General features: G+C 42.4%; 50 protein-coding genes and 2 pseudogenes (2 of these 52 only partly in view). 26 read left to right on the top strand and 26 right to left on the bottom strand.

Annotated elements, in window-relative coordinates; all coding sequences use genetic code 11:
* The 7 genes from AB0756_RS11580 to AB0756_RS11550 form a co-directional block, all read left to right on the top strand.
* Nucleotides 1-318: the 3' end of an nSTAND1 domain-containing NTPase gene (locus tag AB0756_RS11580; RefSeq protein ID WP_237265805.1), read on the top strand. It extends 4365 nt beyond the left edge of the window; 318 of the gene's 4683 nt are visible here — the last part of the coding sequence; the start codon falls outside the window, past its left edge; it ends in the stop codon at nt 316-318.
* A gap of 235 nt (nt 319-553) precedes the next feature.
* A complete protein-coding gene (locus tag AB0756_RS11575) occupies nt 554-2530 on the top strand; it encodes a sensor histidine kinase (RefSeq protein ID WP_050045123.1) in 1977 nt (658 codons plus the stop codon).
* A gap of 95 nt (nt 2531-2625) precedes the next feature.
* Nucleotides 2626-3249: a response regulator gene (locus AB0756_RS11570; RefSeq protein ID WP_038073804.1), complete on the top strand. Its 624-nt coding sequence runs from the start codon at nt 2626-2628 to the stop codon at nt 3247-3249.
* A gap of 270 nt (nt 3250-3519) precedes the next feature.
* A complete protein-coding gene (locus AB0756_RS11565; protein ID WP_237265806.1) occupies nt 3520-4086 on the top strand; it encodes a DsbA family protein in 567 nt (188 codons plus the stop codon).
* A gap of 25 nt (nt 4087-4111) precedes the next feature.
* Nucleotides 4112-5506 carry an HlyD family secretion protein gene (locus AB0756_RS11560; RefSeq protein ID WP_038073809.1) on the top strand — a complete coding sequence of 465 codons (1395 nt, stop codon included), beginning with the start codon at nt 4112-4114 and terminating at the stop codon, nt 5504-5506.
* A 118-nt stretch (nt 5507-5624) separates the two neighbouring features.
* Nucleotides 5625-5741 (top strand): hypothetical protein, encoded by a 117-nt coding sequence (locus AB0756_RS11555; protein WP_162002327.1) that lies wholly within the window; start codon nt 5625-5627, stop codon nt 5739-5741.
* 38 nt (nt 5742-5779) lie between these two features.
* Entirely contained in the window at nt 5780-7354 is a 1575-nt protein-coding gene (locus AB0756_RS11550; protein ID WP_237265807.1) for an MDR family MFS transporter, read from the top strand.
* A gap of 1092 nt (nt 7355-8446) precedes the next feature.
* On the opposite strand, the gene AB0756_RS11545 is transcribed toward AB0756_RS11550, so the two are convergent.
* The 3 genes from AB0756_RS11545 to AB0756_RS11535 form a co-directional block, all read right to left on the bottom strand.
* Nucleotides 8447-9814 carry an IS4 family transposase gene (locus AB0756_RS11545; RefSeq protein ID WP_038082873.1) on the bottom strand — a complete coding sequence of 456 codons (1368 nt, stop codon included), beginning with the start codon at nt 9812-9814 and terminating at the stop codon, nt 8447-8449.
* Nucleotides 9815-11025: 1211 nt separating this feature from the next.
* Nucleotides 11026-11166: a hypothetical protein gene (locus tag AB0756_RS11540; RefSeq protein WP_153021609.1), complete on the bottom strand. Its 141-nt coding sequence runs from the start codon at nt 11164-11166 to the stop codon at nt 11026-11028.
* 1176 nt (nt 11167-12342) lie between these two features.
* Nucleotides 12343-12777 (bottom strand): META domain-containing protein, encoded by a 435-nt coding sequence (locus tag AB0756_RS11535; protein ID WP_167844599.1) that lies wholly within the window; start codon nt 12775-12777, stop codon nt 12343-12345.
* A gap of 519 nt (nt 12778-13296) precedes the next feature.
* Here AB0756_RS11535 and AB0756_RS11530 point away from each other — a divergent pair.
* Both AB0756_RS11530 and AB0756_RS11525 read left to right on the top strand, forming a co-directional pair.
* Nucleotides 13297-14103, top strand: coding sequence for an ATP-grasp domain-containing protein (locus tag AB0756_RS11530; RefSeq protein WP_038082875.1), 807 nt, complete (start codon nt 13297-13299; stop codon nt 14101-14103).
* 209 nt (nt 14104-14312) lie between these two features.
* Nucleotides 14313-15665, top strand: coding sequence for a TMEM143 family protein (locus AB0756_RS11525; protein ID WP_038082876.1), 1353 nt, complete (start codon nt 14313-14315; stop codon nt 15663-15665).
* Nucleotides 15666-15714: 49 nt separating this feature from the next.
* On the opposite strand, the gene AB0756_RS11520 is transcribed toward AB0756_RS11525, so the two are convergent.
* The 3 genes and pseudogenes from AB0756_RS11520 to AB0756_RS11510 all read right to left on the bottom strand — a co-directional run bounded on the left by AB0756_RS11520 (nt 15715) and on the right by AB0756_RS11510 (nt 17190).
* Nucleotides 15715-16143: a hypothetical protein gene (locus AB0756_RS11520; RefSeq protein WP_272900259.1), complete on the bottom strand. Its 429-nt coding sequence runs from the start codon at nt 16141-16143 to the stop codon at nt 15715-15717.
* Nucleotides 16120-17025 (bottom strand): annotated as a pseudogene (locus AB0756_RS11515) (ketol-acid reductoisomerase); the annotation flags it as partial. The pseudogene AB0756_RS11515 and the gene AB0756_RS11520, both read right to left, overlap by 24 nt.
* A 15-nt stretch (nt 17026-17040) precedes the next feature.
* On the bottom strand, nt 17041-17190 hold the full coding sequence (locus AB0756_RS11510; protein WP_237265808.1) for a hypothetical protein: 150 nt from the start codon (nt 17188-17190) through the stop codon (nt 17041-17043).
* A 215-nt stretch (nt 17191-17405) separates the two neighbouring features.
* Between AB0756_RS11510 and AB0756_RS11505 the strand changes: the two genes are divergently transcribed.
* The 6 genes and pseudogenes from AB0756_RS11505 to AB0756_RS11480 all read left to right on the top strand — a co-directional run bounded on the left by AB0756_RS11505 (nt 17406) and on the right by AB0756_RS11480 (nt 24986).
* Nucleotides 17406-18314, top strand: a complete 909-nt coding sequence (locus tag AB0756_RS11505; RefSeq protein ID WP_038082877.1) for a LysR family transcriptional regulator — start codon at nt 17406-17408, stop codon at nt 18312-18314.
* Nucleotides 18315-18778: 464 nt separating this feature from the next.
* A complete protein-coding gene (locus AB0756_RS11500) occupies nt 18779-20086 on the top strand; it encodes an efflux RND transporter periplasmic adaptor subunit (RefSeq protein ID WP_038082878.1) in 1308 nt (435 codons plus the stop codon).
* Between the two features lie 17 nt (nt 20087-20103).
* The gene (locus AB0756_RS11495; protein ID WP_038082879.1) at nt 20104-23352 is read left to right on the top strand and encodes an efflux RND transporter permease subunit; all 3249 of its coding nucleotides are present in this window, start codon (nt 20104-20106) and stop codon (nt 23350-23352) included.
* Entirely contained in the window at nt 23321-23479 is a 159-nt protein-coding gene (locus tag AB0756_RS11490; protein ID WP_162002328.1) for a hypothetical protein, read from the top strand. Before AB0756_RS11495 ends, AB0756_RS11490 begins: the two co-directional genes overlap by 32 nt.
* Nucleotides 23480-23501: 22 nt before the next feature.
* Nucleotides 23502-23807, top strand: a complete 306-nt coding sequence (locus tag AB0756_RS11485) for a hypothetical protein (RefSeq protein ID WP_063779439.1) — start codon at nt 23502-23504, stop codon at nt 23805-23807.
* A gap of 514 nt (nt 23808-24321) precedes the next feature.
* Nucleotides 24322-24986 (top strand): annotated as a pseudogene (locus tag AB0756_RS11480) (RNA-guided endonuclease InsQ/TnpB family protein).
* A 149-nt stretch (nt 24987-25135) separates the two neighbouring features.
* On the opposite strand, the gene AB0756_RS11475 reads toward AB0756_RS11480, so the two are convergent.
* Nucleotides 25136-27247, bottom strand: a complete 2112-nt coding sequence (locus tag AB0756_RS11475; protein ID WP_038093375.1) for an S-layer homology domain-containing protein — start codon at nt 27245-27247, stop codon at nt 25136-25138.
* Nucleotides 27248-27476: 229 nt separating this feature from the next.
* Complete coding sequence (locus AB0756_RS11470; RefSeq protein ID WP_038093331.1) at nt 27477-28274, bottom strand: TetR/AcrR family transcriptional regulator; 798 nt, start codon at nt 28272-28274, stop codon at nt 27477-27479.
* Nucleotides 28275-28523: 249 nt separating this feature from the next.
* On the opposite strand from AB0756_RS11470, the gene AB0756_RS11465 reads away from it, so the two are divergent.
* On the top strand, nt 28524-29501 hold the full coding sequence (locus AB0756_RS11465; RefSeq protein WP_038093379.1) for a Rieske (2Fe-2S) protein: 978 nt from the start codon (nt 28524-28526) through the stop codon (nt 29499-29501).
* Here the strand turns inward: AB0756_RS11465 and AB0756_RS11460 are convergent.
* From AB0756_RS11460 to AB0756_RS11435, 6 genes are all read right to left on the bottom strand, one after another.
* The gene (locus AB0756_RS11460) at nt 29488-30699 is read right to left on the bottom strand and encodes a PAS domain-containing protein (RefSeq protein ID WP_237265809.1); all 1212 of its coding nucleotides are present in this window, start codon (nt 30697-30699) and stop codon (nt 29488-29490) included. The genes AB0756_RS11465 and AB0756_RS11460 overlap by 14 nt on opposite strands.
* Before the next feature lie 409 nt (nt 30700-31108).
* Entirely contained in the window at nt 31109-31573 is a 465-nt protein-coding gene (locus AB0756_RS11455) for a CYTH domain-containing protein (RefSeq protein ID WP_038093334.1), read from the bottom strand.
* Between the two features lie 135 nt (nt 31574-31708).
* Nucleotides 31709-32716, bottom strand: a complete 1008-nt coding sequence (locus AB0756_RS11450; RefSeq protein WP_050045128.1) for a hypothetical protein — start codon at nt 32714-32716, stop codon at nt 31709-31711.
* A 285-nt stretch (nt 32717-33001) separates the two neighbouring features.
* Entirely contained in the window at nt 33002-33913 is a 912-nt protein-coding gene (locus AB0756_RS11445; RefSeq protein WP_038093343.1) for an alpha/beta fold hydrolase, read from the bottom strand.
* The gene (locus AB0756_RS11440; RefSeq protein WP_038093345.1) at nt 33910-34734 is read right to left on the bottom strand and encodes an SDR family oxidoreductase; all 825 of its coding nucleotides are present in this window, start codon (nt 34732-34734) and stop codon (nt 33910-33912) included. Before AB0756_RS11440 ends, AB0756_RS11445 begins: the two co-directional genes overlap by 4 nt.
* A gap of 284 nt (nt 34735-35018) precedes the next feature.
* Nucleotides 35019-35366: a hypothetical protein gene (locus AB0756_RS11435; RefSeq protein WP_038093349.1), complete on the bottom strand. Its 348-nt coding sequence runs from the start codon at nt 35364-35366 to the stop codon at nt 35019-35021.
* A 373-nt stretch (nt 35367-35739) separates the two neighbouring features.
* Between AB0756_RS11435 and tsaA the strand changes: the two genes are divergently transcribed.
* The 4 genes from tsaA (at nt 35740) to AB0756_RS11415 (ending at nt 38454) form a co-directional block, all read left to right on the top strand.
* The gene (tsaA, locus tag AB0756_RS11430; protein ID WP_038093352.1) at nt 35740-36306 is read left to right on the top strand and encodes a tRNA (N6-threonylcarbamoyladenosine(37)-N6)-methyltransferase TrmO; all 567 of its coding nucleotides are present in this window, start codon (nt 35740-35742) and stop codon (nt 36304-36306) included.
* 241 nt (nt 36307-36547) lie between these two features.
* Nucleotides 36548-36826 (top strand): hypothetical protein, encoded by a 279-nt coding sequence (locus tag AB0756_RS11425; RefSeq protein WP_038093354.1) that lies wholly within the window; start codon nt 36548-36550, stop codon nt 36824-36826.
* A gap of 179 nt (nt 36827-37005) precedes the next feature.
* Nucleotides 37006-37560 (top strand): metallophosphoesterase family protein, encoded by a 555-nt coding sequence (locus AB0756_RS11420; protein WP_038093357.1) that lies wholly within the window; start codon nt 37006-37008, stop codon nt 37558-37560.
* A 66-nt stretch (nt 37561-37626) separates the two neighbouring features.
* Nucleotides 37627-38454, top strand: coding sequence for an ATP-grasp domain-containing protein (locus AB0756_RS11415; RefSeq protein WP_038093359.1), 828 nt, complete (start codon nt 37627-37629; stop codon nt 38452-38454).
* A gap of 12 nt (nt 38455-38466) precedes the next feature.
* Here AB0756_RS11415 and AB0756_RS11410 read toward each other — a convergent pair whose 3' ends face one another.
* A complete protein-coding gene (locus AB0756_RS11410) occupies nt 38467-39378 on the bottom strand; it encodes a TIGR01459 family HAD-type hydrolase (protein WP_038093361.1) in 912 nt (303 codons plus the stop codon).
* A gap of 275 nt (nt 39379-39653) precedes the next feature.
* Nucleotides 39654-39842 carry a hypothetical protein gene (locus tag AB0756_RS11405; RefSeq protein WP_038093363.1) on the bottom strand — a complete coding sequence of 63 codons (189 nt, stop codon included), beginning with the start codon at nt 39840-39842 and terminating at the stop codon, nt 39654-39656.
* A gap of 206 nt (nt 39843-40048) precedes the next feature.
* Between AB0756_RS11405 and AB0756_RS11400 the strand changes: the two genes are divergently transcribed.
* Nucleotides 40049-42391 carry an effector-associated domain EAD1-containing protein gene (locus AB0756_RS11400; protein ID WP_050045130.1) on the top strand — a complete coding sequence of 781 codons (2343 nt, stop codon included), beginning with the start codon at nt 40049-40051 and terminating at the stop codon, nt 42389-42391.
* A gap of 46 nt (nt 42392-42437) precedes the next feature.
* Here AB0756_RS11400 and AB0756_RS11395 read toward each other — a convergent pair whose 3' ends face one another.
* From AB0756_RS11395 to AB0756_RS11385, 3 genes are all read right to left on the bottom strand, one after another.
* On the bottom strand, nt 42438-43676 hold the full coding sequence (locus AB0756_RS11395; protein ID WP_050045131.1) for an RNA-guided endonuclease InsQ/TnpB family protein: 1239 nt from the start codon (nt 43674-43676) through the stop codon (nt 42438-42440).
* Between the two features lie 457 nt (nt 43677-44133).
* Nucleotides 44134-44691 (bottom strand): nuclear transport factor 2 family protein, encoded by a 558-nt coding sequence (locus AB0756_RS11390; RefSeq protein ID WP_082051570.1) that lies wholly within the window; start codon nt 44689-44691, stop codon nt 44134-44136.
* A 246-nt stretch (nt 44692-44937) separates the two neighbouring features.
* On the bottom strand, nt 44938-45768 hold the full coding sequence (locus tag AB0756_RS11385; RefSeq protein WP_038090816.1) for an oxidoreductase: 831 nt from the start codon (nt 45766-45768) through the stop codon (nt 44938-44940).
* A gap of 331 nt (nt 45769-46099) precedes the next feature.
* Here AB0756_RS11385 and AB0756_RS11380 point away from each other — a divergent pair, with 331 nt between their 5' ends.
* Nucleotides 46100-47020 (top strand): AraC family transcriptional regulator, encoded by a 921-nt coding sequence (locus tag AB0756_RS11380; protein ID WP_038090718.1) that lies wholly within the window; start codon nt 46100-46102, stop codon nt 47018-47020.
* 292 nt (nt 47021-47312) lie between these two features.
* Here the strand turns inward: AB0756_RS11380 and AB0756_RS11375 are convergent, their stop codons facing one another.
* Both AB0756_RS11375 and AB0756_RS11370 read right to left on the bottom strand, forming a co-directional pair.
* Nucleotides 47313-47579 (bottom strand): hypothetical protein, encoded by a 267-nt coding sequence (locus AB0756_RS11375; protein ID WP_038090720.1) that lies wholly within the window; start codon nt 47577-47579, stop codon nt 47313-47315.
* Nucleotides 47580-47649: 70 nt separating this feature from the next.
* Entirely contained in the window at nt 47650-48462 is an 813-nt protein-coding gene (locus tag AB0756_RS11370; protein ID WP_050045132.1) for an SDR family oxidoreductase, read from the bottom strand.
* A 123-nt stretch (nt 48463-48585) separates the two neighbouring features.
* Between AB0756_RS11370 and AB0756_RS11365 the strand changes: the two genes are divergently transcribed.
* The gene (locus AB0756_RS11365) at nt 48586-48990 is read left to right on the top strand and encodes a MarR family winged helix-turn-helix transcriptional regulator (RefSeq protein ID WP_050045133.1); all 405 of its coding nucleotides are present in this window, start codon (nt 48586-48588) and stop codon (nt 48988-48990) included.
* Between the two features lie 136 nt (nt 48991-49126).
* On the opposite strand, the gene AB0756_RS11360 is transcribed toward AB0756_RS11365, so the two are convergent.
* Both AB0756_RS11360 and AB0756_RS11355 read right to left on the bottom strand, forming a co-directional pair.
* Nucleotides 49127-49705 (bottom strand): TetR/AcrR family transcriptional regulator, encoded by a 579-nt coding sequence (locus AB0756_RS11360; protein ID WP_038090722.1) that lies wholly within the window; start codon nt 49703-49705, stop codon nt 49127-49129.
* A 2-nt stretch (nt 49706-49707) separates the two neighbouring features.
* The gene (locus tag AB0756_RS11355) at nt 49708-50553 is read right to left on the bottom strand and encodes an alpha/beta fold hydrolase (protein ID WP_038090724.1); all 846 of its coding nucleotides are present in this window, start codon (nt 50551-50553) and stop codon (nt 49708-49710) included.
* A 293-nt stretch (nt 50554-50846) separates the two neighbouring features.
* Between AB0756_RS11355 and AB0756_RS11350 the strand changes: the two genes are divergently transcribed.
* Complete coding sequence (locus AB0756_RS11350; RefSeq protein WP_038090726.1) at nt 50847-51314, top strand: GNAT family N-acetyltransferase; 468 nt, start codon at nt 50847-50849, stop codon at nt 51312-51314.
* A 249-nt stretch (nt 51315-51563) separates the two neighbouring features.
* Here the strand turns inward: AB0756_RS11350 and pdxR are convergent, their stop codons facing one another.
* From pdxR to AB0756_RS11335, 3 genes are all read right to left on the bottom strand, one after another.
* Nucleotides 51564-52994 (bottom strand): MocR-like pyridoxine biosynthesis transcription factor PdxR, encoded by a 1431-nt coding sequence (pdxR, locus tag AB0756_RS11345; protein ID WP_038090737.1) that lies wholly within the window; start codon nt 52992-52994, stop codon nt 51564-51566.
* Between the two features lie 293 nt (nt 52995-53287).
* Nucleotides 53288-54406 carry an alpha-hydroxy acid oxidase gene (locus tag AB0756_RS11340; RefSeq protein ID WP_038090739.1) on the bottom strand — a complete coding sequence of 373 codons (1119 nt, stop codon included), beginning with the start codon at nt 54404-54406 and terminating at the stop codon, nt 53288-53290.
* Nucleotides 54399-54773 (bottom strand): cupin domain-containing protein, encoded by a 375-nt coding sequence (locus AB0756_RS11335; protein WP_038090742.1) that lies wholly within the window; start codon nt 54771-54773, stop codon nt 54399-54401. The genes AB0756_RS11340 and AB0756_RS11335 overlap by 8 nt, the downstream gene beginning before the upstream one ends.
* 137 nt (nt 54774-54910) lie before the next feature.
* Here AB0756_RS11335 and AB0756_RS11330 point away from each other — a divergent pair, with 137 nt between their 5' ends.
* Nucleotides 54911-55213 carry a hypothetical protein gene (locus tag AB0756_RS11330; protein WP_038090744.1) on the top strand — a complete coding sequence of 101 codons (303 nt, stop codon included), beginning with the start codon at nt 54911-54913 and terminating at the stop codon, nt 55211-55213.
* A 611-nt stretch (nt 55214-55824) separates the two neighbouring features.
* A protein-coding gene (locus AB0756_RS11325; RefSeq protein ID WP_038090747.1) for a translocation/assembly module TamB domain-containing protein crosses the window boundary here: on the top strand, nt 55825-57671 show its 5' end (the start). Its footprint extends 3706 nt past the window's final position; only the first 1847 of its 5553 coding nucleotides appear in the window; its start codon is at nt 55825-55827; the stop codon falls past the right edge of the window.

Raw genomic sequence — 57671 nt, 5'->3', positions numbered from 1 at the left:
CTCAGCCCTGTTAAAAGCCTGAGTTTCAGCGGCGATGGCAAAATTCTTGCTGCTGCAAATGCTTATACTATAACGATTTGGAGTGTAGATCGACAGCAAGAGCTTGCACAACTTGAGGCATTTGATGGTAGCTCGATCGTCAACAGTATTGGTTTTAGTGCTGACGGTAATATGATTATTTCTGGTGATAATAAACACCAAATCATTTTATGGAATTTAGACTTAAATAATTTATTGGAAGATGGTTGCAATTGGTTAAAAGACTATCTCAAAAATTCCAACAACAACCAACAACATCTATGTAGTAGTGGCACGTGAATCTGAAGAAGCTAGTACATGAAGGCAGAAGTCTGGAGGCAGATGGCAGAAGGCGCAAAAGTTTGAATGTAAGCTTTTTATCTGTTACTAATGGTTGCCTTATTTACGCCGAACTGTACTAGTGTAGCATCCCTCCTTACCTGAGCTATCCTATAAAATATGACCAATGGGTAGAGACTAGATTATCCAGTACAATTGTGTTCAGCAATTTTTGTGACTAGTTGAGAAAAAAGGCATGGACTCAGGGGACAAAAGCAAGAGCACACCTCGTTCTGCTTCTAGTCAGGGGCACAACGGTCGTGAGAATGAATTTCAAATTCAAATGCAGTTTCAAGAGCTACAAAACACGGTAGAGTCGCTCCAAACTAAACTGGCACAGTACCAGCACTCAGAGCAACAGGCATGGCAGCAAGCAAGAGTAGCCCAAGCAAGAGTGGCAGAATTAGAACAGATTAATGCAGCTTTGCACCAGCGCAATCGCATACTGGAAGCCACTACAAGGGCTGTAAATACAATCCTAACATTTGAGAACTTTGATGATGCAATCAATAGAGCTTTACAAATTATTGGTGAAAGTTTAGATTGCGATCGCGTTTGTCTTGGCGAACACTGTCATGACTTATCTGGCGAAACGCTGGGAGTTATTAGATATTTTTACGAGTGGACATCTCCCTACATTTTCTCGCAAATTCAATCAAATAGTGGTGCAGAAATTTCTTATGAAGGAATCGAAGCAGAATATCAACTATTGTGTCAGGGACAAGCATTTGGCGGACTAATCGACGAGTATTGCGAACCCTTCCGCAGCAAGCAAAAAGCACTTGGCGTGAAGTCAGGCTATGCCATCCCAATTATGATAGAGGGTAAATATTGGGGTATTGTTGGTTTTGATGACTGTCGTGAGGCAAAACATCGGAATTCGGCTGAAATGGCTGTATTAAAAATTGCAGCAGATTGTGCAGGGAGTGCGATCGAGCGCCAACGTACCCAGCAAGCCCTACTTCAAGCCGAACAAGAGCGATCGCAAGAATTGGAACGTCACAACATTGAACTTCAGCAAACGCTCAACCGACTGCAAACCCGCGAGCAACTTTTAGAAGCAACTGACCTCGATTTAGATCGTTCCCTCGGTCACGTTCTCCAAGTCACTAGCGAACACCTCGGCTCCACCTCTGCTGCACTCTGGCTCGCGAACCCTGACTCTGATACCTCTTCACTGCATTTGGTTTACCTCAATGGAAGCATTATTCCTGCTACCCCAGAAAATACCGATCGCCTTAGCGGACAGTGGATTCAAGGTCGAGAAGACTTATCCCGCGATCTGAATTGGAAAAGGCATCTCCACGAACGCGCTCCCGTCATTTACGATTTCGACACTTACCCCGACATTACCCCAGTCCAACGCCAATTTATAGAACGGTTAGGCATAAAAACCATGTTAGGCATACCCCTGCTGCTGGGAGCGGAAATCGTCGGTAGCTTTACTGTCCGCTTTAGCGAGAAGCGCGAGTTTGGGGCAGAAGATTTAGAACTGATTCAAGCGATCGCACACCAAGCAACGCTGACAATCCAATTAATGCGGCTAGCAGACGAAGCTAAACAAACCGCTCTTCTAGAAGAACGCAACCGCATGGCAGGTGAAATTCACGATACTCTTGCTCAAGCGTTTACGGGTATTTCGATTCAAGTTGGCATGGCACAAAAACTTATTGATTCGGACCCCACCGACACCCGGCAGATTCTCGAGCGCGTCCTTACCCTGGCGCAAACCGGACTTTCCGAAGCCCGTCGCTCCATCTGGGCACTGCATCCTACTGCCAACGAATACGCCGATATCGCTCATAAACTGCCACGGTGCATCGAGCAACTGGCTGAAGGGATACCGATTCAAGTCGAAGTGTCGGTTGCGGGAACGCCGTGTTTGGTACCTGCGATCGTCGGTCAAAATCTGTTGCGAATCACCCAAGAAGCAGTTAACAACATAGTTCAACACGCCCAAGCTACCCAATTACGAGTCAAGCTCACCTATAAACCCACGACGCTCGTTCTAAGGATTTGGGATAATGGAAGCGGCTTTGAGCCAAACGTTGAAAACGGCGGCTTTGGTTTAATAAGTATGGCACAACGAGCATCACGCCTAAACGGGCAATTGATAATTTGTAGCTATCCAGGGCAAGGAACTGAAATTCAAGTGCAAGTCCCGCTACAATGAAAGCGCTTCTGCTTGATAAAATGGCTAAGTCCAAGTGGCAGGAACGATTCGACCGAAATTTATGTTCATTGAAGTAAAAAGTTTTGGTAGAAGCGATGGCTGATTTGATTCGCGTTCTTGTAGTTGACGATCATGCAGTTGTACGAAACGGACTCGTTTTAATGGTACAACACGAGCTTGGGATGATCCCGATTGCAGAAGCCAGCAATGGAGAAGAAGCAATCACGCTGTTTCATCAACACCAGCCTGATGTGACCCTAATGGATCTGCGGATGCCGGATATCACAGGTGTTGAAGCCATCACCACAATTCGGCAAAAGTGTCCTGAAGCGCGAATTATTATTCTAACTACCTATGATGGTGATGAAAACATCTACCGAGGATTACACGCTGGAGCCAAAGGATACATTTTGAAAGATGCGCCCCTCGATGAGATTACTAAGGCAATTCGAGCAGTTCACGCAGGTAAAAAATATATTCCACCGGAAATTGGGGCAAAACTTACAGATCGCATCAACGGAGCGCAACTGAGCGATCGCGAGTGCGAAGTTTTACGCTTGATTGCTAAAGGCAGATGCAATCGAGAAATTGGTGAGATATTGAATGTTACTGAAGGCACAGTCAAAATGCACGTAAATCATATTCTCACCAAATTGCGGGCAAGCGATCGGACTCAAGCAGTTGTGATAGCTCTCAAGCGCGGCATTATTCGCATGTGAATCTAAGTAGTCGGTAATACCTTAACTTTAGATTGGTTTGGCATTGGTCGATCGTTCAGCTCGAAAAGTAAACTATCGATAGGCGAAAAAAGAATTAAGTTTTTTTATAATTTATAGTTGTTACAGCAAAGAGTTACAAACAGCCACTCGCCCTTCTGGGAAACTCGGCTTTCCAGACAATTGCAACTGCAATCTCATCAAGCATGGCTCTAAAAACTGGAACTTCAACCTTCACTGCTGCGACAATTTCCTGTTTGCTGAGGTATCCTGATGAGTCGAGTTTCTATGAGCCAAATTCCTGATTCTGGTAAACTCAAGCAACCGATTGGCGATCGCGATCGCGTTCAAGGAGCGACTCAAGCGGCGATTGTCTCCGTCAAGTATGGCAACTATCAGTGTCCGCACTGCTACAAAGCTAACCGCTTGATACCACAACTTCAGCAGCGTCTGGAAAACGATCTCTGTTATGTCTTTCGTCATTTTCCGATTCCATCTCTGCATCCCCAATCACAACGGGCAGCAGAGGCGGCAGAAGTAACAGGCGAACAAGGCAAGTTCTGGGAAATGCACCATATCCTATTTGAGCATCAGCATGCACTTGATGATGGTTTCTTAGTTGAGTATGCACTGAACTTGGGTTTGAATATGCCTCGCTTCCTTTGGAGCTTTTCTGAAAGAGTTTACAGCAATCGTGTCCGAGCTGATTTTCTCAGTGGGATGGAATATGGAGTGACACGAAAGCCAACATTCTTTCTAAATGGGTTGCGGCTCAAAGATAACTGGCATTTGGACACACTGTTATATGAGATTGAGAACGTCAAGCGTTCAAATTCATAAAATACATTGAACTGATAAATTTCTTATGGATGCTCTAAATTCTTCTCAACCCCTTTCCGATGGCACTGAGCAAAACTCTTATCAACCTATGGATTCTTCAGTTGTAGTGACACAAAACGCTGAAGGGACTACTCTTTCTCCCCCCACGTCTTTAACAGTCGCTGCTCCTCCTGTATTGCCACCTGTTACCAAACCCACCCGCAAACCGATTCGCAAGTTGCTGTTGCTGGGCGTGCTCGGTATTGGTGGTGTTGTGGCTGCCATCTATGGTTATCGCTGGTGGCAATTTGCCAGTACTCATCAAGACACTGATGATGCTTACATCACGGCGGATATTCATCCTGTCAATGCTCGTATCAATGGCACTGTCACTGAAGTGGCAGTTCAAGATAATCAATCTGTCAAAGTTGGGACAGTCCTAGTCAAGCTCGATCCTGATGACTACCAAGTAGCACTCCTACAGGCAAAAGCTGCCCTGGATGTTGCCAAGCAGCAAGCTGATGTTGCTCAAGCAAATATAAACGTCGCTTCCACTAATGCTCAGGGACAAACCACCCAAGCACAGGGTAATATTGACGCCGCTACAGCCAGCATTTCTACGGCACAAGCATCGTTAAGTGAGGCGCAAGAAGGTGTTCCCGCAGCACAAGCACAATTAGCTCAAGTAGAGGCAAATCTTGCTAAAGCTAAGCTGGATTACGATCGCTACAATCAACTATCTAACGCCGGAGCCATTCCTCGTTCTGAGTTTGATGCTGCCAAAGCGGCTTACGATGCTCTAATAGCACAACGAAGTGCTACACAAGAACAAGTGAAGCAAGCACAGGCGCGAGTCGCACAGGCACGGGAAAATTTGAAAAATGCTGAAGCCAAACTTGCATCGACCAAAGGGACATTACAGGAGGCAAATTCTGTTAAACAACAAACTATCGTAAATAAACGGCAATACCAAGCAGCCCTAGCAGCAGTCGAACAGGCGCAAACCCAGGTAAAAAATGCTCAGTTACAGTTATCCTACACGGCAATTGTTGCTCCAAGTGCGGGAATGGTAGGGAATAAAACAGTAGAGGTAGGGCAGCGCGTTCAGCCCGGACAAACGTTAATGTCGTTAGTGACAGAGCAACCCTGGGTGGTAGCAAACTTCAAAGAAACGCAATTGGCTAAAATGCATCCCGGTCAAAAGGTTGAGATCGAAATCGACTCGTTCCCCGATCGCACTTTCATTGGCAAAGTTGACAGCCTCTCTCCAGCATCAGGGGCACGATTCGCACTTTTACCACCTGATAACGCTACCGGTAACTTCACCAAAGTTGTACAGCGAATTCCAGTGAAGATTGTATTCGATCCACAAAGTATTAAGGACTATCAAACACGAATTTCACCGGGGATGTCGGTGGTAGCTACCGTGGAAACCCCTTGAGAATTCAAAATCAAGCTACTCGCTTAGAGTTAATTGGTGTCTCGGGAGCGATCGCTTTTGCCGTGTTTGTTACCTTGCCGATCGCGATCGCATTCAATGCGGTTTAGGCACGATGGGCATGGAGATTGCGACGCGATTATTGGGATTAGTGCTAGCAGCACTAGGAGTACAGTTTATGCTGAATGGTTTGGCCAATGCAACCATCGGTCTTATGAATCTAGAGGTCGCTCGATAAACGCTCGCTCAACTTATTTCTTCCAGAGGTAAATGCCCATGGCAACCGTAACTCACACTCCCCCAACCCAACCTGATGTCTCGCTCAAAGACTGGATTGGTGTATCAGCAACGTTGTTGGGTGCGTTCATGGCTGTGTTGGATATTCAAATTACCAATGCTTCCCTGAATGATATCACTGGAGCACTGGGAGCATCACTGGATGAAGGAGCCTGGATTTCCACAGCTTATCTGGTTGCAGAAATTGTCGTCATTCCGCTTACAGGCTGGCTCTCTCAAGTCTTTTCGGTGAAGAGGTATCTACTGGTCAATACAGCTCTGTTTATTGGCTTTTCTATCTGTTGTGCCTTCGCCTCTAGTTTACCACAAATGATTCTGTTTCGCGCTGGCCAAGGTTTTACAGGTGGAGTGCTCATTCCGATGGCATTCACGGTAATTCTGATGACTTTGCCACCTGCCAAGCAACCTGTTGGGTTGGCGATGTTTGGTTTATCAGCTACCTTGGCTCCTTCCCTCGGTCCTACTGTTGGCGGATGGCTCACCGATAGCTATGGGTGGGAGTACATTTTTTATCTCAATGTCCTACCGGGAATTTTGCTTCTTACTGGCGTTTGGTATGCTTTGCCCCAGCGTCCAATGCAGTTGAATCTAATTAAGAAAGGCGATTGGTTTGGCATTGTGACAATGGCAATCGGGCTTTCTTCCCTGGAATTTTTTCTCGAAGAAGGTAACCGTAAAGACTGGTTTGGCTCAGAAGAAATTCAGCGAGCAGCAATGGTGGCTGGAATTGTGTTGCCCGTCTTTATCGTTTGGCAGTTTGTCAAAAAACAGCCGTTGTTGAACCTACGCCTGTTGATACGCCGTAACTTTCTGATTGCCATTCTTACGACAATGGGTTTAGGGGTAGGGCTGTATGGTTCGACTTTTATTCTACCTTTGTATCTGACTCAAATTCAAGGCTATAACGCCATGGAGATCGGTCAAACCATTATGTGGGCAGGGATACCGCAGTTGTTTATTACGCCGTTTGTACCCAAGTTAATGCAGCGATTTGATTTACGCCTATTGGTGGCGATCGGCTTTACCATGTTCGGAGTCAGTTGCTTCATGAATACCACAATGAGTCATGACACGGGAATGCCACAGCTTATCTCAGCCCAAATTATTCGAGCATTGGGGCAACCGTTGGTGATGACCCCCCTCTCCAGCTTTGCCACCGTAGGGATTGAACCAAAACACATTGGGTCAGCCTCAGCTATATATAATATGTCGCGGAATTTAGGCGGTTCATTTGGTATTGCTACGTTAGCAACGCTGCAATCAATACGAGAACGGTTTCATTCCAATCGCCTAGTAGATGACATTTCGCTATCAAATCCCATCACGCGCGATCGCCTTGACCAGATGATCCAAATGTTTTTACAACACACTAGCGATCCGACCCAAGCACAGAATCAAGCATTTGCACTTATGGATCGAATAGTACGTCGCGAAGCGAATGTCATGGCATTTAATGACTGCTTTTTCTTTATAGGATGCGTGTTGTTATTGAGTGCATTTCTAGTGTTGTTTTTTAAGAAAATCAAACCTGTGGAGGGTGGAGCCGTACATTAAATATTGTTTGGAGGAACCGAAAATGTTAGCTTATCTGAGATCTTCCCTATGCCAATCGGGGTTTTACCCCAATATATGTAATTTAGTTTTTGTCAACATATATTACAGCAAATTTCAACCTGGTAAGGTACAAAAATTACCCCCCTCTGTCCCCCCTTACCAAGCTATCCATTACCCGCATCTTTCTTAACAATCGCAAAACTCGGATGAAGAAAGGGTTTGAGGAGAAATACGGACTCTAGGGGTTGACAAAAATCAAATGATGTAGAGTAGGGGAGATGGAAGTGGTGGTCTGATGGCGGATGTGGATAGCCATGCTTGTTAAAGATCACTCGAGTGGCGAGGGAAAAATTTGTGGAAGGAATTGCGACAGAGAACCTTTCAGGGGCAGTGGATAAGCAAAGGAAAAGTCTACAATGGTGAAAATGTAAGGAGAATAAGTTCTAAAAATATTCGACAACAAATACTTGAGTAAAAAGAAGTTAGTGAGGTGCGAAAGTCATTTTTAGATGGGGTTTGCAGCAGGTTGTATGAGTACGGCAATCATCGCCAGAACACTACTGTTTCAAAAACGATAAAACAGGTATCAGATTCAATCTGTTGCAGAGCGGCGCGAGGGGGCTAAGCCGCCCCCTCAGGACTCCCCGGCGTGCCAGTTTCAAATGACCATACAAAAACTACTACTGATGCCTCAAAGGGTACAAATGGTCATCTTCAACTGGCTGAATCAAAAATCATGAATTCTGCGAGATTGGCAAAACTTGTGGAATTTTGTTGTTGATAGCACTTCAGGTGTTAGCCTGAAGTGCTGAAAGAAGCTAGTAGATGCAGCATCGCTTTGCTCTGTTCATTGGAGAATACTTGCTCGTGACCAACATAGAGTGAGCGAATGTTCAAGGGTTTAAGACCCAAATGGCACGCAAGGGAAAAGCACACCGCAGATGGAAGAATCAGAAAAATGGGATGAAGTTTGAAGTCCGTTAACAGTTGCCACCCGGATTTTTGGCATTTCTTCAACTGTATTGATAGCAGGGATAAACAGAAGATAGATGCCCTCTGTTCTCTGCCTGCTACCGTCAAAAATCTTAATTGTTAAGTAGCACAATGGTTTTTCAGTAATTTCCAGGTAGCAGCAATATCATGTAATCTTTTTAAACCACGCCAAATTGTCTTTAAACCCGGTTCTCCGTCACGAGTTCGTCCTAAAAAACCTCCCAGTTTAGCAATCATTCTCACAGCTTCATTAAGAGAGGGTGGTGTTTGTGGAGGATGAGGATTTTGCGAAATAGTCACACATAATGATTGCCATTCATGGGTTTCTAAAACTGTATCGCACGGAGTCTGTGGGTGCATTCGCGCTTCATAAGTTAACCAGAGTAAACGCCATGCCACAATTGAATAAGTTGCTAGTGCCATGTGGATGCGACGCCCAGTTTCTAACTGTAATTTTTCGATTCCACAGCCACTCTTTAATGCATAGTGGTAGCGTTCAATTAACCATCGATACGTATACCAACGCACACACCGGGCCGCATCTTCTAAACTCTTAATCTCAAGACTCGTTAATAATAACCAACTAATGGGACTAACGCCTTCTGGAGGATTCTCTTCTCTGGCTAAAATCACTTGTAACTTCACAGGATTTAGCTGCTTTCTTCTGATATGATTCGATGGCACTGCTATGTCCAATGTGGCAAATCGAATAGTGAGATGGGCGATTCTCCAATGCTGTTGTGGTGAGCGGTTCACCTCCACCTTCAGCTCCCCACGTGCAGGTGTTGCATTGATGGCTTCATGTAAATACTTGGCATTGTGGTCTACTTTTCGGTTGTGAGTTCCACGAATCAATAAATGAAAATTTTGGGCTCGTTCTTGATTGAATAAATCAAATATGTCTGCCTCTGAATCCGCTACCGTCACCACAATTTTCTCTGGGGGAATTAACTGATGTATAGCTTGTTCTGTATCTAACCAACGTTGACTTTCTTTTTCTGCTGTTTCTCTTTGATGCCGTTTTTTAGATATGCCTAAATTTTCCAGTTCTCTAGTCCACACATGTTGATGAATAATTCCTAATGGCACTCCATCTATTGAAGCCACCAAACTGGAGTGGACTTTTAATCCAAAACTTGTTGCACAGTCCAGATATCCCAAACCTGTCGTTTGAGGATGGTGTGTTAAATCGATATTCGTTGTATCTTGAATTGCCAGTAGGATTTGATGTGATTCTATTCTTTTAATTGTACTCGTTTGATGCGCTTGCCGAATATCATCTGGCTGGAAATAGGGCGACTTCCAAAAATCATACGCGGCTGTTGTTGCTGCTATATCTCCACACGCTTGTGGTACACTTTCTCCGGGTTGAGAAGCTAAATCTTCCACCATTTTTCTCAATCGTTTTTCCCGTCTTCTATCTCCCAAATCCAGACTCTCGAGTTCCTTTTCTGCCCACTGATACATTGACACTTACCTCTTGTTTTCAAGCACTCGCCAATATCCTCTTTCTACATGGTGATCTAACAGACACCGGGCGTCGAGACAAACCAAAGCGCAGAGTCTCGCCCCCAAGCGGTTTATACCGCCAATTTCTCTTGCGTTGACAACGCTTGTTGAGGTTCGATCCTCATCTGTGATCTCACAGCCTCAGACTGTCCCCTAGTCTCCGCATCTGTTGCTTCATTCACCGTTACTGCTGAGCGTCTGAATGATTTTTTCCATCATAATTATACTATCTGCACAGATCTTCAACTCCCATTGGACACCCTCTGTGTCACAATCGCTGTTGAAACTGTTGCGCCAGTCTTGGGCTAGCTCGAAGTGCAGTCTTTTCAATTTCTTGACGACATTCAAGCTCAGTGCTCAAAATCTGGCAGAATTCATGATTTTTGATTCAGCCAGTTGAAGATGACCATTTGTACCCTTTGAGGCATCAGTAGTAGTTTTTGTATGGTCATTTGAAACTGGCACGCCGGGGAGTCCTGAGGGGGCGGCTTAGCCCCCTCGCGCCGCTCTGCAACAGATTGAATCTGATACCTGTTTTATCGTTTTTGAAACAGTAGTGTTCTGGCGATGATTGCCGTACTCATACAACCTGCTGCAAACCCCATCTAAAAATGACTTTCGCACCTCACTAACTTCTTTTTACTCAAGTATTTGTTGTCGAATATTTTTAGAACTTATTCTCCTTACATTTTCACCATTGTAGACTTTTCCTTTGCTTATCCACTGCCCCTGAAAGGTTCTCTGTCGCAATTCCTTCCACAAATTTTTCCCTCGCCACTCGAGTGATCTTTAACAAGCATGGCTATCCACATCCGCCATCAGACCACCACTTCCATCTCCCCTACTCTACATCATTTGATTTTTGTCAACCCCTAGAGTCCGTATTTCTCCTCAAACCCTTTCTTCATCCGAGTTTTGCGATTGTTAAGAAAGATGCGGGTAATGGATAGCCTTACCAAGGGGGGATGAAAGGGGGGTGTACCTCATGAGACTGAGAAAGGCTATAGTGGATCGGCGCTCTAGACTTGTTACATTCCTTAAAGAACTTCCAATTAAAAAATCATCCCATGGTAAGGGCGCAAGGCCTTACGCCCTTACACGTTAATTTCTGATTTGGGATAATTTATTTTTTGGTGTTCCCTTCTTAACTTGTGACAAATGCTTCAGGGTTAACGACCATTATCACATTTTCCTTTTTTTGAACTGTTTCCCGAGCAACCGCCTCTTGTGTTTTCAGTATTTTGACTGACTAATTCTTGTTGGTCTGTAGGCGACTTTTCTGAATTTTTCTCAGGACTGGAATTAGACATTTTACACTCTCCTTAAAAAATTTGATATCACTTTACAAAATTTTGATTCAACATTTATTCTCTTTTTTATCTTCTGGAGAGCAAGTGGATTCAGGGTTTGTATTGGGAAATTTGTCGATTTTTACTTTGTTCTTAAGGTTTTTATTTTCTTGAGAATTTGAATTAGACATGATAGTTACATTCTCCTTATAAAAATGAAGTTCGCGATCGCATATGTTTGATAAGCTATAAAAAGCCTATTTGATTCTAGAAATACAAGTAGAATAAGATTTGCCTGGTAAAAGACTTATTGAGCGGGTATTGCTCACCCTACAGTATTTAAAATTGTTCGTGAATGATTGAGAATCTCTATATTACGGTTAGTTACATTTACCATCTTGTGAAGCATCAGATGAGCAACCTCCCTTCATGACACGAGTTAGCGATGCTAGCGCAGTATTGGAAAATTTGGGCAACTTTACATTTGAGTGAACTGATAAAAATCGAAGTGTTTTCATGTTGTACTCTTATCCTTATATAAACAGCAAGAGAGTATGCATCTATGCACTAAAAAATATGAGTGCTGGTTCTAATACCTGTGTGCTTTTGCAATCTCGTGGTTGAGACTCACTGATTTTCTACAATAAGTAGAAAATGTTTTCCGGAAACAGAAGGATTGTGATTCCTCTCTATTTTCTTATTAGGGAGTTGTTCAATCAGCTTATGCACTTGTAGAAATATAATACTCATGTAATACACAGAAACGTCTGATTTCCCTTCTTCCTTGTATTACACGCTAACCCTCGGATTCTTTCCCCAACCATTACATGGGTTATGTTTTAGTCGATCCACAACTCTTTTGTTTCCTTTCACCCTTTCAATCCGGAGCGAACGTACAGTAATATCATCCCAATGCTGAGAATCTTTAAGAGATAGCTATCCTGTCAAAATAATACTAAATATTTTTAGCCGCCCTATTAAATAAAAATTTTGTTAACAAGATTAGCGTAGCTCTGCCGCAGGCAGAGCTACGCTTAACGCTCACTTACCAACGACTTTTGACCACACCCGCAGTATTGGGTGCAGCATTGCCGCTAGTTTTTTATCCTCTTCAAAACCAATGTGTGTTAACAGAACTTAGCAAAATAGATTTATGAGCGAATGTACAGATAAGAATACACTCGCTCATACTGGCGATTATTGTTGGGTAAATAGCAGATAACGAGATGGGGATGGATATGGCAGTACCAAACCTTTATCGGTTAACTGATATTCTTTTACCTTCTCTAGCGCTGTAAGAAATTTTACCTCTTGCTCGCCAACTTCTCCCGAGCACAACTTAAAAGTGTTAGACGTATTGCTGAGTTTAATTTTGCCAGAAGTTTTATCTTTGGATTCAAGTGTGTATTCCCCACCGTATGAGTTACAGCCAGTACTACCACTAAAAGAGCCATCTTTAAATTTAATCGTAATATCGGAATTAGATACTTGAGTTGGTCCTAAACCTGATTTAAGTTTCCAAACAGAACCTTCTAGAGTGGTTGCGTAAGAAGGACTTGGAAACACTAAGCACAAACTAAATATAACTAGGATTAAAGCAAGACCACGTTTGATGTAATTCAAAAATTTCACGTTTTTTCTTCCTAACAAATGTATCTTACTGATTGAACAATTTCAGATTACTAAATCATGTGATTTTGATACTGTTAGCTAATTATTTCTTAAGAATTAACTTAAAATAAGTTCATCTAATTTTGGTATAAAGAAAGCTTGACAATGAAAACAAAATAAGTGTTGAAACCGGGATATAAGTCTTACTTAGAGACTTCCAGAAAATATACAAATAGTAGAAATGATAATCATATATTAAAATACATAATGCTGTAGATTATGAGAAGATACGCGATAAGCAAAGCTTGCTCGCTACGCGCGATCGCATGTCAATTTACAACTGCAGCTAATTTGCAATAAAAAAATCGGGGATCTGGGTAATTAGAATGTAGTAAGCTAAGACGCACTTAAATTTTAAAACCAACACCCTCACAGCAAGGTTTTCAAGCTAAAAAAAGTACAATTTAGATGCGCGACAGCTTAGCATTGCCAGTCCTACACCTATAGCTAAAGAAGGCAAAGAATATTATGGGTAGAGGTATGTACGCTAAAATTCCCACGATCTTCCTTTTCCCCAGTGATTACTTTAACCCGAAAGCAGTAGATGAAGCTTTCTTGGAACAAGCAAAATCTTTGCAAAATGCAGGATTTGAAACTGCTGTCATTTCCTTAGAATCGCTCTCGACCACTTCACCAAAGAGCGCTCCCAAACTTTCTCATGGTTCAGATGTAGTTTATAGAGGCTGGATGCTTTCGCCATCTGATTATAATTTGCTAGTAAATATTATAAATAACACGGGTGCTTGCGCTTTTACCTCATTATCAGAATATTTAGCCGCACATTATCTTCCCAACTGGTATCCTCAAATTAAAGATTTGACTCCAGAAACCAAGTTTTACTCTATGGATGACGATCTAGAAAGTGAGTTACAAGTATTAGGTTGGGAACGATTTTTCATCAAAGATTATGTTAAATCTTTAAAAACTTCAATCGGCTCAATTATTGAGCGACCCTCAGATATTAAAACAGTTGTGCAAGAAATGCAAAAGTTTCGAGGAACAATTGAGGGTGGTCTTTGTGTGCGAAGAGTTGAAGATTTTGTAGAAGATTCTGAAAGGCGTTATTTTGTTATACACGGTCAGCCGTTTGCTGCTCGTGAAGACGAGAACGTTCCACCAATTGTATATGAGTGTGCGAAAAAAATTCAAAGTAAGTTTTTCTCAGTGGATGTCGTGGAGCGTACTGATGGAGTACAGCGAATTGTTGAAATTGGAGATGGGCAAGTATCAGACCTTATTGGATGGTCTGCTGAACGTTTTGCATTCGGTTGGTCAAGCAACGGCTAACACATCTATGGTTAGATAAACATATAGCAATCCTAAATGAAATATAAGAATAAGAGTGAAGACTGCTAAGGGCTAATAGCTAATGGTCAAAAAGCAATTAGCGATTAGCCATTAGCAATTAGCAATCCAAATTTTTTATAAATGATTTAGGATTAATATAGTAGTATTGTAAACTGTGTTTGGCAGCATCTACCTGTTGATGTAAGATCATGACAGTCAATGAAAATAAAGAAGCGTTTATTCCCTACCGTCGCACTGATATTATTGAACTTTGCCTGCAAGATGGTCAGTTAGATGCTGCTGATGTTGAAAAGTTTAAAGATTTCTGCCAAATTTTATCTGCATACTACCACTTTCGCTTTCATAAAACCTTAGAAATTATCAAAGATAACTACGTACCTTTCAATCCTAGTGCAGATGTTCAGTCATTGACTCAACCTAGTTTCGATCGGTATGACGCGATGGAATCAAAAGTAGTTGAGGCATTTCATTACATTTTAGAAAGAGCTAATTACATCCCTTTACCTGAATCCATCGTACAACAAGCATTAGATAAGAAATCTTTAATCGATTTGAAAACTCAAGTTGATTTTGCAGATTTTGAGCGCTTTTATTGCTATTATCAAGGCGATACCAGCAATAAAATTTTTCTCAAAAAGTTCTTCTTTTGGCAGCGAGAAAAAAATATTGAGACTTTTGAACGAATTGTTTTACTGATTAAGTTTAAAGAAATGGCTTATTTTCGCAAAAAGAAACTTAAGGTAGAGGAGTTAAGCTTTACACCTGGTAAAATGTATGTTTACTTCTACAAAAATATTCCAAAACTAGATATTGACTTGCTCTTTCCTAATGTTGTCACTAGTATGACTTGGAAGGATCGCTTGCTATTTGGCATTCCTGCTATTGGAGCAGCAATTCCCTTGCTTTTAAAAGCATTACCAAATCTATTGTTACTTGTTGCCGCTATTTTACTGATTTTCAATGCAACTTCTTTACTGGAAGCATTGGGTTTGGTTGTAGAACAGTATAAAAGCCAAACTGTTATGCCCATTCTGTTGGCAGCACTATCGTTAGCGATCGCTCTAGGTGGTTTTGCGTTTCAGCAATACAATAATTACAAAAATAAAAAGATTAAATTTCAAAAAGATGTAACTGATACACTCTTTTTTAAAAATTTAGCAACTAATATAAGTGTTTTTCAAATGTTGTTGGATATTGCTGAGGAGCAGGAGTGTAAGGAAATTATTTTGGTTTACTATCATCTTTTGACTAGTCCCACTCCTCTAACGCCACAACAGCTAGACTCTCGCATTGAAAGATGGATGGAGAGAAAGGCAGGTATTGAAATCAACTTTGATATCCACGGTCCTTTAAATAATTTAGAAGAAATTCGTGGCAAAATTTTGGGAAATAGTAAGGAAATTGATAATTTGTCTGAGATACCTATGCTCACTTATGATAACCAGGGATTTTGCCACGTTCTTTCTTTAGATGAAGCTAAAGCTGTTATTGATTATGTTTGGGACAATGCTTTTCAATATAATGGAATTGCCTTATCATAGGTTGAGTTAATTGTTGGGTTTCACTCCGTTTTACTCAACCTACAGTATCTTACTCTGTTACTGAAATAGCAATTGGAGGTCGTAACTGAGAGCAAACTGCTAAAACTTGATGTATTTCATCTGTTAGAAATTCTTTGAAGACATATTCATCTACGCTGAAATGACTATCGAGTGCATTGAAAGTTTGCTGCGAGAGAATATAATCGAACCTGGGTGCCCATTTTCTAGCTCCAATTCTTGCAGTTATGGAACAATTATCAACCATAAAAGCAATTCCCTTATGGTGCATATAAGGATTGAGAGAATCGACTGCTTCAATAATGGACTCGTTAGCGATTTCAGAGTAGGAATGTCCTTTTTCTTTTAATAAGTTCACTTGAGCCATCATTGTTGCAATGTAAATTCCTGCTGTCACAGGATGAATGGGGATGCGATTGGAGTTTCGATTCGCACGGATTTGAATACCTGTTTGCCACATGGATGTACCGTCAATTTTGCTCAAAGGGTAATTTTTGTGACGGTTACTTGCTGCAATTGCACTCCGAATTTCGTTTCCGGAAGTGACTTCATCATAAATTTCTCGTAGGATTTCCATAACAGGGTGATAGGCTGCTAAATAAGCTTTCTTAAAGGTTTCTCGATCTGTCTTCTCTAATGATTCATAAACAGCAACAATTCCGTGCTGAGATATAATTTTAGAAATTGGTCCTGTAATAGATTCTACTGAATAAACATAAGCTTCTTCAGGAGAATAAGCATGGCTCATAAACCATCGGTATAAACTTTCTACGATCCCGTGAATCGCCCCCAGTAAAATTCCTCTTTCTCCAAAAATATCGGATTTATACTCTGATTCCAGTGTGGTATGAAAAATGGTAGGCGAACCAATTGCTATTGCCCATCCAAGAGCATAATCTGTTGCTTTTCCATTGAGATCCCGAGCGATGGCAAAGCTTGAATTAATACCTGCGCCATTAATTTCTTTACCTTGCTCGTAAAGCCGTCTGACAGAAGGTCCCATACCTTTAGGACAAACAGCGATAACATTAATATTGCTAGGAAAATACTCACCAATATTTTTCAAATAACCTAATAAAAACCCATGAGATAAGCCTAACGTACTTCCCGGACGCATTGCCTCAAAAATTCGCTCTTTATTTTCAGCCTGTGCAGCATCAGAAATGAGAAGAATGGATAAATCCGACTCAGAAATGACTTCGTACATTTCCCCCAACGTCCCATTTTCTCTGCTAAATCCAGAGACTTCTGCTAATGCAATAGAAGCAGAATTCTCCCGCAGACCAACTTTAACCTTAATACTAGTGCTTGCTAAAGAATCTCGTAAATTCTGGGCTTGGGCGGGACCTTGAGATGACTAACCAATAACTCCAATTTGTCGAATTCCTTCAAATGCTTTAGGCAAAAGAGGAAAAAGATGCCTTCCTCCCCGAACAATATATTCTTCCGTGTTCGATAAAACAATCTTCTCTTTTTCAAAAATTTTTGTACTAAAATCTAAACTCATACGTTGTTCTTCCTCATACAATTTTGGATTGAGAAAACTCGATTTGGAATTAATGCCTTACATTTATTCTTATCCGCGTTCATTGGCTATTGAGTGAGGTTCAAAATTAACCACGGATGAAAAATAACTGTTAGTTTTTAACATACGGGTTATTTTTTTCACTGTCCAACACATTTTTCCCAGGCAATTAACACTTAAAAAGTTCAAATCGGATTATGGAACTGAGACATTTACGCTACTTTATTGTCATTGCAGAGGAACTGCATTTTGGTCGAGCTGCGGAACGACTGCACATGACTCAGCAACCTCTCAGCCAACAAATCCGTCAACTAGAGGCAGAGATAGGCGTGCTTTTGTTCCACCGTACTAAACGTCGAGTACAGTTAACCGAAGCAGGAAAAGCATTTTTGGAGGAAGCACGTCAGATATTGCATAAAGCATCGCAAGCGGTAGAGATGGCAAGGCAAGTTGCTCGCGGAGAAAACGGCAGACTGACAGTAGGATTCTCTGGGTTTGCCACTTACAGTCTTTTGCCCAAAGTTCTGAGGATATTCCGAGAGCGCTTTCCACTGGTGGAACTGGAATTAGAAGAAATGACATCTAGCGCTCAAGTGCAAGCTTTGCAACATCGCCAAATTCACCTGGGTTTGATGATTCCACCTGTACCCGATGCAGGATTAGTTCAAGAATCAATCCTGAGCGAGCCATTGGTAGTTATTTTGCCAGAAACTCATCCACTTGCCACTCAACCGGAGTTAAGATTATCAGCACTTGCTCAGGAGCCCTTTATTTTGGTCTCCCGTCATCTCGAACCGGGCTATTACGATTTATGCATCAGTTTATTTCAACAAGCTGGTTTTAGCCCTAAAGTTGTTCAAAAGGCAAGCCAGAAGCAGACAATTCTCAGTCTTGTCTCCGCCGATATGGGTGTTTCCCTTGCACCTGCTTCCATTCGTAACATTCACAGGAATGGAGTAGTATACACAACTCTCAATCCTTTGAATGTGGAGGTAGAATTAGTGGCTGTTTGGCGACAGGATGAAACTTCTACTGTCTTACAGACCTTTGTTCGCGTTATTCGAGAAATCATCGAGCAAATGCGATCGCATAAGTACTTGATGTGATTTATAGCACTAAAGCTGTAACTGTAATCTTTTGTAAAGAGTAGTTGCTTGTTATCTCAATTATTGATATCTACTCAAATTTTCCAACAAAGATAACGCTCCATCTAACTCCTGTAAAACAAGAGCACCGCTTTTAGTAAATTTTGAAAAGTTCAGTATTTTCTGGGATCTCATACCGTGAAGTAGGATATATGCTAGCAGCCAAAACCTAACTGCTAGTTACTTTACACAGTTAGTAATATGCACGTTTAACAACCCGATTTCTCGAAATAGAAATTGGGTTTCTTGACATCGTACAGCTAATATCAATTTTGCTCTCAACACTGTAACAAGGCTCACAAGTGGCTGTTACCTCATCTAACTCATATGGCAGATGAACGCAATTATTGTTCCCACTACAACTGAATGATACGTTGCTGTGCGATGAATCGGATTGATTGTAGGCCAAGACTGGGGTGACGCTGATGGAGACTCCTAAAATTAGTAATTCTACTGGTGGAAAGCTTTCAGGAAGGCAGGGTCTATTGGTTGGGTTGGGACTTGGTATAGTCCTGGCTGTTGGCGGGATGACTTTGTTATCTCGTTCTGGGATTCAGCGTTCGGCGACTCCCAATCAGACGGCTCCATCGGCAAATGCTAGAAACTCAGCATTGCCAGTAAAAGTTCAAACAGTCAATACTAGCACGCTCGAAGAAAGTTCTGAGTTTGTCGGAGCATTAGAAGCACAGCAAAAAGTCACGCTACAGCCGCAAATTCAGGGTCGAATTGAAGCGATTCTCGTCTCTAGCGGTCAGCGCGTCCAAAAAGGAACCGTCATCGCATCGTTGAGTTTGGATCAAACACAGGCAAATGTTGCCAGTTCGATCGCAGCATCCAGTGCAGCCCAAGCAGCGTTAGGAACAGCTCGAGCACAACTTCAACAAGCCCAGGCACAGCGAACTAGAGCAGCAGCAAATGTTCAGCTTCAAAAAGTCCAGTTCAGCCGCACCCAACAATTAGTCAGTGAGGGAGCACAGGCGAGACAGCAATTAGATGTTGCCAGCAATAATTTACAAACTGCGCTTGCGGATTTACAAGCCGCAGAAAAACAAGTTGCTGCATCCAATGCAGCCGTTCGGCAAGCACAGGCAAATGTACGAGAAGCCCAAGCGAGCACGGCAGCCGCGCAAGTCAATCTCAATCTCAAACGAGTAGTAGCACCCATTACTGGCGTAGTGGGTTCTTTTCCAGTCAAAGTGGGAGATTATGTCAGCACCGGACAAACAATCACCACGCTGACGCAAAACGATTCGCTGGATCTCAATCTTTCTCTACCCTCAAATCGATTGAAGCAACTGCGAATTGGATTGCCCGTTCAGTTGATCGATCCCAATACGCAGCAATCCATTGGCACCGGCGCGATTAACTTTATTTCTCCGACAGTGAGTTCCAATCAGCAATCGATTTTGAGCAAGGCACGCTTTGCAAATTCACAAGGACGACTGCGCGATGGGCAATACGTTCAAGCTCGCGTTATTTGGAATCGACAACCGGGTATATTGATTCCTACTGTTGCCATTTCTCGCATTGGCGGACAAAGTTTTGTGTTTGTTACCGAAAACAAGACTGTCAACGGCAAACCACAGCAAATAGTGCATCAGCGTTTAGTGCATCTTGGTGACATTCAAGGCACGAATTATCAAGTCTTAGATGGGCTTCGACAGGGTGAAACTATTGTGACTGCTGGCATACTCAAACTTAGAGAAGGCACGCCCATTCAACCACAATCCTAAATCCAGGACTTTTATAAATGTCGATCGCAAATACTTTTATCAAACGCCCGGTCTTAACTACCGTTTGTACCCTAGTGATTCTGATTGTGGGGAGCGTGTGTATTCCTTTGTTACCGCTCAATTACTTGCCGGATATTGCGCCGATTCGCGTTCAGGTCTCAGCAAGCTATACTGGCGCGGATGTGGAAACTGTCGAAACTGCGGTAACAACCACACTAGAGCGACAAATCAATGGCGTCGAGGGAATGCAGTACATGACCTCGAACAGTTCGGCGGGGAGTAGCCAAATCTCGGTGTATTTCGGACCGCAGACGGATAAAAATATTGACCAAGTGAACGTGCAGAATCGCATTGCCCGTGCCACGCCTCGGTTACCAACGACCGTGCAACAATTTGGTGTGACGGCGCAAACGGCTTCTACAAGCATTCTGCTAGTGTATGCGGTTTATCCAGAAAATAATGAGTATGACGCACTTTTTATCAGTAATTATATCGATCTGAATTTGCGGGATCAACTGCTAAGAACACCGGGAGTCGGTGATATCACGATCTTTGGTGAGAAGCAGTATGCGATGCGGTTGTGGCTCGATCCCAATGCATTAGCGAGTCGGCAATTAACCGTGGCAGATGTTGCAACTGCACTGCGATCGCAAAACATTCTTGCAGGCGCTGGAACATTAGGTCAACAGCCTGTACCTCCGGGTCAAAGCTATGAAATTCCCCTACGAGTTAACGGTCAGTTTAGAAATGCATCAGAGTTTGAGAATCTCGTTATCAAAGTGGGGAGTAATGGAAATTTAATCAAACTCCAAGATGTAGGGCGTGCCGAACTCGGCTCGGAAACTTACGCTAGTAATGCGAGGAATAATAGCAAGCCTGCTATTGGTATAGCAATTTATCAATTACCGGGTAGTAATGCGCTGGATGTAGCGAAAAACGTTCAAGCGCAGATGGATGACCTGATGAAAGACTTTCCACCTGGATTAAAAGCCCAAATCGTTTACGATACCGTTGGGTTTGTCCAAGCGTCGCTTGAAGAAGTCATCATAACGCTCGTTGAAGCGATCGCGCTTGTGGTTCTCGTGATTTATCTGTTTCTGCAAAACTGGCGAGCGACTATTATTCCAATTGTTGCTATTCCCGTTTCGCTCATCGGCGCTTTAGCATTTGCTTACGTGTTTGGATTCTCACTAAACAATTTGACTTTATTTGGATTAATCTTAGCGACAGGATTAGTCGTTGATGACGCGATTATCGTCGTGGAGGCAATTGCTGGCAAAATTGAACAGGGAGTAAGACCCTTGCAAGCGTCGGTTGAGGCAATGGAGGAACTCTCTGGGGCGGTAGTTTCAACATCGCTTGTGTTAATGGCAGTCTTTATCCCGGTAGCGTTTTTTCCGGGCTCGACTGGAAAAATGTATCAGCAGTTTGCGTTAGTCATTGCATTCTCAATTGCAATTTCTACGTTTAATGCACTGTCATTCAGTCCCAGCATATCTGCCATTTTGCTGCGCCCGCCACAACCTGCAAGGGGTCCGCTTGGCTGGTTTTTTAACCGATTTAATCAGGTGCTGCAATGGATCGTTCAACGGTATCTCGCGATCGTGAATTTTCTGATTCGCGTTCGTTATGCTGTCATTGGATTGTTCGTGGTAGGCTTAGCCGCAACCTACTTCATGTTCACTCATGTTCCCACCGGATTTGTTCCCAATGAAGATCAAGGCACTCTATTGGGCATCATTCAAGCTCCAGATGGAGTTGCTCTCGGTTATACCGATCGAGTGATTGAAAAACTCGAACAAATTCTGCAAAAAGAACCAGAGATTGATAATGTTTTCGCAACTTCCGGATTTGGCTTTGCAGGTAGTGGATCGAATCGAGGCGTGTTCTTTGCCAGACTTAAGCCTTGGGAAGAGCGCAAACAACCCGAGCAAAGTGCTTCTGCAATTTTAAACCGAATCAATGGTGCATTTCAAACGATCCCAGAAGCCATTATCACCGCAGTGAGTCCCCCACCGATTCAAGGCTTTAGTACATTGGGTGGATTTGAACTCCAGCTGGAAGACCGCACCAACGGGCGATTGACAATTGATGATTTTTTTGCTAATGCACAAGCGATTGTAGCGCAAGCGAATCAAACACCAGCCCTTAGAGGTAACGTATTTACACAGTTTACCGCCAGTACTCCACAGTTTGAAATCGACTTCGATCGCAATCGTCTTGAAGCGCTCAATGTCGATTTTCAGCAAGCTGTTAACACACTCTCTGCCGCCATTGGTTCGCAGTATATCAATGATTTTACACTCGGACAAAGGAGCTATCGCGTTTACGTTCAGGCAGAAGGCAACTACCGTCGTTCGCCAGATGATATCGGTCAGCTTTATGTGCGATCGGCAGACAACCAAATGATTCGATTGAGTGAGGTTGCAAAACTTACACCTATCACAGGACCAGCCGTAATCAGTCATTACAATGGCTTCCGCTCAATCAATTTGCAAGGCAGAGAAGCATCAGGATACAGTAGCGGACAAGCGATCCAAACAATGCAGCAAGCGGTGACCGAAGCAGCAACACCGGGCGTTGGTAGTGATTGGACGGGAACCGCCCGCGAAGAATTAGCCGCCGGTAACTTGGGAATTCTGATTTTTGGCTTCGGGATCGTTATGGTGTTTCTCACACTAGCGGCTCAGTATGAAAGTTACATTGACCCTGCCATTATTCTTTTGACCGTACCGTTAGCTTTGTTGGGTGCGTTAAGCGCACTCGCTTTGCGGGGTTTGGTGAACGATGTCTACGCGAACGTAGCGTTGGTGATGCTGATCGGACTCGCCTCGAAAAACGCGATTTTGATCGTCGAGTTTGCGAATCAGGCTTTTGAACAAGGCATGACGATTCGACAAGCAGCCTTAACCGCCGCACAAGAACGGTTTCGACCAATTGTCATGACCTCAAGTGCATCATTGCTCGGATTTTTCCCCCTCGTAATTGCTACAGGAGCAGGTTCCGCTTCGCGCTGGTCGTTGGGAACGGCGTTATTTGGAGGGCTACTGGTAGCAACGATCTTGAGTTTGCTCGTTGTTCCAGTTCTGTATGTAATTATCAAGTCTTTCGAGGATCGCTTCCTAAATCGCAAACCTTCTCATCGAACCAAACAACCTTCCTCTAACAGGCACGAGGATGGACAGCCTGTGGCGATCGCACAAGCGCATTCGTCTGCTGTAAAGCAAACTGGCGATGACAGCGTATCTAATGACTCTACCTCATAGTCTTTGTCAGATCCCCGTGAATCAAGCAACAGGGAAAGAATGCCCGTTTAACAGCTTATTACAAGAAATGAAGATTGAGGCGCAAGTCAATGAAACCCTAACTCATGAGATGTACCCTAATAACTAAAGAGTATGGCGAGGCAAAATATATGAACGCCAAATTAATCGCTTTCTCTGGCATTGTGACCGCAGTCGTGGGTACGGGAATTGGTATAGCGATCGCTCACTTATTTCCTTGCCCCTACACAAGCCAAATTTATAAAGATTTAGATCGAAAATACGCCATTGTTGGTGCAGTTGCTGGCTTGCTAATTGGTTCAAGTCAGGAAATGATTCGGGAACTGAAGCAAGAGCGGGATGAGGAAGAAGATTTGCTACAGGATCTGGATAAAGCTGTTCGATCGAGTAGGGGAGACCTTAACGAGATCCCCCGTAGAAGGGATCTTCCTGAATAAGATACAGATACATCGTGCAGCTAATTAATACCAACCCCACCTAAGTCAAAATAAACCTCACCCCAAACCCCTCTCCTGGGAGAATACAGCCAATCTATGGGAGTAAGGGAGGCTCCGCCTCGCGTTTCAATCCTTGCAGATTGGATCCACAAGCTTCGGAGATACCATCCCAATTTAACTAATTCGCCGTAAGTCCCCCACGCTCATTCGGTACTCCGAATCAGTGGCGGGATATAAGGCGGGCTGCGACGATTACATCTTTGACCAATTCTTACGCCCTGGTAAGAGAGGAAAAAGATGTATGAGGAGTAGCCAAATATTTCCGGAATAGCTTTACTGCAAATAGGATATTATAGTAAGGAAATCAATCAAGGAGGTGAAGACTAGTGGTTCACCACATTAATTTTGAGGGTTGATTGAAAAACCGCAGAGGCGCAGAGGGCGCAGAGGAAGAGAAAAAGAGGATGAGCTTGAACATCGTTTTACCCATTAAAACTTATGTGGTGGACTACTAGTGTTAAGACGAGCTGTAAAAGTACGCTTATACCCAACGGATGAACAAAAACAAATACTTGCACAACATTTTGGCTGTGCGCGTTGGTGGTGGAACTATGGACTGAATAAGTGCATTGAAACTTACAAAGCGACTGGTAAAGGTTTGTCTCAATCTGGTCTAAACTCCATGTTGCCATCGCTCAAAAAAGAGTTTGAATGGCTGGGAGAATGTTATTCACAGGTGTTACAATCTGTAAGTCTTAATTTGTCCCGTGCATGGTTCGTAATCACAAATTAGCTAAAGCAATATCTGATGTAGGATAGGGGACTTTTACTAACTTCTTGGCATACAAGCTAGAAAAAGAAGGCAAAGTGTTAGTAGAAATAGACCGATGGTTCCCTAGCTCCAAGCTTTGCTCTAATTGTCATTACCAAGTTGATGAGATGCGGTTGGATGTCCGTACATGGGCGTGTCCTAGTTGTGGTACTCATCACGATAGAGATGAGAATGCTGCTAAAAATATTAGAGCAGAGGGTATCAGAATGCTAATCTCCTCTGGGACGGGGGAGTCTGCCAGTGGAGGGGATGTAAGACCAAATCGCGGACGCAAGTCCAAGACGCGGCAATCCCCTGTGAAACTGGAAGCCCACACTGTACTTGGTACTCCAACTCAGTGTGGGTAGTTCACCCGACTGTACCTCCTGATAAGTCGGGGATCTGTAGCAGTCCTAACTAAGTTACAAACACCTCTTCCTTGTCTCCCTTGTCTCCCTTGTCTCCCTTGTCCCCCTTGTCCCCCTTGTCCGGATCTCAAATAGGATTGCTATATATTTCACTTCTTCATTCCAGGAGTACGCCCGCCTTCGTCGTTACTTCCACCATGAGGATGAGAATTTCCAGGATCGCAACCCTCAGCACCGTTACCAATTCCTTGATTGCAATGCTGTTTTTTGGGTTTCACCTGTTCGATATTGAGATCTTCAGCTTCTCCTTGCTGTCCAACTTGCATTTGCGATTGTCCTACAGCATATTGCGAGGATATATCTACCACTTCCCCAGTGCTCACCAATGCTTTATAGATCAAAGCGACAACTTCAGCGCGAGTTGCGACTTTGTCAGCGTTGAGAGACTGAACGTCAGGATAATTAACGACAATACCCCGTTGTGTTAGTGCTGCGATCGCATTCCGCACGTCGCTTCTGATAGTGGTTGCATCAGTGTAGGCGGTCAGAATTGCTTCTGTAGAGCCGCTGACAGTATAGTTGAGACCTTCTGCCAAGGCAAATAAAGTTTCCAGGCGAGAAAGGTTCATCGTTGGGTTGAACTTATTGCCAGGAGCTCCCAAGAAGCCCATTTGATAAGCTTCGCGGATAGCATTGTAAGCCCAGTATGCTGTTGAGACATCTGTGAACTTAACTGCACTCCGAATTGTAACTCTATCGAAAGCTTGGCTTAGCATGGCTGCAAATTGAGCGCGAGTCACATATTCATCTGGGCGGAAAGTTCCATCAGGGAAACCTTCAATAATTTCTAGGGCTGCTAGCTCAGCAATAAAATCTTTTGCCCAGTGATTGACAGACACATCCGAAAACTTCACTTGAACGCCACTGGCTGTCCCGATTTCCCGATAGCCCATCATCATTTGGGTAATATCGTAAGTGGATCTACCGTCCGCGCTCACTTCTTGTAGTTGTACCAGTTGACCGGGTTTAGCTTTTAAAGCTGCTGCTAAATTAGAACTAAAAACATTGAGAGACTGACGCACAACTGCAAATTCACCTTTGGAGAAGGATGCAGGATAAACGCTCGTCTTAGCAACAGTTGAATAACCTTGAGCTTGGAACTGACTCACTTTAACTTGTTGGGAACTGGTGAAGAAGCTAGCACTTTGACCGCTTACTTGGGAGAAGTAGTCATAGGTGGTAGAACCTTCATCAATAACGCCATCAAAGTCAGCATCTAAACCGTAAACAGTACGAACAACTTTATACTGTGTTGGGTTTGCCGATAAAATCAGATTAACGACTGTATTTGCAGACAAAGATTCAAATTCGCTGTAGCCGATAAAGCGATTTTGAGTATCAAACAAGCGCACAACGACCCTATCGCCTGCTTTCAAACCCTTCACAAATTTAGCTTTCTGCTTAATCTTGTATTTGTAGTCACCCAAAAAGCGTTCTTTGAAATACCCTTTACCGCGTTTACCTTTAACAGAAATACGGGCGATCGCTTCTGAAAAACTCCCCGATGGTTGCAAAATAGAAAGGGTAAAACCTGTTTTGCTCTTAACAGCAACAGTCGCAGCACTGATTTGAGTGCTTTGTACGGATGCAGCAACTGCACCGCTAGACTGAGAACTTTGTGCGGAAGCCGCTACAGCACTTGCTTGAGTTCTGCGTTGTACCACTACGGTTTCACGGCGTTGGATAGCAGTTGTGCGACTGGTAATTTGTTCGTTGGTGCTTCGCACCTTCATCATTGTTGCAGTGATAGCTTGGGTTGATCCTTCATCAAGCTTTGCGATCGCACCAGACTCGTTCGTGCGGTAAACCCACATTTGCTGGTTACCAGCAACGACAAGTTGCCAACCCGGTACTAAAGCTTTGGTACAACTTCCTTCTTCTTTTAATCCCAAACAACCATTGGGCCAAATAATCCTTTCTGCTTTCACAACGCGCAATGCAGAAGCTTCTACACTCGCACGTTGAGAAATGTCACTGAATACCGCTGTTTTAACTTCTTCTGGTAATAATGAAGCTTTTATGTTAGTATCATCATTATCATCAGCAATTAATAATTGTTGCTTTGCAGAAGTTTCAGCGCTTTGTGCTTCGGTATTTTTTGGTACGGAAGTTGCCATAGCTGACGATACTGGAGATGCGATCGCCAAGTAAGCAGCTGCCAAAACAATTTTGCCGAAGTTCGTTAAATAGGATTGATTCATTTTGTCCCACACCATTGAAAACAGCATTAATGGTAAATGCGCCCTAATGCCTCTCTCGTCTATTTATCCCTCTTGCACAGTAAAAATTAACACCGACCTCAAAATTTTAAGAAACTTCATAATTTTGTATTTCTTGCGTAGAATTACTGTAATCTCGTTAATTTGGTAAAAACGGAAACCGTTGTGGCGCTCGCTGCGTTCATTTTCAACCAATTTTCATTACTTTCATTCACCGGGAGTAGCTTTCTGGAAATTGCTTGCCACATTCTTTACAGATGTAACGCTGCTTGCCATGACGGTGACCGTTTTTAGACACTGCACTGGAATCGCAATGGGGACATTTGATTGATTTCATTACTTTCATTACCTGGGGTGGAGAAACTTCATTCCCTATTTCATCCCCTATGTGGGGGCGCAGGTAGGCAAATAACAATACTTGGATTTGCTCGAAAAGCTTCTGTCGGTGGGATTCAGGACTGCGTAGTGCTACAAGTGCCAATGTGTTACAAGCATGAACGCACACTTCAGCTAGTAGCTGGCATTGTTCTGGAATTAACGCCCGATTGCGCTGCTGTAGTAGTTTTGCCATGAAGTCAATCGCTTCTTGGGTAAAACTTTCGTCAATATTTTGAAAAATTGCTGGAGACGTAAAGTATTGCATGAAAACAATTCGGCAAGTTTGGTCTTGAAGAAGTTCTTTATAGACTGCAGCCATTGCTGAGACAAATCCTTCAAAAGGCTGTTGAATAATTTCTGGCTTGTTGAATTTAGCCCATGCAGCATAGACTCTTTCCCTGTGACGCAATTCCAAAGCATGGAAAATGGTCATCTTATCTGGAAAAAATTGGTATAGAGAACCGATCGCTGTATCAGCGCGTGTTGCGATCGCATGAGTTGTTGCTGCCTCAAAACCAACCTCATCAAAGACTTCAGCTGCTGCATCTAGGATGCGTTCAACACGTTGCTGACTTCGCTTTTGCTTTGGTTGACGGCGCATAGAAGGGGAAGTTGGTTGCAAGTCACTCATAAAAAAATATATCTTGACAAATGTGAATAATCTGTCATGATTTAGGATAGAAACACAAATTATACCTATTTGAAAAAAGAGTGCGACAGAGAGTTGGGTAGAATCAAGCCCAAGTGAGGCTTTTTCAATCCAAAATCTAAAACGCCAAATTCAAGCTGGTATTATTTGTCACAATTTTACAGAAAAATGGGGGCTAATGCGAAGAACTCAGCCCTGCTGTCAGCTGCATTTTATTTAAGGGAGAAAAATATGAACCCTATCTTACCTGGTGCTCCTTGGTTAATTGCTCACAAATCCATGTTGGCTGCAAACAAACCTTTAAAAATTACGCTAAACGGTCATGATTATGTTTTGTGGCAAAATCAGAAAGGCGAAGTTTTTGCTCTTGATAATGTCTGTCCTCACATGCAAGCTCCTTTGTCGGATGGATGGATCTGCAAAGATAGAAACACAATTGCCTGTCCCTTTCATGCACTAGAATTTGATGGGGAAGGCAGATTGTATCGAGAAGGAAAAACAAACGGTCACGCGATTGCAAAACCTTTAGAACTGATTGTTGTCGATGATTGTATCTGGACATATGGTGGGTTAAAACCAAAAATTCCAGTCCCTAATTTAATTTCAAAATTGAAAACGGGGCTGAATTTTTTAGGAGTTGCTGGAATTAAAAGTATCAAAGGCAGTTTTTTAGACAACCTTTTAATTAATTATGACTACAATCACCAAAATGGCACCCATCGCGAGTTATTTAAAATCAAAGCCAATCATATTGTTAGCTTTGAACGCGATGGGTATTGGGCTAGGGTTATTCAAGAACTTTATAGAGATGACAATACACTGAGTGAAATTTTAAGCAATCCTGCGTTAACAATCGCGCCTAAAATGTATAAAGGTACTTTAGAATACGCTTTCCCCTCTCTTACAACCTTTCAAACCCAAACTCCTGCTGTTGAACTGTTACAAACTCATGTCCTCTATCCTGAAACGGAAAATAGTACTAAAACTTTTGTTCTTGTCTACACGAAAATGAAGTTCCCTGTTTTGAATTTATTATTAAAAAATTCAGTTCTTAAAGCTGTCGCAACTGTAGTTGAGCAAGATACAACAGCTATTGAGAACTTGTACCCTAGAGACAAAGCTAAAATCAGACTACCACATGAAGAGATTATGTTCTACGCCGAAAGCCTCTACCGGGATTGGGAAATGGCATCTGTTACAAATGTTTGAGAATAATGTGGTTTTTTGAGTCAAAACCAATTTTTCCTTGTTTTTGTAATTTTCCCATCAACCGTGTAATTGTGACTCTGGTAGTACAGCAAGCACTAGCAAGATCTTCATGAGTCAGGCGAACGCTAAAGCAAATCCCTTGAGGAACTTTTTGCCCGATTTCTTGTTTGAGAAGCTGCAATAGAGAGTCAAGACGGTCTTCAACCCTTCGCCTACCAACAACAGCTAAAAAAGCTTCTGTTTGCCTTAACCTGCGATTAATTTTTGGTAATAATGTTTGACTGAGAGTTTCGGAAGTTGAAATTTCTGCTAAAGAAATTGGTGACAACTCTGTATCTGACAAAGCTGTTGCTTGATAAATGTGTAGCGAGGTTAGACTCGAACCAAAAACCATGCCTTCTCCGGCTAACCCAATTAACACTTCCTCTCCCGTTTCACAAAGTGTACTCAACTTGACTACACCCTGAGACACATACCAAATTGCACTTGGATTGAGAGGAATTGTTTCTCCTTTGCAATATTTATGCAAAAGACGATTTTCCTCCAGGTTAGAGTCATGGTTGATGGATGCTAATTCTGCTAGCTTGGGATGGCGATCTCTTAGCACAGCTTGCTGTTCGCTAATGTCACGTATCAGCCAGCGAGCTTCTATGAGTTGACCCTGTTTATTGCGGGTAACCGCTACTGTTATAGCAGCATCAAACAAATCCCCATTGCGTTTTAAAAAGCACAGGACTAACTCCATTGCTTTATCTCCACATTCCTCAAGCTGCTTGAGAAAGCTACGAAAGCGATGACGCTCGTCTAAAGGAACATAATTGGCAATTGGTTTTCCTACTAAATAATGTTGTGACAAATTAAACATATGAGCAGCCAAACGGTTGGCTTCCTGAATGATGCCAAAATTATCTGTCACTAAATAAGCATCGGGAGCCAACTCAAATAATTCCCGATACCGTTGGCGTTCTATTTCTGCTAAGTTCCGTAACTGTGCAATTTCCTCATTTTGCTGGTACAGTTCCTCAGTCGCTAATTTAACGATTTCGGATGCATGACCGAGTTCCATAAAAGTTTGAGGCAACCTGTCCGGTGACAAATTCACAGTACCGCTAGAATCGCTGTACAGAGTTTCTAAGCGTCTATACATTCCCTCTGCGCGTTGAGCAAACGTTTCTATTTCTATCTTGTTTATATCCATATTGAAGTTCCTATTCTTTAAATTTTCAATTTTTCACAATCTATAAATTGTCAAACAATAAATTTAATTTTTTTATCAAAAAAATGTTTAATTAAAATAATTGTATATAGATTTTTTTTTAATATATTTAACATCAAACCCATTCACTCAAGAATTTATTCTATATTTATTTTACATAGCGATCGCTCAATTTGTCTTGATACCACATACAGATAATCTCGTAATTATTTATTGTATTGTAAATCACAATTTAACTTTACATTTAACCTATCTATAGATAGTAAACATTTTTGTAAATGTCAAAGACAATAAGAAGTCGAATACACATTGATATCCTTAAGTACCCCTGCAGTCTTACCCTACGTAGCAGGGGTTTTTGTATTTTCTGTAGATTTTGACACAGATAATCTCACCATTGTAAAAAGGGATCTTTTACTAAATTGCTATTAAAATATTTAGGATTATCTGAAACTTCCTCACCAATCCAGACTGGTAATTCAATCTGTTGTTTTTCATCACTCAGTTCAACTTCTGCTAAAATCAGCCCTTTATTAACACCCTCAAACTCGTCAATTTCCCAAATCAAACCCCCCCATTCCACTTTATACCTAATTTTTTCTATCAAAGGTCTCTGGCACAAGGTATCCAGCATTTCTTGAGCATCTTCAAAGGGAATAGAATACTCAAACTCTGCTCTTGAGTAGTTAACAGTAGGTCCTTTAATCGTTAAATAACCCCGCTCGCCTACTATGCGAACGCGTACAGTGGCTCCTTTTTGCGTGGCTATATATCCCTGGCGGTAAGCGCTTCCCGTTCCCTGGTTGCGCCAACTATTTCCTTTGACTAAAAATTTACGTTCTATTTCTCGTGCCATTTTAGTTCCTTATTCAATTTCCTAGTGACACCAGATTAAAAGTATACCGGGACAGTTTCTGATATTACAGATTGGTCGATCGAGCATTCTCAAAAACACGGTTCCCGGAATTCGCTAATTTTCAACTGAGAGTTTTTATTCTTTTAATGAATAAAAAAGCATCTCCTCAGGGTGAAATTCCCAAGCCACTCCTTCTGGATCGTGTCCCTGAGACCAAGAGCGGAAATTCTCTCGGTCTTTGTTGCGCGATATTGTCGTTTTTGTGACGCTCAATCTTTTAGCCAACTCATTGACAGTGCATGTTTGGCTGGCGGTAGATACTTTGGGCGATGCGACTGGAGTGACATCAGATGTTTCGCTGGTTTCTAAAGCGGGCTCATCTTTGCTTTTCTTCCGAGATTGGGTCTTAGAAGTCCCCTCAGATGTTTTGCTAGTTTCTGGAACAGAGCCGTTTTTGCTTTTCTTCTGGGAAGTTACTTTAGCAGTAGCCGCAGATGTTTTGCTGGTTTTTGAAACAGAGCCGTTTCTGCTTTTCTTCTGAGAAGTTACTTCAGGAATGTCCTCAGATGTTTTGCTAGTTTTTGAAACAGAGCCGTTTTTGCTTTTCTTCTGAGAAGCCACTTCAGGAATGTCCTCAGATGTTTTGCTAGTTTTTGAAACAGAGCCGTTTTTGCTTTTCTTCTGAGGGGTAACTTCAGGAGTGTCCTCAGATGTTTTGCTAGTTTTTGAAACAGAACCGTTTTTGCTTTTCTTTTGAGAGGTAACTTTAGGAGTTTCCTCCGATGTGTTGCTTGGTTCCGGCTCGGTTTCAGGCGCACTTTCTACGACTGCTGGTGAAATATCTTGTGCTGGAACACTGGGAGGAACATTCATTTGTTCCTGGATTCCGGCAAAAGAACTTTCTAAGGCAGATATTTTTTGTGTAAACTCATCTAATAAAGATAACCGTTTCTCGATAGCCGCTACTCGCGGTTCCCAATCCTGAGCACTGGTCGAGGAACTCTGAGGTTTACCAAAAAATTCACTAACAATTTGTTTGATAGCTTCACTGGTTTTTGTTTGCGTTTCATCACAAAATTGTTTCAACCGCTCAGCCAGTTCTGGGGGTAAATACGTAACAATGCGGGAATTTTCAGTTGCCATCTTTTCAATTTTATTTTGTCTCCTCACATCAGTGTGCCGCAAAAGTACTACAAGTGTGCTGTTACGTTTTTTTAATTTGTCACTCAAGTAAGACTTTCATGTAGCAAGCAAGAGCAAATTTGGATTTTTAGACTCGGTACATTCATTTCAAAAATCCCGTTTCTCTTGTAGAAAGGCGCTGTTTTACGCGTCTCTACGCCAATGAGATACCAAGCTGTGCAACGCCGAGAAACCGGGGTGCGTAGAATGACTCAATTGGTGTTCTAGAACTGCCTGCTTTAAAATTTAGGATAGCTCGCCAATAAATGGTGCTATGGCTCTAACAAATTCAGGAGTAGATTCATAGGGCAAAACATTGCGACCGGGAATCTTGACTCCCCGACCCTCAGGCAAACGAGTAAGATAATCAGCTAACCATTCATCTGGATTCAATCCTTTACCTTCTTTGGCAATGCTTGAAATATCCTCTCCTAAAACGACTAATGTTGGTTGTTTGATAGAAGATATGGCGCTGCTATAATCCTTACGCCAAAAGCCCGCTAAAAACGCAAAAACGGCATGGCGGCTCTCAGGATTTGTTGCACCCTGCTGTAAAGTAGTTATCCATTCAGCATCTACAGCCTCGCTTTCTTTAAACAGTTGACGAGTGGAGAAGGAGCTTAAAAACTTTGCACGTCGTGCGTAGCGGTAAAAAGCATTGCCCAAAGGTGAATCCAGAAGATTCCAAATTGTTTTCTGCCGCCACTCGGGTGTGTCTTTCGTCAGCAAAGGCATAGCGGGAGGACTCGCTAGCACTAATCGAGCAACAAAATTGGGTTCTTGTTGGGCTAATTCTATGGCAACTGGAAATAAAGCACCTTGCACGATAACAATGACAGGTTTTTGTACAACTGTTTGCAGCAAGTGTTGCAACTGTTGTGCCCAATCCATAGGAGTGCAAGCAACGTGGGGCATATCGCTTTCACCGCAGCCCAACAAATCAGGATTGTAAATGGAATTGCGGTGTCCTTGTTTGTACCACTCACTCGAAAACCGCCGCCAAAATTTTCGTGACAAGCCAACACCAATGGGGTGAATCAGTAACAGGGGCGTGCCTTCAGGTGCTGAAAAGCTTGGATTGAGAACTTCGTAGCAAGCGCGGTAGTTTTTCCAAGTGTAAAACTGGGTGGAAGATGTTGCTCGATCTTGAATCATCATTTAAAAATCTTATCGGGGTGAATGAGCTTGTATCCCGCCTCTTTTATTTTCTTATTAGATACCCTGGCATTGTAGGGACGCTTGCTCTGTTGGGAAGAATCCCATGTGACTTTTGGTAGATTGTGTGCTTCATACAGGCGATCGTATAATTCTCGGCTTGTCATGCGTGTATCATCAACCAAGTTATAAATACCTTGCAGTTGATGCTCGCGGGCAAACTCTATTGCACCAACAATATCGTCTAAGTGAATCCAGTTGGTAACATCCTCTCCATTACCAGGTCGGGTTGTACCGGCAAATCGACCAAATATTTTTACCAACTCTCTACCGGGACCGTAAATTCCTCCCAACCGTAAAATACAAACACGGAGATTGTCATCAGAAGCTGATAGTAAAATTTGTTCGGTATCCCTCAGAATTTCCCCATTTTTGTTGGCGGGTTCGAGAGATGACTCCTCATCTACCCAATCTCCATTTTTATCGCCGTATACAGAATAACTGCCCGTATAGATGAGTTGTCGGACAGTTGGTGTTTGTTTTAGGGTATCGATTAAAGTTCGAGCAGTTTGCAAGTAAGCTTCTTCATAGTTATCAGCGCCCTTAGCACCAACACTCAAAAGTATGACATCTTGATTTTTTAAAACCGATCTTAAACCTTCGCGATCGCTGCCTTTAACAATGACAACGCGTTGGGCTACTGCTTGCAGTAAGGGAACGCGTTCGGGGGTCGTGGTAGTCGCAGTAATTGTGAAAGGCATTTTCTGCCAATATTGCGCTACTGCACAACCTACGTATCCGCAACCAATAATAGTAATGTTCATAATTATTTACAATATCATGTTCGGAGCGATACTTATGCTCTGTTTATAATCTGCTCTACCCAGCCTGCAGCGAGCAAGAGCGGCGAACCTGCTGAGCGCAACTACAAACCAATTCATTTTTAAGTTATTAGCGAACATGATATGAGGCATTGCGTCCCCTTGTGGACGGAACCGCCTCACCTCATTCCCCACGCTTTGCGTGGGGAATGAGGTGGCGAGCCCGATACCTGGAATACCAGGTGTATCCTCTAGATTTGGAGAGGGGCGCATCAAAGGGAGAAGAATTAGTCGCGATCGCCTGCGGTTCTTTTAGCGGTGTCTGGATACACAGATCCAAAGTCTTTCACTGCTTCTGCGGATTCTTTCGCAATTCTTTGAGCTCGTTTGCCAGGATCATCTTCTGTTTTACGAGCTTCTCTATTCCACTCTCCGGTTGTTTTTGGTCTGTCAGAGGTATCTCTTTGTATTGCTTGGTCAACTTTCTTGGTGACAGCTTGAGCACTCCGGTCAGCATTAACGCTTGTTGTTAGTACCAAAAATCCAACTAGAACAACAGATACGAAACGCTTAACTTGAAATTCTTTGAAGAAACCACTGATGTGAGCGATCGCCCGAGAAATCATATTTGTCATAACAAGACTCCGTTATTGTATTCTCAATACATCTTGAGGTGGCGGGACATTGCAACATCTCTACAAATAGGGGTTCGCTTAAAAAATCAGCCAAATCCCACTTATATGAGCAGCCCCGTTTACAAAACTAAGATTAACTGCAAAAAAAGTAATTATTCCTCTAACAGAAGTCATAATTTGGTCTAGACCTAAAGAATATTAGACATTTCCAAAAAATCATGTAAAAATGCACTGTCTAAAGCGTTTTTACAGATGTCTGTTAAATTAAAGAACTGCAGAGTCGCAGAGAACACAAAGACAATAGAGAATCTTATATAATGATTCCTCTGTTATTTGAAATACTTATAATATATTACATCCGTAATACATTAGTATGCCTAAACTTCCGCCCAAAGACTACATTCAAGCAGTTTCTTTTCCTGATGGAATTACTTTACACCCTATAGGTGTAATTCACTCCCCTTACAAAGAGAGACACGGTACGCCACGTCAAGCCGAACTTCAACGCGCCCCATCATATTACCAGCCAGCAATAGCACAAATAGAACTTTTCCCCAATATAATACCTCCCATTGCCCTCAAAGACATGGATGGCTTTGAGCGCATTTGGGTCATCTCATGGCTGCATCTCAACAAGCATTGGAACCCTACTGTTATACTGCCACGCGGACCGCGCATCCGACGAGGGACACTAGCGACTCGCGCCCCCCATCGTCCCAACCCCATTGGAATCAGCGCTCCCAAGTTGATCAAAATAGAAGGTTTGATTTTGCATATCCAGGGAATCGATCTGCTTGACCAAACGCCCGTACTCGATATTAAGCCTTACGTCACTTACTGTGATTCTTTTCCAAATGCCAAATGCGGCTATGTCAATGAAATGGAAAATGCCCAAGAGTATGAAATAGATATCTTCGGAAAAGATAGACCAACTCTTTGACATTTGGATATTTCTACATTGATATCTTCAAGATGGGGTAAAAGTATCTTAAGAACGCACAAACTCCTGATGCTGGTCAACCATTAGTGCAGCAGGGTGTTGAAAGTTACCAATGGGACGCTTGCAGAGTGCAATAAAAGACTGGGAGCAAGCTTTAACGATTTACAAGGATACTCACGCTCGCGCAGGTGAGGCGGTGGTTTGAGAAAATTTGGCAAGAGCATATTAACAAGTGGGTCAAATGGATAAGTCTATTGCCTATTGGGATAAAGCGATCGCTTACTACCGCCAAGTAGGAGATGTACAGCAAGTAGGACGTATGCTGATAGAGCAGTCTCAAATATACAATAGCTTCGGGCAATCCAGAAAGGCGATCGCAGTAAACGGAATCGCACATGAGTTTGATTATCAGTCAGTTTTTATCAACCGGGTTGCTAATGCTCAACCCGGTTCCTCTTTGGACAGTCAGCGTCCGGGGTTGGAAGTTCGCGAAGGAAAAACTCTAGCGCTATTGTCGTGAGGTTGATAAAACTATGACTTCATCTTGTGTGACCATAATATCTCTGAAAGGAGGTCTTATTATCCAACGATATGGAAATATTTCTTGACGATTTCACATACGCAAACGTATATTATACTACAATAAAAATACATAGACGACTGGTTTTTAAAAGCTCTTCTAATAAAACACATTTAATTATGATTTGGTTTACTGCGGATACTCATTTTGGTCATAAAAATATCTTAGAGTACACTAACAGACCGTTTTCTTCTATCGAAGAGATGGATGAAACTTTGATTGAGAATTGGAACAGCAAAGTGTCTTCTAGCGATCGCGTGTATCATCTAGGGGATGTCGGACTTTGTTCTCCTAATAAACTACGGAAAATCCTTGAGCGTCTCAACGGTAATATCTATCTTATTCGTGGTAACCACGATAAATCAGCCGAAGCTTGTAAAGAGCGGTTTGAGTGGATCGAAGATTATTACGAGTTAACAGTGCAAGATTCTGAAGAATCCCAAGGCAAACAATTAATTGTTTTGTTACACTATGCTATGAGAGTTTGGCAAGCTTCTCACTATGGAACTTACCACCTTTACGGACACTCACACGGTCAACTACCAGACGACCCTACATTATTATCTTTTGATGTGGGGGTGGATTGCCACAATTATACGCCTATCAATTATGATGACGTAAAACGTATTATGAAAGCTAAGAACTGGAAACCTCCTACGTTGAGAGGAGAGTAACTAAAAATCGGAGAGTTTTAATGCAGTCACTTGTATTTTAAAAGTAGTATAAGAGTCCGTAAGAATATGATGCCAACGATTGTCAATCGAACTGGTGGGAAGTGGGCGTTTGAAAAATTAGCTAATATTCTTTCAAAATCATTATGGCTTGATATAACAGAAGATTTTGGTGATATCAATTATCTGCTTTGCGTTGAGGAAAATAATATTTATAACGTCAGTAATTTTATTCCGATTAAGTCAATAAAAATAGCAGCAGATAAAAGAGAAATAGAAAAAAAATTTAAAGAATACTACGTACCAAGACCAAAAACGTTTTTGGCCAACAATGAAAAAGAAGTTGAAGTAATCCTATCTATTTATCCCAAAATTCAATGGATATTGAAATATCCAATAGGTTGTGGTGGGATAAATCATAGACTTATTGAAAATATAAATCAAATTCCCAAAAGATGGCCAAAGCCCTTGCTTATCCAAGAATTTGTCCAGCAACAAATCCCTGAAGTTTATAGATTATATTGTGTGGATGGTGAGACATTCGGGTTTAATGTAAGAAGGTTTAAAGATAAGAATAATAAAATTCCTTGGGTGTCTCACGCAAATGGAGCAACATATGAATATGGTGAAAGTCCTGATAAAGAAGCACAAAAAGTGGCTAAAATTGCTCTCACATCGACAGGTTTATATAATACTTTTGGTGCGATCGATCTGTTAAAAAATCAAAACGGGGAATGGTATGCTTTAGAAGTCGGTACCGATGGAATATATAATTATGTAGATAGAGAAATAGAAAATCAGGATTTATTTGATGAGATAAACGAAAGATTAGCACAAGCTTTTTGGAAAAATCTTGGAACTCCACCTTGGGGAAAAAATTGGAAATATAAAGAGTGATGAACACTCTTTTCAATAAACTCCAGCACTGAACGAAGAGACCAGAAATTTTGGACGATTCTCCATAGGAAGGGATGCCAAAAATCTCTCTATTCCTAGAGTCAAGATTGGTTCGTTAGCAACTCCAGTATCTGCGATTAGTGCAGTGTCTATACCAGCTTGATTCCCACCACAAATATCTGTCTCACAATTGTCCCCAATAATTATGGCACCTTTCCATGCTTCCAACCCTAGATGTTTAACTGCCCACTTCTGAATGTATTCAAAGATCGAAGGATAAGGTTTCCCAAAATAACAAACCTTTCCCCCAGCTTCTTGATAAAGAGCACCAATAGACCCTGGTCTGACTACAGGTCGAGATGGACAACCCGCCAAAGCGGTTTTATCGGGATTAGCTATGAGCATGACCAGACCAGTTTTGACCAATGCTTCAACCTCTTCCCGGAAGGGATCTACAGACTCACAATCGCAACCCTGATTGTGAGGAATGCCACAATATATGAAGTCAGCGTCTTCTATCGAAGAAGTAACAGAAAACAAAGTGTTCTCAAATAACTCTTGCGACGGCGATCCATATTGAGGATGGCGATCGCCATACAGCCAATACTTATATCTTGGCGTTGAAAAAGGTAGACGACATGACACAATCGCATCTCGTGTGATTTGTCCGGAAGAAACAAATAGGTCGTAATGCTCCCCTAGATGAAGACCTACTTGAGAATATTTTGATACTTCACGCTCAGCCAAACGTGTTGAATTAGACACAATTACGATCGTTGTGTTCTGCTCCTTGATTTTTTGGAAAGTTGCTTTGGCACCAGGTAACAAGCCAACGTCTTCTCCTCCCCAGAATACACCAAAGGCGTCTACCAATATCAGTCGTCTGTTCGAGACGACAGACTCTAGGGATAAAAATTCAACCATTTCTTTGAATCATGCCTCTATACTATAAAGATTTTTTGACTTATTGATACTTTAAAACAATCTTTACTGCAACGGCTACATCCCCTGGAACTATGCTCGCTTTCTGGACTGCTATAGCGATGCGGCAAAGCCGCCGCTTCGCGAACGCCCGTACAATAAAACGCGCTTTCACCAAGAGCAACACTGACATATTTTTGAAAACTGATTGTTGTTTTTAGACGAAGGAGCTTTCAATGGCATTGAAAGTCAACCAGAACCAGAAGGGTATGCTGGTACTAATTATGGAACTCCCCCTTTAAGATTATCTTTACAAGGTACTCGCCATCATATTCATCACTTTTTTCCTCAATTTTTTTTAATGCTCTTTTAGCTGCTTCTCGAACTTGATTATTCTCATCAAAGTAAGCGGGTGCAATCGAAATTTGTTGGTGAGTGAGCGTTAAGCGTAGCTCTGCTGTAGGCAATCGCTTAATATCCGGTAGATAAATATAACTATAATCAGTAAAAGGGTAGCTTGGCTTATTAACTAAATTGTAGAATAGTGTAAATTTTTTCTATCAAGACAGAGTGGGAGAGCGAGAACCCCTCAGTCACGTAGAATCCTCCGTGTTTCAACCGGGGGAGAACTCAAGAGTCCGTAATTTCCCGGTAAATTGTCACTTTATTAAAAATGGGCTTATCTGAACGACAACGCAAGGAACTACAATCCGCTCTAGTTGATGCTTTCCCTACAAAATCATCATTAGAGCAAATGCTGTGGTATGAATTAGATAAGAACCTGGAAGCGATTGCCGGGGAAGGTAGTTTACAAGAAATTATCTTTAAAACAGTACAAACAGCAGAAGCAGAAGGATGGATTGAAGATTTAATCCGTGCAGCGCGTATAACAAACCCTCGAAATCAAAAATTACAAGTTATTAAGCTATCATTAGGAAGTGCATTATCTTCTAGAAACCGCATACAACAACCCCTGTTAAAGCAAGTCCTTACTGAAGTTGAGTCACGATTAAATCAGTCATTACATAATCGGATTTATATCGTCCAAGATACAGAGCAAAACCCGTCTCAGATTGAATTACCTTGGTCAAGTGAAATAAAGGTAGGCTCAAAACCAAAAGTTCATTTAACTAATACGGAAATAACTGCAATTTATGATCAGCCGGAGATTGATGGAAGATTATTAATTTTAGGTCAGCCTGGTGTGGGCAAAACTACGATGCTCTTAAAACTTGCTGAAGAACTAGTTAATCGGGCTAAAAGTGACCCCCTACATCCGATACCAGTGCTGTTTTCTTTATCTTCTTGGAAGAATGACAGTCAAAGTATCAAAGATTGGTTAATTGAGCAGCTAAAAGATAAATATGGTGTAAGAAAAGAGATTGGTAAACAGTTAGTAAATAACCAAGAAATTCTCCTCTTGCTAGATGGGCTAGATGAACTAGTAGCAGAGCGTCAAGAAAAATGTGTCAACAAAATTAATGAGTTTTTACATCCCGCTAATTGGACTAATCCTGTAGTTGTTTGTAGTCGGATAGAAGAGTATCAACGATATAAAGCCTTGCTTCAACTAAATAACTCATTAGAATTAGGTTCTTTCACTTTACAACAGGTTTATCAATATTTACAAAGTCCAGATAATTTTCAATTGTGTCATAATATTAGTCAGGATGAAAATTTTCAAAAAATAGCACAACTACCACTTTTGTTAAATATTATTGTACTATCTGCTCAGGAAATCTCAATACAAGCATGGCAGCAGTTGAAAACTTCTGAAGAGCGGTTTCAGTATTTATTTGATACTTATATTAGTACAATGCTTAAACGTCCTTATAAGGATAAACAACCATTACACTCAAATACCGAACGTTGGTTAAGTTGGTTATCACGTCGATTAATTGAAGAAAGTGCAACGGAGTTTTTTATTGAAAAAATCCAGCCTGATTTGTTAAACAATAAATTTCCAAAAATTGTTTATAACGTAATACTATGGGGAGTTATAGGTGCGGTGATAGGAGGGCTGATTTATGGGCTGATTTTTGCGCCGATAGGAGGGGTGACTATTGGGCTGACAGATGGGCTGATGTATGGGTTGATTTTTGGACAGATTTATGGATTAATTTATGGGCTGATTAATGGACTGATTTATGGGCTAATTTATGGGCTGATTGGAGATCTAATAGAAAATAAAATAAAAAGTATTCAATTAACTAATTATCTAATAAATTTTAGGGTAACTCTAAAGTGGCTGATTATTGGGCTGATTTATGGGCTAATTCTTGGGCTAATAGGAGGGCTGACAAAAGGGCTGATTATTGGGCTGATTCTTGGGGTGATGAATGGGCTGATTTCCGGGCTGATTTTTGGGTTGATTTTTGGGTCGATTTTTGGGTCGATCGGGGGTGAAATTCAACCTGTTGAAAAACTCAAATTTTCTCTTAAGAAGTCTTTAAATGGGTTGATTCTTGGGCTGATTCTTGGGCTGATTCTTGGGCTGATTCTTGGGCTGATTCTTGTCGATCTGATTTTTGGGGCGATCGTGGGGCTGGTTCTTGGGGTGATTTTTGGGCTGATTCTTGGGCTGCTTTTTTGTATTGATAGCACAGAAGTAGAAAACAAAATTACTCCCAATCAAGGAATTCGTCAATCAATTATTAATACTATAATTCTATCAACAATAATTGGTTTATTTGCTATCTTACTAAGATTTGCATATAAAATATATACACAGCAGAATATTAATCTAATTCAAGATTTCATTTTTAGCCTAATGCCTGCATTATTTCTTGGACTGCTGATTGCAATACCTAGAAGTGGAACTCCAGCCATTAAACATTTCGTGTTGCGCGTAATTCTTTGGTATAACGGTTACGCACCTTGGAACTATGCCAAATTTCTTGACTACTGCACCAATCGTTTATTTTTGCAAAGAGTAGGCGGTGGATATCGTTTTATGCATGACTTGTTACGCCAGCACTTTGCCAATTCACATGCTCAAATTCAAAAACGGTCTTAATTGACATACTCACCGGGCTGAAGCCACGGTGATTCTAGTTCATGGTTCACAGAAGTCCACTTGCTATATCGAGTTTCCCTTCAATAGTAGAGGCGGTCTTCTCCCCATGCTTTCCCTCGCAAGAGGCGGATTCTTCTTGCCCAGAAGTACCGTTTAGTTGCCACTCAGTACCGAGTATCTTCATTCCTTTTTGCAAAATGTTCAGAGCCGCATTGGTATCTCGGCATAGTTCAATTTTGCACTTAGGACAGGAATGCGTTCTGGTACTGAGAGATTTTTTCACTCTATGACCGCAATTAGAACAATCTTGTGATGTGTAGTTAGGTGACACCGCCACAACTGCTTTGTCCCAAATCTTGCCATAATAGTCTAGCCATTGAGTGAATTGATACCAACCAGCATCAGAAATGGACTTAGCCAATTGATGATTTTTTACCATATTGGCAATCTTTAAATCTTCATAGACAACCACATCGTTAGAGTGGACTACGCACCGAGCTTGCTTAATTGCCCAGTCTTGACGCTGCCTCTGAATTTTTAGATGGATTTTACCCAGTCTTTTCCTTTGTCTGTGATAGTTTTTTGATTGGGGTTTAGCACCCTTGACGAATTTCTTACTCAGACGGCGTTGGGCTTTCTTTAATCGCTTTTCTGACGAACGCAAGAATTGTGGATATATCACGGCATTATCGTGTTGATCTTTGGTGAAAAACTTTAACCCCAAATCTAACCCAACAACGTTACCCGTATATTTTCCTGTTTCCTTGCGGTCAGCATCAAAGCAAAACTGAGCATAATAACCGTCTGCTTTTCTAATTACTCGCACCCGATTAATCTTTAATCTGTGCAAGTCTTCTTGAGTTTCATTGTTGCAAAATATAGAAAAAGTTCCAGCCTCAAAGCCGTCAGTGAAGGTGATTGATTTACAATCACTTGATAACTTCCATCCCGAAACTTTGTACTCTACCGAGCGGCAATGTTTTTTGAATTTTGGATAGCCTTTCTTCCCCGAACCTTTTTTGCATCGTGAATAAAACGTAGAGATAGCAGCCCAAGCCCGTTCAGCACTAGCTTGTCTAGCAGCAGAGTTTAACTTCTTTGCGAAAGGAAACTCTGCTGCCAAATCTTTGCATAAGTTGTACAAAATAGCTTTACTAACTCCTTTATTGTCCATCCAAAACCGTACAGCTTTATTTCTAATAAACTGCGTTGTTCTGATAGCCTCATCAAGGGCTAAGTATTGCTCTTTGGTTCCGTTTTTTAGCTTGGCTTCTCTTACTATCATGTCCTGATTATAACATATTTTATCTGCTATATTGCTAGATAAAATAATGTAAAGCCGTCCTTGAAGGACGGGGCTTTAAACCCAGTTTTTTGGTAAACTACCCACACTGAACTTGCGTTATCTGTACCACAACGTACACAACGTTTCTACAAGCAGTGCTTTGAGTTCAACTTAACGATGATACTTGAAGATGGTGTAGTTGGGATGCGATCGCTTATATTTTGGCAAATATGCCATAAAATTTTGCTTGTAGATTGCAAACATAATTGCATTAGCTAACTTGCCATTCGGTTCGATCCCCATATGTAATATCAGAGCGTCCCACAATCTCCGCGTTTCTTCCTTGAATTTGCTATTTCTGTAGGAGCTGCGCCGCTAGAAGTTCTTCATGAGTATATAAAGAAACAAGAAAAGCCGTCCTAGAAGAAGGACGGGGTTTGTATCTCATTAATTTCGGTCAATTCCTTTTTACAGGAATGCGTTTCCACAAATCGGTAAGCTCAATGGTATCGAAGAATGCTATTACCTTGACAATACGCCCGTTTTTCATGGTCATATACCAGGAATAGGTGTTGGTATAGGGTTTGCCGTCTTTGGCTGTAGCTGTTCCATCCCATAAGGCAATTACCATGTCGCCCTCGGCGTAAATGCCTCGTACATTGGGTACTATTCTGGCGCTCAATCGCTCGTTAATTGGCGCTATAGCTTCCGACAAAAATTGCTGGCGGCTGGTGTAGGTTTTGGAAATTGGGCTTCTGCCTGTAATCGTCCATTCCACATCATCAGCTAGCAGATCGAAGAAACTACCAGTGTTATTTGCCCATTTTGCAAAACCTTCACGTACTATTTCTTTATTTTGGTTCTCATTAGATTGCACAATCTGACCAATCTCTGCAAGCTTTGGCTCGGCAAGAGCACTGGTTACAGGTGTGGCGGCAGCCATTATCAAACCGAAGCTAATTAATCCAAAGCTGGTTAGTAATTTACGGTGGGGGGCGGTGGTGTATTTTTTCATAAATCCTCTTTGTTATCGAATCGATACGTCAGGGAGCCCGATTTATTAGTATTTCCCATGCAATCAAAAACACTACCCGGATTTCTCACCATATCTGTCAAAACTTGTGCAAGGGTGCTGGGGTGAAGGGGTGCTCTTGAGAGTTCTTGTACAAGTTCTTTCTCCTCTGCTCCTGGGCTCCTGGGCTCCCCTCGTTCAAGTTTGTGAAAAATGCAGGACTAGAGATAAGGCTGAGTCTTCCACTCCTTATCTGTAATCAGTGGATTCAGCCAGAGCCCGCCATTGTGCCGTTTCTTGCTCGACGTAGGCGTTTTTTGCAGCAATTACCTGAAGGGTGTCTGTCCCTAGAGGCAACCGCAGAGGTGGGTTATCTGCGTTGACGAGCTCGAGGAGCGCCTGGGCGAGTTTGGTGGGATCTCCGGGTTGTTGATAGTTCAGTTCGGAGGCATGGTGACGGATTTTCCCAACAGTATCCGCGTAATCGGAAATTTCTATGGCAGTGCGCTGGAGCGAGCTGCCATCGAGGAAATTAGTCCGGAAGTATCCCGGTTCGACCACAGTAGCATGGATGCCTAGAGGAGCTAATTCATCGTGCAGAGCTTCGGTAATGCCTTCAACTGCAAACTTGGTTGAGCAATAGATGCCCCACCCAACAGAGGAGCGATAGCCACCAATCGATGATAGGTTAATAATGTGTCCTCTGCGACGCTGACGCATACCGGGCAACACGGCACGAGTCACATTTAACAGCCCGAAGACGTTCGTGCGGTATACCTTCTCTACCTCAGTAGCGCTGGTTTCTTCAATGCCTCCGAGCAAACCGAATCCTGCATTGTTGACTAAGACATCGATCTGCCCAAAGCGTTCGAGTCCTTCGGCAACTGCGGCTTTCACTTGAGCCTCGTCGGTAATATCGAGGCTGAGCGTCAACACATTTGGGTTCGACTCGAACTGATGCAAATCGGTTTTGTTGCGGGCGGTTGCAATTAATTGGTCACCATTTGCCAAAACGGCTAGTGCGATTTCGGCTCCAATTCCACGAGAAGCACCTGTAATGAACCATGTTCTCTGAGTCATCTGTAGATCTCCTTGCATTGAGTTAGTCACACAGCTAGATTCTTCAGCCGACATCAATTCGTTTGAGCGGCAGTTGCTTGAGCGTTCTTTAGGCTCCGTCCTCACTTCGATTTTGTCATCAAAGCGATTTGGATAGGCTTGTTATGCCCTGCTCTATTGCCTTATCCTTTCATTGTCTTTTAGTATAGGTTCATCATAGGTTTAAGCAAAAGGGTTTTAAATACATAAAAGACGCAAATTCTTGCCCGATCCTCTCAAGCAGTCAGATGGAACTCAAAAGAATCCTCTATAATAATCGCAGCAAAATGATGAAAGCGATCGCGAAACGGCTATGGCAATTGAACTCTTGAAACGCGAGACGGCGAAGAATGCTTGTCAAGAACTAGTGGAACTAGTGACTCGTTATACGGATGGCTTGGGGAACGGTATCCATTCAACTGCGATCGCTCAGTTGGAATTTATGCGAGAATCTGCTGCTCCTACAGCACTGTGTGCCGTTTATGAACCGACTCTGTGCATTATTCTTCAAGGCAAAAAAGAAACTTTGCTGGGCAAGGAAACCTATGAGTATGGTGCGGCTCAATATATCGTTGTCACAGTGGATTTGCCGCTCAGTGGATACATTGTCGAAGCGACACCAGACAAACCGTATCTAGGATTTAAGCTGAGCTTGGACGCAATTCAACTTTGGAATATTCTTGACCAAATCCAGCGCCGCCCAGATCAAAAAGAAACTTCGGTGAGAGGCTTGTTCGTTAGTGATGCTAATGCATCGTTGATTGATTGTGCCACCAGACTCACACGGCTTTTGGATACGCCCCAGGATATTCCATTCCTAGCACCGATGATTATTCGCGAAATCTATTACCGCCTTTTAATTGGCGAACAGGACGAAGCGGTTCGCCAGATTGCGACATCAGGTAGCAATATGCAGCGCATTGCAGAAGTCATTAAACGCCTCAAAGCTGATTTTACAAAATCATTGCGTGTTGAGGATTTGGCTCAGCAAGCGAGTATGTCTCCTGCATCATTCCATCGCCATTTCAAGGCAGTCACCTCAATGAGTCCATTGCAATATCAAAAACAGTTGAGATTATTGGAAGCACGTCGTCTGATGCTGAGTGAAAACGCTGATGCAACCCATGCGGCTTATCAGGTTGGGTACGAGAGTCCTTCACAGTTCAGTCGTGAATATTCTCGCTTATTTGGTGCCCCACCTATCAAGGATATTGAACGTTTACGAATCACCTGAATATTACAGTTCGCTACATATATTAGATGGGGCATAGTTGACGAACGTGTCACTAGGGGCAAAGTCTGGTCAGACGCCAAAAAGCGTAAGCGCTTGGAGAAATTGCTACTGGAGCTAGAACAATTATTAGAATAATGATTTGACGGGCCATCAAACTTTCTATCGCTGTTTGGTTGCCTGGAGCAATTTTCCCGCCAGATTAACCTAAACTTTAATTGGTACAGCCAAAAACAGCTCAAAACCATCAAGTCCTGGCATCATGATATCACTAAGGATGAGATCGGGGACTCGTTCAGTTGCTACTGCCAGAGCCGTTACCACATCTGGCGATCGACATAGACGGGTTTTGGTAGCGGCGGGCACGACCCCACCAGATAAACATGGGAATTCGGGAGCCTAAAATAATCCGAATTCCCGTTCTTAAGCTCTGCGGCCAGGTTTCGACTGAACCTAGCTTGCTGTTCGCCCAATCGTGCGATCGCATCAAAGCTCCCATTTCGCCACCGCCTGCAAACAGGGTTTCAGATAAGGGCTTAGGGGACTCAGAAGCGATCGTCATATCGGACTCTCCTCAATCGCGATGGAGTTTTTAGTAAATTCTACCAACAATCTTGTTTCAGGCGGATACTCTACACCGCACGAGGCTTTTTATTAAGTAAATAATAACCAAACGCACGCCACAAGCGATCGGGCATCAGTTTATAAAGCTGGAAAAATGGTCCTGGTTTGGCAAGATAGCGTAGTTTATCTGTACCATCTGTAGCAGCACGGTAAATTACTTTGGCTACTTCTTCTGGTTGCGCCCAAGAACGATTGTCTTTCAGTAGGGCTTCGTAATTTCCTTGCTGCGGTTCATAAGCAGGATGTTTGATAAACTCGAGCGAACGCGAGCTAAAATCAGTTTTGATCCCACCCGGCTCAATAATTTTGATGCGTATTCCATGGGGGGCAAGTTCAAACCGTGCTGCTTCGCTCATCCCTTCAACGCCAAATTTTGTGGCGTGATAGGCTGCTGTGTAGGGAAATCCTACTCGTCCGCCTATGGATGTCACATTAATAATAATGCCTTGTTTTTGCTGACGCATAATTGGTATTGCAGACTGCATGACACGTAAGACTCCATAGAGATTGGTTTGGATTTGCTTGTCAATCTCTGCCATACCTAGTGCCTCAATTGGACCAAATAATCCATATCCAGCATTATTAAGCACTACGTCTAACGCACCATATTTTTCTACTGCCGCATCAAAAGCTTGTTTGATTGAGACATCATTCGTTACATCGAGCTCGAGAAGCATAATTCTGGAATGGTTGAGGGTGGGATGTGCTTTTTGAGGAGAGCGCATCGTTGCCACGACTTGCCAGCCTTTCTCTGCAAAATAAATTGCTGTCGCACGACCTATTCCCGTGCTCGCACCGGTAATCAAGATAGTTTTAGGCATAGATTCCTCTTCTGGGCTTTGGTATGGCGTTGAACTGTACAATGCTCTATACTGAACTTTGTACACGCTTAAACTATTCAATACTAAATAGTTTAATATTAAACTAATAGGCAGTCAAGTCTCATGATCGATCCCTGGGAAGTGCTTCAAATGAATATCCGCTTCTACGAAGGCATTATGGGAGAAGCAGAAGAAGCGCTTGCTCAATTAAATCTTGATGTTAAGAGCTTTTTCCTTCTTGCCTCTGTGGAAGAATGCAAATATCCAGCAGAACTCGCACAACGGTGTCTGTTGCCAAAACCTACTGTTACGTTTTTAGTTAAGAAACTAGAGAAAAATTGCTATGTGGAGCGCAAATCTGTCAAAGGCGATTTGCGGAAATTTGAGTTGCTTCTGACACAGCAGGGTGTTGAGGTGCTTGATAAAGGTCGTGCGATCGTCACTGAGTCTTTCCTTGAGTATTTGAAAAAACTGACTCCAGAAGAATATGACACCTACGTTTCTATAATTAAAAAGATGCAAACCTAGCAAGAGATTCAAGGAAGAGACGAAGGAGACATCTCAGATGGGAATTGAAGCTTAAAGTTCATCCCACGCTACACTTCGGTTATTTATAAGATATAGATAACTTCGTGTCAAACGTGGGGCTTATGCTTGGATTAAGCTAAGTCTTATCGCTATGGAATTTGTGAAGAATTTCAATCAAACTTTCAATGCCTAGTTCAAATGCTTCCTCAACATTGCCGCCCAAACGGAATGCTCCAGCCAGTTCCATGTGGACAAATCCGTGCGTAAATGCAACGACAATTCGAGCAGCACTGAGCGACTGCTCTGGGTTCACCCACTGCTCGATTGTCTGTAGTAAAGGAGCCACAGCAGTTGCACTTACCTTAATATCCGGCTGCATCTCTGAGGAAAGACGAGAATAAAGTAATGGGTAGAGCGTTGAATGCTCATGTGCAAAAGCACGGTAAGCAATCATTATTGCTTGTAAATCATCTTTGAGATTCTGTCTTTGTACCGCATCTGCTAAGGCTTGCCCTAGCTCAACGAGCATCGCTTCTAGAACAGCCTTAACAAGCTGTGATTTATTTTCGACGTGCTTATATAATGATGGAGCGCGAATGCCTAAAGAAGCCGCTACCATCTGCATGGACAGGTTTTCTAGTCCTTGAGTTTCTAACAAGTGTTGAGCAGTACGGATAATTTCTGAATAAGATGTTTTGGCAGGAGCAGGACACATATTTAATCTTTGGCATAAGGTGAATTTGACTGTAGCGTCTGATGAGCAAAGTCAAGCAGATGGGGCAAAAGACGCTCTGGCTGTTCCCGATGTGGATAATGTCCAAGACCTTCAAGTAGGCGGACTTCATCTTGTGGCATCATTGATTTCAGCCAATCTGCTTCAGCTTGTGGATCGTCATAATCTGGATCGGCTGTACCCAGAAAATCGAGAACAGGAAGCTGAATGGTGGTGAGATGAGCCGGATTGCGCCCTGTAAATGCCATTGACTTGAAAGCATGAAAGCGGCCAGGTTCTTTTAGTTTAGCTTCCAGTCTAGCCACATAAGCATCAAGATCTTTGGGAGGTGTGCAGGGATACAGCGAACGGTAGTACCAGCCCCAGGCTGAGATTCCCCAAGGTTGCATGAGCATCACCTGGAAAATCAAAGGCATCACCATCCCTTTGAACCCTGTATATGGAACCCGGCGGATCGGACTCAATCCGACTAATCCTGCCACTCGTTCTGGGTGCTGTGCCGCAAAGTAGGCAGTGCTAGCACCGGAAATCGAGCAGCCAATTAATAAAGCTTTCTCAATTTTCTCAGCATCCAGCACTCGTTCGATATCACTTGCCAAAGCCGCAACATCATACTTATCCCACCCTACAGAAGAATCGCCGTGACCGCGCAAATCGGCAACAATGACTCGAAAGCCTTCTTCCACAAGCACGGGGGCAAGGCGATCGTATTCCTGGCGCAAGTCACCCATGCCAGGGAAGCATACGATTGGCGATCCACTTCCACCAATCTCATAAGCTAGTTGCTCTCCATTGACGTTAGTTGTTTTGAATTGAAAATTTGCAATCATGAGTGCCTCCTATAGCTAATAACGTTAGCCTTTAAGACTAATAATATTAGCCTTGAGCGGTAGTGTCAAGTCGGAGTCTAAATATTACGATATGTAAAATAATCTTGACAAAAAACAAGACTTAATTAAATCGAGCCATTGAGATATCTGCAAAATGGGATATGTTGTAAAGTTTTTTCAGAAGGCAGAAGTACGAGGGCAGAGGGCAGAAGGAAAATTTAAGTGCAGGTTCCTTCTGCCCTCTGCTTTCCTTTGATAATAAAATCAATATTAGCAATATCGATGTAAAAGAAATGAAATTAATCTCATACAGTTACGAATTCCAAGCTAGTTTGGAAGAATTTTCGGAAATAATGTATTCGTCTAGAGGATATAAATTCGATCCAACTGGCTTGCACTCGGATATAAGGAATATTGAAAATATATACCAAACTCCGGGGGGGAATTTCTGGATTATGATTGAAAATTCCGCCGTAATTGGAAGTATTGGATTAAAGATATTAAACAAAGTAGATAAAATAGGAGAGATTAAAAGGTACTTTGTTTTACCTTCATGTCAGGGTAAAGGAATAGGTACATTATTAATGGAACATTTATTATTAAATGCCAAAGAAAATGAATTATATATATTAAGATTGGATGCGATGAAAAAATCTATTGCAGCTAGGAAAATTTTTGAAAAATATGGATTTCAAGAAATTAATAAATATAATGAAAATGAAATAGCAGAAATATTTATGGAACTCAAATTAAAAAATTAAAAATTAAAAACAAAAAAAAGACCAACATAAGCCTAAGCTAGGATGAACAGCATGGTTTCTTTCCCAAACTGGTGTTTTCGATGAATCGAAGATGGCGGGTGTTGATTTCAAGCAGCCCCATCGAGTACGCCTGAAAAAGAGCAAGCCTTGGTGTCTCGGCTTGGTATTATATCGGGTTAATAATTGTCTGTTTCCGTCACATTCCAACACACAATCTCGGTGGTTTTGTCTCGCTCAATTTCTTAGAATTTAGACGTTTTTAGAAAGAATTTTTCTTAACAAATCCAATCCAGCATTAATTTGCTTGACCTCAATAGTACCATATCCAAAAATCAAACCCGATTTAACCGTAGATGAAGTATAAAAATGCTCAAGAGAAAAAAGAAATATCCCCTGTTCTGCTGCTTCATCAATCACAGCATTACTTTTTATATCAGAAGTTAAAAAAGTAGCAATATGCAGACCAGCTTCAGCGGGAATAGGTTCTAACCAAGGAGAAAAAGATTTCTTCAGATTCGCAATTAAACATTGCCGACGCTGGTCATAAATTTTATGTAACTTCCGAATATGCTTTGCTAAATAACCATCAACAATAAACTTTGCCAGTGTTGCTTGCGCTAACACTGGACTGTGCAGATCGCTCAGTTGTTTTGCCACAACTAACGCCTGTTGTATCAAATCTGGAGCAACAATAAATCCCAAACGGAGCTCTGGAAACATCACTTTAGAGAATGTCCCCACGTAGAGAACTCTTCCAGTACGGTCTAAATTCTGCAATGATTCCAATGGTCGTCCGGCAAAACGAAACTCGCTATCGTAATCATCCTCAATAATCGCCGCCCCATGCTGTGTTGCCCATTCCAGGAGTGCGATCCGACGTGGTAATGACATTGGCATCCCTAAAGGAAACTGGTGCGAAGGAGTCACATAGATCAGCTTTGCATTTTTGGGAAGGCACTCCACTTGCAGTCCTTGTGCATCTACTGGAACTCCAACCACTTGTGCGCCATAGGACTCGAAAAGAAGACGTACAGGAGGATAGCCCGGATCTTCCATTGCTACCACTGTTTGCGGTTCAATCAGAACTCGCGCAATTAAATCAAATGCTTGCTGTGCGCCATTCGTCACGATGACGTTGTCTTGATGACACCTGACAGCACGGCTGAAGGACACGTATTTGACGATCGCGTCTCGTAATTCTCTGATACCTTCTGGCGGTCCATATCCTACAGGTACTTCGGCTAAACGACGCGAACAGAAAGCGGATATGCGCCGCCAATCTTCAAAGGGAAATCTCAGTTTATCGGGAAGACTTAGGGAAAAGTTATACATCAAATTGGCTGGTGGAGGGGGTAACAATTGAGCACCAGTTAACTGTCGCCAAAAAGGTTTGATCTCAATAGCTGATTGTCTGAGATTTTGAAGGGAGCGATCGCTGGAAACAATATCAGCAACGAAAGTCCCCGCACCAACGCGTCCCTCAAGCAATCCATCACTCACGAGCAAATCATACGCCTCCATCACCGTATTTCTCGAAACACCCAATTGAGACGCCAGTTCGCGAGTTGGTAGTAGTTGCTCGCCTGCGGGCAAACGCCCATCCAAAATCGCCGCCCGAAGCTGTCGGTAAATTTGCCCGGTTAAATCGTGACGTTCAGCCAGTGTTAGATGGAACTCCATACCTTTTCCCACTGAAATTGGACTACTCAAATTTATAATAATTGGATCTTCAGTCCAACCAAAATCCGCTCTAACTTTAAAACGAAGGCAGAAGTACGCTCGCTACTAGGGCAGAAGGCACTTAGGTGGGGATTTAAACCCGCACCGTTATTGTTGACCGCGCCTCTCGGAGATTACGATCGCGAAAACTGTGGACAAACATTTATATTACTGGTGGCAAATTGTGGCTTATGAATGATGAAATATCAGAATATATAGATAACTCTGTTGATTACGTCTTAGATTTAATCAAATTAACTTGGAGTCGTGCCACAGGTTAAAAGCTGACTATCCACATCCTTCAAACTCGCACAACCACTTAATGCCATAGCTACATCTAATTCATCTCTTAACAAAGAGATAACACGAGCAACACCGGCTTCTCCAGCAACAGCCAATCCCCACAATATGGGACGACCGACCAACACAGCTTTGGCTCCTAACGCTAGAGCTTTTAAAATATCCGTTCCTCTACGGATTCCTCCATCGATTAAGATTTCAGCACGCCCATCGACTGCTTTGACGACTTCTACTAAGGCGTTTAAAGAAGCGATCGCACCATCCAATTGACGTCCGCCGTGATTGGAAACAACAATTGCCTTTGCTCCATATTCTATTGCTCGCACGGCATCATCTCCCCGTAAAATTCCTTTCAATACCAAAGGTAGGGGAGATAAAGACTGCAACCATTCTAAATCTTTCCACGTGATTGCCGGGTCTAATTGCTGGGCAAAATAGGTAAACAAACCAGATTCCCCTGCTTGATAGGGAATATTCAGCCCGGAGATATTGACCAAATTAGCCAATTGCAAACCTGGTGGTAGAGCAAACTCATTGTGTCTGTCTCGTTCTCTACGTCCCAAAACAGGCGCATCTACAGTCAAGCAAAGTGCTTTATACCCTGCATTGTAAGCTCTTTCTACCAAAGCGCGAGTCAGTCCTCGGTCTTTATGGATGTAAAGTTGGAACCATTGCAAAGCAGGAGAATCAGAGCCATGGCAACTGCTGGCAACTTCTTCTATACTTTTTGTGGAGAGAGTGCTTAACACCATTCCAACACCAGAGGAGCGAGCTGCTCTTGCTGTGGCAATTTCTCCTTCAGGACAAGCAAGACATTGAAAAGCCATCGGAGCAATGAGGAGAGGCATTTGAATGGGTTGACTCAAGATATGAGTTGCCAAATTGCGCTTGCTCACATCCACAAGCATTCGCGGACGCAACTTGTATCGTTCAAAAGCCGCCCGATTATCTCTTAAGGTGATCTCATCCCAAGCACCACTGGCGTAATAGTCTAATGCCATTTGAGATAAGCACTCAACGGCTAACTTTTCATACTCAAATAAATTCAGCGGTCTTGTACTATTCTTATTCATTGTCTGTTCCATCGCGATGCACGGTGTCAGGTGAAAATGCAGGAAGACAAACAGCGATATACTCAGCTCCCTCTTCTGTAGGAGTGCTGTAGCGAACCCATTCACCCGCTCGTGCAATGACCCCTTGTCCGGCTTGAACATCCAAGTACCCATCCGAAGATTCTACTCTCAACGTGCCTTTCAGGACTAGAGTGAATTCATCAAATTCAGGACGCTGTCCCGGTTCAATCCACCCACTGGGCGATCGCATATGAGCAATACTGACAACTTCAGTCTGAGTTGATACACGACCGATGTACTCATCAATTATCTTGGGCTTATTACCTGCAGCTTCGATACGCTTCGGTTGCGGTATAAGTTGTGGCATGGTTGTTAACTATCATTGAGAGCATCACAAAGATAAGTGTATCAAGATAAAGGTTTAGATTCTTAGCCGAGCGCACACGATCCCATTTTCCATAAGATTTGAGGATAAATCGAGTCCGTGGGCGATATTTGTGCAATATGCTCGTTTCACTCATCAACATAGAACTTGCTTCGATAGATGAGCAGGTAATTCTTAACCTAATGTTTAATAATCAAGTTCATAGCTATGTAGCCAAAGTAGAAGATGAGGGAGGGATTATAGGAGTATCATTTCATAGAGAATTATTTCAGTTAATTTCTGATATATCGGATAATAGCAAAGCATCTCAAACGCTAATTAGAGTAGTTTTAACTTTTTATCAGAAAAAAGATGTAAAGTTTCCTATAGTTTTAGGTGAAATTGAAACCTCAAATTATGGCTCTCTTGAAACAGATTCTTAAATTAAAAAGCGTTTCAGCTTCACTTATAAAAACCCACTTGCACGAATTATAGGCGAAGATATATTGATATAGCGATCGCTTCGCTACCCCTCCCACTTCACCAGCACCCCATCCGCAGCTACCAGTCCCCACTGCGGACACTGCGCCAACAATTTCTTGATAACGGACCGTAAAGCAGGGTCGTCCACCCAATACTCCATCAGAAAATTATCGCCTGGATTTTCGCGCAACTGTTCCGCCATCGTGAGTCTCTGCATCTGGATTAGATATTGTTAACTGAATCGTATTGGTTTATGTAGTATAAATACAGAATGGGCTGAGCGTCTGAATATATTTGATGCGTTGGAGCAAGCATTAACTGAAGCTGGTATTTTATAATCAATGGGAAAAATGCTTAGGTCTGGAGATAGAGAGATGCTCCTTCAGTAGAGGTATTTTTTATGATTTCCTTATCGGGTAGATCTCTATTTAACTTCGCTTCCGGCTATATTTCTACGTCACGTTGTATATTCACACTCGCTAGAAAAAACAAGACAGTCAACAAAAATATGTACTTTTATGAAATCATAAAGAATAGTGAATAAATTCAGCAGGCGTTCAGGTTAAGGCTTATGACGCGTCCTCCCAATTCAGAAAACGAACAGGAGCCTTCTAGCCCTCGCAATCCTCGTTTATGGCTCCTTTTATTGGGGCGTACCGGTCTTGTACTGGGTGTCATTTTGCTAATGGGAATTGCAGCGGGTGCTTGGTGGGTAAGGAACTTTGTCTACCGAGATTTAGCACCTCTGGTTCAGACCAATCTCGAACAATTATTGGGAAGACCCATACAAATAGGCAAAGTAGAGCGTTTTTCGCTAACGAGTTTGAGGTTTGGTGCGCTATCAATACCAGCAACTGCTAAAGATCCAGACAGAGTGGCTGCAAAAGCTGTAGAAGTCGAATTTTCTCCCCTGCGACTCTTGTTTGCGCGAACGCTCAGCCTTAACGTAACTCTAATTCAACCTGATGTTTACATCCAACAGGACAAGCAGGGAAACTGGGTCACAACTCAACTAAAAGCAGGGGAAGGAAGCGGTTTTATTCAAACTGACTTAGAAACACTTCGGGTTCAAGATGCTGATGTGGTCTTAGATCCAACACCAAGACCGGGTAGACCACAGGGCTCTGTGACGCTAGACAGGGTGAATGGAATTGCTCGAATTCAGTCTCAAAATCAACTGGTTAATTATGAAGTCAGTGCTCAACCTACCAGAGGAGGTACGGTTCAACTCGATGGAAGCACTCAAATAAAATCTCTAGCAACTAACCTGAAGGTAAAAGCACAAAACTTTCAAGCCACCGACTTGAGCAGGTTAATTGAATTGCCAACTGTTTTACAAGCAGGTCGTGTCGATGGTGACTTGACACTTCAGCTACAACAATCCAATCCGGAAATTGCCGTAACAGGAACCGCTAACGCATATCAAGTAACAACCCAAATTCAAAACGTTCCCCAAAAGTTTTCTAATGCTACCGGGAGATTGTCATTCCAAGGACAACAAATTTCTTTGGAAAATCTGACAGCAAACTATGGCAAAGCGCCCTTAGTGGCAAATGGAAGCGTCGATCTCGAAAAAGGATTTAATATTGCAGCACAAGTCAAGTCGGTCAGTGCTAAAAATGCTTTGGACACTCTGAATATTAGCTTACCAGTTCCTGTCGCTGGAGAATTTCAAGCCAACATTCAGTTGAGCGGACCTATCAAACAACCAACCCTGAGTGGAACGGCAAGTGCTATAAAACCAACTCAGGTCGATCGCGTTTTGTTTAATGCGATCGCGACTGGCTTCCAACTCAGCATATCAGAAGCAGCTTCTCAACTTAACATCTCTAACCTGCGATTGGTTCCAGCCGCCGGAGGACAAATTGTTGGCAAAGGTCAAGTCAAACTCGGAAAAGCGAGTGATGTCAGGGTTAACTTGCAAGCAGAAGGGATTTCAGCAGATGCGCTGGCAAAGGCTTACGGCTTTACAACTCCCATCACTGTAGGCAATGTGTCGGGAAATGCTGAAGTAACTGGTTCCTTGGACAAACAACCCCCCCTAACTGTTAACTTGTCCAATATTCAAGCAACCCCAGTTTCAGGCGGAAGAATCAATGCTGACGGTCAAATCCAACTGATTCCTCAAGGGAACGTAGCTTTAAATATCCAAGCTCAAAGTTTGCCAGGAAATGCGATCGCTCAAGGTTACGGTTTATCAGTTCCCATTAACATTGGTGGTATTTCCGCAAATGCGACCGTCACCGGGACTCTCGGTCAACCCCTATCTGTCAATATTTCCAAAGTTCTGGCAACACCAGAAGTGGGAGGACAAATCGCAGCAAACGGTCAAGTTCAACTGGCACCCCAAGGTAGAGTCTCTTTGAACGTGGAAGCAAACAATCTTCCAGGGGATGCAATAGCTAAAGCATACAACAC

The sequence above is a fragment of the Tolypothrix campylonemoides VB511288_2 genome (assembly GCF_045999855.1).
Lineage (GTDB): Bacteria > Cyanobacteriota > Cyanobacteriia > Cyanobacteriales > Nostocaceae > Scytonema > Scytonema bouteillei_A.
The sequence above is the reverse complement of the archived record's forward strand: the minus strand, read 5'-3'. Positions and strand labels throughout refer to the sequence as shown.

What these genes read in the sequence shown, in the direction of transcription:
- AB0756_RS11425 (WP_038093354.1), top strand. Translation starts at nt 36,548, where the DNA reads ATGGATAAGTCTATTGCCTATTGGGATAAAGCGATCGCTTACTACCGC.
- AB0756_RS11530 (WP_038082875.1), top strand. Translation starts at nt 13,297, where the DNA reads ATGTACGCTAAAATTCCCACGATCTTCCTTTTCCCCAGTGATTACTTT.
- AB0756_RS11415 (WP_038093359.1), top strand. Translation starts at nt 37,627, where the DNA reads ATGATGCCAACGATTGTCAATCGAACTGGTGGGAAGTGGGCGTTTGAA.
- AB0756_RS11465 (WP_038093379.1), top strand. Translation starts at nt 28,524, where the DNA reads ATGAACCCTATCTTACCTGGTGCTCCTTGGTTAATTGCTCACAAATCC.
- AB0756_RS11575 (WP_050045123.1), top strand. Translation starts at nt 554, where the DNA reads ATGGACTCAGGGGACAAAAGCAAGAGCACACCTCGTTCTGCTTCTAGT.
- AB0756_RS11500 (WP_038082878.1), top strand. Translation starts at nt 18,779, where the DNA reads ATGGAGACTCCTAAAATTAGTAATTCTACTGGTGGAAAGCTTTCAGGA.
- AB0756_RS11380 (WP_038090718.1), top strand. Translation starts at nt 46,100, where the DNA reads ATGGCAATTGAACTCTTGAAACGCGAGACGGCGAAGAATGCTTGTCAA.
- AB0756_RS11550 (WP_237265807.1), top strand. Translation starts at nt 5,780, where the DNA reads ATGGCAACCGTAACTCACACTCCCCCAACCCAACCTGATGTCTCGCTC.
- tsaA (WP_038093352.1), top strand. Translation starts at nt 35,740, where the DNA reads ATGCCTAAACTTCCGCCCAAAGACTACATTCAAGCAGTTTCTTTTCCT.
- AB0756_RS11475 (WP_038093375.1), bottom strand. Translation starts at nt 27,247, where the DNA reads ATGAATCAATCCTATTTAACGAACTTCGGCAAAATTGTTTTGGCAGCT.
- AB0756_RS11445 (WP_038093343.1), bottom strand. Translation starts at nt 33,913, where the DNA reads ATGATGATTCAAGATCGAGCAACATCTTCCACCCAGTTTTACACTTGG.
- AB0756_RS11510 (WP_237265808.1), bottom strand. Translation starts at nt 17,190, where the DNA reads ATGAGTTTAGATTTTAGTACAAAAATTTTTGAAAAAGAGAAGATTGTT.
- AB0756_RS11525 (WP_038082876.1), top strand. Translation starts at nt 14,313, where the DNA reads ATGACAGTCAATGAAAATAAAGAAGCGTTTATTCCCTACCGTCGCACT.
- AB0756_RS11470 (WP_038093331.1), bottom strand. Translation starts at nt 28,274, where the DNA reads ATGAGTGACTTGCAACCAACTTCCCCTTCTATGCGCCGTCAACCAAAG.
- AB0756_RS11370 (WP_050045132.1), bottom strand. Translation starts at nt 48,462, where the DNA reads ATGCCTAAAACTATCTTGATTACCGGTGCGAGCACGGGAATAGGTCGT.
- AB0756_RS11400 (WP_050045130.1), top strand. Translation starts at nt 40,049, where the DNA reads ATGGGCTTATCTGAACGACAACGCAAGGAACTACAATCCGCTCTAGTT.
- AB0756_RS11560 (WP_038073809.1), top strand. Translation starts at nt 4,112, where the DNA reads ATGGATGCTCTAAATTCTTCTCAACCCCTTTCCGATGGCACTGAGCAA.
- AB0756_RS11420 (WP_038093357.1), top strand. Translation starts at nt 37,006, where the DNA reads ATGATTTGGTTTACTGCGGATACTCATTTTGGTCATAAAAATATCTTA.
- AB0756_RS11520 (WP_272900259.1), bottom strand. Translation starts at nt 16,143, where the DNA reads ATGTGGCAAACAGGTATTCAAATCCGTGCGAATCGAAACTCCAATCGC.
- AB0756_RS11440 (WP_038093345.1), bottom strand. Translation starts at nt 34,734, where the DNA reads ATGAACATTACTATTATTGGTTGCGGATACGTAGGTTGTGCAGTAGCG.
- AB0756_RS11460 (WP_237265809.1), bottom strand. Translation starts at nt 30,699, where the DNA reads ATGGATATAAACAAGATAGAAATAGAAACGTTTGCTCAACGCGCAGAG.
- AB0756_RS11375 (WP_038090720.1), bottom strand. Translation starts at nt 47,579, where the DNA reads ATGACGATCGCTTCTGAGTCCCCTAAGCCCTTATCTGAAACCCTGTTT.
- AB0756_RS11410 (WP_038093361.1), bottom strand. Translation starts at nt 39,378, where the DNA reads ATGGTTGAATTTTTATCCCTAGAGTCTGTCGTCTCGAACAGACGACTG.
- AB0756_RS11540 (WP_153021609.1), bottom strand. Translation starts at nt 11,166, where the DNA reads ATGTCTAATTCCAGTCCTGAGAAAAATTCAGAAAAGTCGCCTACAGAC.
- AB0756_RS11365 (WP_050045133.1), top strand. Translation starts at nt 48,586, where the DNA reads ATGATCGATCCCTGGGAAGTGCTTCAAATGAATATCCGCTTCTACGAA.
- AB0756_RS11570 (WP_038073804.1), top strand. Translation starts at nt 2,626, where the DNA reads ATGGCTGATTTGATTCGCGTTCTTGTAGTTGACGATCATGCAGTTGTA.
- AB0756_RS11390 (WP_082051570.1), bottom strand. Translation starts at nt 44,691, where the DNA reads ATGAAAAAATACACCACCGCCCCCCACCGTAAATTACTAACCAGCTTT.
- AB0756_RS11350 (WP_038090726.1), top strand. Translation starts at nt 50,847, where the DNA reads ATGAAATTAATCTCATACAGTTACGAATTCCAAGCTAGTTTGGAAGAA.
- AB0756_RS11360 (WP_038090722.1), bottom strand. Translation starts at nt 49,705, where the DNA reads ATGTGTCCTGCTCCTGCCAAAACATCTTATTCAGAAATTATCCGTACT.
- AB0756_RS11490 (WP_162002328.1), top strand. Translation starts at nt 23,321, where the DNA reads ATGACAGCGTATCTAATGACTCTACCTCATAGTCTTTGTCAGATCCCC.
- pdxR (WP_038090737.1), bottom strand. Translation starts at nt 52,994, where the DNA reads ATGGAGTTCCATCTAACACTGGCTGAACGTCACGATTTAACCGGGCAA.
- AB0756_RS11565 (WP_237265806.1), top strand. Translation starts at nt 3,520, where the DNA reads ATGAGTCGAGTTTCTATGAGCCAAATTCCTGATTCTGGTAAACTCAAG.
- AB0756_RS11505 (WP_038082877.1), top strand. Translation starts at nt 17,406, where the DNA reads ATGGAACTGAGACATTTACGCTACTTTATTGTCATTGCAGAGGAACTG.
- AB0756_RS11455 (WP_038093334.1), bottom strand. Translation starts at nt 31,573, where the DNA reads ATGGCACGAGAAATAGAACGTAAATTTTTAGTCAAAGGAAATAGTTGG.
- AB0756_RS11555 (WP_162002327.1), top strand. Translation starts at nt 5,625, where the DNA reads ATGGAGATTGCGACGCGATTATTGGGATTAGTGCTAGCAGCACTAGGA.
- AB0756_RS11385 (WP_038090816.1), bottom strand. Translation starts at nt 45,768, where the DNA reads ATGACTCAGAGAACATGGTTCATTACAGGTGCTTCTCGTGGAATTGGA.
- AB0756_RS11495 (WP_038082879.1), top strand. Translation starts at nt 20,104, where the DNA reads ATGTCGATCGCAAATACTTTTATCAAACGCCCGGTCTTAACTACCGTT.
- AB0756_RS11545 (WP_038082873.1), bottom strand. Translation starts at nt 9,814, where the DNA reads ATGTATCAGTGGGCAGAAAAGGAACTCGAGAGTCTGGATTTGGGAGAT.
- AB0756_RS11395 (WP_050045131.1), bottom strand. Translation starts at nt 43,676, where the DNA reads ATGATAGTAAGAGAAGCCAAGCTAAAAAACGGAACCAAAGAGCAATAC.
- AB0756_RS11485 (WP_063779439.1), top strand. Translation starts at nt 23,502, where the DNA reads ATGAACGCCAAATTAATCGCTTTCTCTGGCATTGTGACCGCAGTCGTG.
- AB0756_RS11450 (WP_050045128.1), bottom strand. Translation starts at nt 32,716, where the DNA reads ATGGCAACTGAAAATTCCCGCATTGTTACGTATTTACCCCCAGAACTG.
- AB0756_RS11330 (WP_038090744.1), top strand. Translation starts at nt 54,911, where the DNA reads ATGCTCGTTTCACTCATCAACATAGAACTTGCTTCGATAGATGAGCAG.
- AB0756_RS11340 (WP_038090739.1), bottom strand. Translation starts at nt 54,406, where the DNA reads ATGAATAAGAATAGTACAAGACCGCTGAATTTATTTGAGTATGAAAAG.
- AB0756_RS11335 (WP_038090742.1), bottom strand. Translation starts at nt 54,773, where the DNA reads ATGCCACAACTTATACCGCAACCGAAGCGTATCGAAGCTGCAGGTAAT.
- AB0756_RS11435 (WP_038093349.1), bottom strand. Translation starts at nt 35,366, where the DNA reads ATGACAAATATGATTTCTCGGGCGATCGCTCACATCAGTGGTTTCTTC.
- AB0756_RS11355 (WP_038090724.1), bottom strand. Translation starts at nt 50,553, where the DNA reads ATGATTGCAAATTTTCAATTCAAAACAACTAACGTCAATGGAGAGCAA.